We start from the raw sequence: 57,106 nt of genomic DNA on the forward strand, positions 1-57,106 counted from the left end.
TCTTCCTGTACCGATCCTTCTGTACTATTGTCTACAGCTACTTCTGTTTCACCATTCTGACCTTCCGAAGCATTATCCTGGTTTTCTGATTCATTCTCGAGAACCATTCCTACTTCCTCAGCTCCCTCCTGAGTTGTAGCTGAAGCATCCTGATTTAAAGAGTATATCGTAGTAAGACCAACAAGTATCGCAAGTACTACAACAACAGAAATCCACTTCTGATATCGTTTTCGCTTGCTCAAATACTCTCTTATACGATTTTCACCTTTTCTTTGCATCCTTGTTTCCTCTTAATATTACTTCCCTATAAAACTGCCTATTTTTGCGCGCAAAAAATACACATATCACTAATCACCTGATCCGATCAGTTATTAGTAATTATTCCAAATTCACTAAATGGGTAAATTCTGAAAAAAACATGACCGATAAGCTGTTCTTTAGAAATACATCCCACTTCATTCTTACGACTGTCTATGGATACACTTCTGTTATCCCCTAACACGAAATATCTATTTTCCGGAACCTGATAAGGAAATTCTATATCAGTAGGTTCCAGACTTTTTTCTGTAAGATATGGTTCATCCAAAGCCAAACCATTTACAGTAACATTGCCGTCTGCGTCTATATTGATCCAGTCTCCGGGAGAACCAATAACTCTTTTGATAAGCACTTTGTTGTTATAATAAAAAGCCACAAGCTCACCTGGTTCAAATTTCTCAGTTTCAACCGCAACAACTATCTGTCCTGTCTCAAGCGTTGGAGACATAGAGTCTCCTGAAATCTTATGTACTTTGATAAAAAAGCTCGCTATAAGAACAGAAAAAGCTGCAACTGCAATAAGAATACCTATTGTCTTTGCAAAAGTCTTCTTATACTCATCTTTACGCTTTTCGCGATCAAGTGCTTTCCTAAGCTGCTCGGTAGATGGCTTTTCATACTTTAATTCAGTTTCTTTTCCATTTATAGGCTTCTTACTTCTCACTGATATAAACCATCCCTGTATATATCCATTAAATGAATGTTACATTTCGTCAGACTTTTTGGTCTTTGCTGTCCTTGTCTTTGTTGTTTTACCCTTTGTCTTACCCGAATTTTTAGATACCTTTTCTGTAGTATTAGAAGCACCAACATCCGCCATTAGTTCTGGATGTTTATAAACATACTCAGCCTTTTTTAAAAGCTCAGCACATTTGCGCCTCGTTTCATCTTCCATGGTCTTACATTTTTCTGATGACTTCTTTTCCTGAAGATCAATTCTGGCTTTAGCAGCCTTCATATCTTTTTGAAGATCTTCATATTCTGAAGTTATCTGTTTTTTGATAAGTTCCACGTACATGTCAGCAGATTCCTGAGCTGCTTCCATTACATTACCAAGTCTTGTAGCTGCATCTGCAAGTGTACCGGAATTGTTTATCTTATGAAGAGCCATATCAACTTCATCCTTCATGGCCATCTTCTCACGATCAAGTCGTGCTTTAAGACCTTCGATATCTTTATCAAATTTTGCCTGCTGCACAGCTTTTTGCTCTGCAAATTTCTGACGCATCTCATTTCTTTCAGCATCAAATTTATGAAGCAGCTCTTCTCGCTCATCAGATGCCTGCTGTAAGATGATCTCCTTTTCTTTATTAAACTGTTCCTGCATCTCTTTCTCATGTGAAAGTGCAGCTTCAGCTTCTTCGGAGAACTTAAGCATCATTTCTAAAAGCTGGGCTCTGCTAAGCTTTTTCAGATCTAATTCTGCCATAATTAACCTCACGTCTCCTGACTGCATAAAGAGACTTATGGTTCAACATTGGTGTGCCAATATAACACCAATTCAGTCACTTAACCTTTATTTACTAATAAAGATATTCAGATTTGAAAATATTAAGTTTTCAAGATCATCACATTTCTCATTGTTTTTGAGAAAACACATTGTTTCTCTGATATATCATGATAATGTTATATCAGTCTAAAAACAATATGGATTTTAAACAAATAAAATACGTAATTGCGTTTTTTATTAACGAAAATGTTATTATGTGGAAACTAATGATGTCGGCGGCGTTTCCGATCTTGATGTATTTAAGAATTATTATGCTATGCCTAATCTTACGCCGTATAAAAGTGCACTCAAAATGTTTTTTTGATTATAGCATATACACGAAAAGTTTCCATAATATTTACAATCATAAAATGACAAATTTTTGAAATGAATTTTGGTCATTTTGTCAGTTTCCGCATAAACACTGGCTTTTATCCAAATTCATTTTTCTATTAATCCATGTAAAATATTCACAAAAAAGACTTTAGGCACAAAAACTCTTCCTGATAAAAAAGTGCACAAAGAAAAAGAGCATCGATTAAAATCGATGCTCTTTAGTGCGGGAAAAGGGACTTGAACCCTCACGACCTAAGCGGTCACAAGATCCTTAGTCTTGCTCGTCTGCCAATTCCGACATTCCCGCAGACCCTTATTAAGTTTGTCGCATGTCCTATAAGTAAGACAGTGCAGGAAAAGGGACTTGAACCCTCATGATATTGCTATCACATGGACCTGAACCATGCGCGTCTGCCATTCCGCCATTCCTGCATGTAGCATAAGCTCTACGCTTTAGTCCCTCGCGTTCTCTGCACGCGACATGTATTATATTATCCTTTTGCCAGTTATCTGTCAACACTTTTTTTATTTAATTTTAAAAATATTGTCTAATAAGGTCAAAATCTATTTGAACTTTACAAAAACCAGTAATAGGATTTAAAACACAAAAGAGCATCGATAAATCGATGCTCTTTACGTGCGGGAAAAGGGACTTGAACCCTCACGACCTAAGCGGTCACAAGATCCTTAGTCTTGCTCGTCTGCCAATTCCGACATTCCCGCAAACCTCTATTCTTCTCGTCGCATGTGATTCTTACTCGCTGCACGCGACTGTTTTATATTATCCTTTTGATTCAATTATGTCAACACTTTTTTTGATTTTTTTCATAAAATCGTTTAATCGTAATACTATTGCCAATATATCATCGCTTTTAATAATTCTGTCTACAGTTGTTTCAATGCGTCACAAAACTCTCTGTAAAAGAGTGTTTCTGTGGTTTTCTATCAATTAGCCATGCTTTTAAAGCTTCACTTAAAAAGCCATAAGTTCCAGAAGCTTCCTGTTAAAACTATTATTCTTCATAATCTGGACATCATAATCGCATTCTGTATCTAAGCTGACTTCTCCGCATACATCGATACCAAGTACTCTTTTAGAAGAAAGTATCTTTTGTATTATATGAAGAAGTGTATCCGTGTCCATAATACCCTGATCCCAGTTAGTCATTAGCTGGTCCTTATTAAGCACATCTTTATCAATAGAAATATAAACAGGAAGATCATCTGATAATTCCTGTAATATCATATCAGCCATATCTCCATTACAAGATATATCTGAACAAGCTTTTGTACCATTATAAATATGTTTTTCTGACACGAGTGTTACTTTTTTACTATCCTCTTTGCTGATTTCATCAAAAAGTTTTTGATCAACACCAACAGCAATGACTTTTCTGACACAAGTGTTATTATCCAGAACCTTTTTTACCCAACTCCCACACGAAAGAATGTCTCCAAACATAGACTCTTTCATATCAGGATGATTATCCAGATAGATCAGATGAAAATCTTCTTTAATATATGAAGTAAAAATATAAGACATATAATGATAATTGCCATTATCAATAAAATGAATACCATTAAGTGGAACATTATTATGAACTATAAGACTTCTTATACTATTTTCGCCTTCATCATCACAAAAACAATCTGTTCCATCAATATTTCTACATTCAATAAAGCGAGGATTATCTATATCTTTATAGAAATCCTCGCTTTCATATACACCTGTGAAGTTAAATAGTGTAACATCCTTTAAATTTTTCATGTTATCATTTACCTTCAGTATCAAGTTCTGTCAAATGTGCTATTGCATCCTTGGCTATGATACATTCCGCAGTCTCAATAAGATGCAATTCTTCAGGAGAATTTACACTCAAAGCTTTTGCATACTCAATTCCTGCTTTGCGAAGCTCATATACTACAGCTTCACTATCAGTATGAAGTCCCATCATCAGATAGTATTTTCCTTCATCCTTATAAAGACCTGAATCAACTATAGGCATTGCTGATGCAATCTTTGCAAATCTTATAACACTGTCAAGATTATCAAATTCGCCCATATAACGCTGATAATCAAGTGCAGGCTTTGAAACCACACTGGCCTTTTGTATTTCTTCAAGGGCGCTTATAAGTTTATGTCCTTCTTCGCTCTCCTCAAGATACATGCGGCCTACCATATTATTCATTCCTTCTACAAGCTTATTGAGTGCATCGCTCTTGTCTTTGCCTTTTTCAGCCTTTACAGCATCTATCTTATCCTGTGTAAGATAATCAAGTATTCCATGAGCAATATTACGAAGACGATCTGCTGAACTCTGAATATCATCATTGTCCATCTTGACCGCATATATACGCACACTTCCGTCTGCCATAATATTCCTGCTCATCATCATTACTTCATTCTCAGGATCATATGACAACTGCTGCCCAACTTCCTGGTTGAGCTGCGTCATAAAAGGAATGCTCTTTTCTTCTCCATGCAACAGAGCTTCAGGTGTAAGTCCGATTTCATGAAGTTCCTGAGCAGCAATGCTGCACTGCACAGTCTTTTCACTGATTTTAATAATTACCATCCTGCCTCACTCCTCTCAATTAAGTATATTATATATCAAAAATTAGCACTGTCCAGCTGAGAGTGCTAAAACTTTTATAAATAATATTGTAATTTTTTAAAATTGGGTGTTGCCATTCCCAAAACCATGTTATATAATAGCACTTGTGCCGGGGTGTAGCGCAGTTGGCTAGCGCGCTACTTTAGGGAAGTAGAGGTCGCAAGTTCAAGTCTTGTCACTCCGACTATAAAGGAATGTTGATTTCAACATTCCTTTTTTTATTGTTCTTTTTTAAGATTAGTTACATATCATTTCAATCTGACATATGCTATCATTTTAATTGCACTAATTATAAATACGAACAATCATGGAGATTATATGTCCACCATACTTAATATAGGAATACTTGCCCACGTTGATGCAGGTAAAACAACTTTATCAGAATCATTATTATATGAGGCAGGTACACTCCGCACAATCGGCCGCGTAGACCACGGAGATGCTTTTCTGGATACCTTTGAACTGGAAAAAGAACGAGGAATCACAATTTTCTCAAAGCAGGCAAGGCTCCAGGCTTTTGATCGCCAGATAACTTTGATAGATACCCCAGGTCATATAGATTTTTCACCTGAGACCGAAAGAACTTTGCAGGTTCTTGACGCCGCCATACTTGTTATCAGCGCATCTGATGGTGTAAATGCCCAGGTCAGAACTCTCTGGTATCTGCTTGAGCACTACAAAGTTCCGACTTTCATCTTTGTCAACAAGATGGATCAGCCCGGAATGGATATGGATACCATCTCAGACCACCTTAGTCAAAGCCTTGGCAACGCCGTTGTAAATATGTCCCCAGGATTATCAGATCCAAATGTATGCGAATCTATAGCCGTGTGTGAAGAAAGCCTTTTAGAGCGCTATCTAAACGATGGTCAGATAACAGATAGTGATGTTACCAATCTGATATCCAAAAGACTTCTTTTTCCATGCTACTACGGAAGCGCACTAAAATCAGAAGGCGTAAAAGATTTTTTGGAAAATCTGTGTAAGTATGCTCCAACCGGCTCATATCCTGAAAATTTTGGTGCAAGAATCTATAAAATATCAAGAGATGATGACGGAACAAGGCTTTCTTTTCTCAAGATCACAGGTGGATCACTTTCTATACGTGATACCTTCGGTGATGAAAAAATATCCCAGATAAGGCTGTATTCAGGAAGTAAATTTGAACAGGTTCAAACCGCAAGTGCAGGAACCATCTGCGCCATAGCAGGGCTTGCCCAAACAAGAGCTGGAGACGGACTGGGTTTTGAAGCTTCCAATCACGAAGAACTACTTGAGCCAATACTTAACTGCAGGATCCTTCTTCCCGATAACGAAGATCCTTACAAAGTCTGGCAGAACCTTTTAATACTCCAGGAAGAAGAGCCTATGCTGAGCGTTTCCAAAGCTGAAGACAGTGTAGATATATATGTTCGCGTAATGGGTCAGGTTCAGATGGAAGTTCTAAAAAGGCTCATGCAGGAACGCTTTGGAATGGATATAGACTTTGGTCAGGGACGCATAATATATAAAGAGACAATTGCTTCCAGTGTGGAAGGTGTCGGCCATTTTGAGCCTTTAAGGCATTATGCAGAAGTACATCTTATGCTTGAGCCAACAGGCCCGGGAACAGGTCTTACATTTGAAGCAAACTGCCCTACAGACCTGCTTGCCCGTAACTGGCAGCGACTTGTTCTGACCCATCTTGAAGAAAAAAAGCATAAAGGTGTACTCACAGGTTCAGACATAACCGACATGAAGATCACTCTCATAGCGGGCAAAGCTCACATCAAGCACACTGAAGGTGGAGACTTCAGGAAGGCCACTTACCGTGCGGTTCGTCAGGGCCTTATGATGGCGGATTCCGTGCTTCTTGAGCCTGTATATAAATATGAGCTTATAGTTCCAAAAGACAATGTTGGAAGGGCTATGACCGATCTTTCTTCTATGAGCGCAACCGTAAGCTCTCCTTCGATTGAAGATGGCAAAACTGTCCTTAGAGGCACGATTCCAGCTGCATGCCTTGGAAACTATGCAGAGGATGTACGCAGCTACACTAGCGGCGAAGGCTCGCTATCCTGCGTATTAAAAGGTTATGCTCCATGCCATAATTCAGAAGAAGTAATATCAGAAAGATCATATGACCCTGAACTTGATACTCATAATCCATGTGGCTCAGTCTTCTGCTCTCACGGAGTTGGTACTGTAATTCCATGGAATGAAGTCAGAAACTATATGCACATTGACACGGGATGGAGACCAAAAGGAGATAACACTCCTCTTCCAAGTGATATTGCTACAGAATATGATACTGACTCTCTTATGTCATTCAAAGCCAGATCATCTTCAGATGAAGGCCCTGACACCAGATCTTTTTCCGAAAAAGAAAGAGACTACAGAGCTGGCCAGGACGAACTTATGGCTATTTTTGAAAAGACATATGGTCCTATAAAAAACCGAAATAACAACAATAATGATGATACTCCACGTACATACGGAGTACCTGATGACAAGCCAAAAGGAATATCCGACCCCAAATACGACGAAAAAAGAGATGCAAAAGCCCTTAGAAAAGCTGAAGGCTATAAAGAATATCTGCTTATAGACGGCTACAATATTCTTTTTGCCTCAGAAGATCTTAAATCACTCGCAGAACGAGATATAAATGCTGCCAGAGACAAACTTATAGATATCGTATCCAATTTTCAGGGATTCAGACGTGAGATAATCATACTGGTGTTTGATGCTTACAAGGTTCACGGAGGAAGTGAAAAGGTTCTTAAATACCATAATCTGAACGTGATATACACCAAAGAAGCTGAAACTGCAGACCAGTACATAGAACGAACTTCGCACGAGCTATCCAAAAACTATAAGGTAACGGTTGCAACTTCAGACGGAATAGAGCAGGTAATAATTCTCGGTTCAGGCGGAATACGTATGCCAGCTAAAGAGTTCTGGGCCGAAGTTAAAAACACAGAAAAGCAGATCAGAGAAGAACATATTGAAACTGGCGAAAGTAAGCTTCATAACTATGTACTTAAAGATTCAGATCTTTTCAGGAATTCTTAAAAAGTCCGTATAAGAATCGTATAAAAGCATATAAAAACATCGTATAAGTTTGTATAAGACCTTATAAAAACATCTTATAAGGTCTTATAGAGACTTACAAAGCCTTATATATAACAAAAAATTCCTCTATAAAAGTTATCCTATAAGCCACCTGTCATATGACAAAGCTTATTAATAACCTTTATAGAGGGATTTATTATCAAAGATGTGAAAACTTAAAGCAAAAGATCAGTCTTTATATTCTTCAAGTCTTTCATTAATAGCTGCACAAATCTCATCTCCATCGATTCCGTGAACTGCACAGGCTTCGCCAAGAGATTCCATCTGAGATGCAGGACAGAAAATGCATTCCATTCCGCAGTCCATGAGAAACTGTGCTGTAGAAGGGTGCTTTGCAATGATCTCACCAACGAGCATATCTGTTGTTACAAGATCTCCGCCTTCTTTAGAATCTTTAGTATCATCGCTCATAGCCTTAGCTGCAGCCTCAGCTCCAGCCTTTTCTGCTTCTTCATTAACAGGAGCGTTTTTTATTTCTTCTTCACTACCAAATAAAATATCTCTTAAACTCATATTATAAAGCCTCCGTATGTTCTATAACTAATATATCAAGTTGAATTCTACATTATGAAATATAATAAAGCAAGCTTATTAAGTGGTATGTTCATATTAATTTTCTATAAACAGCCACAATTAAATTGTATAAATTGCATCTGAAAAGGTTTATATCAGGCCTTCGTAATAATATAAAGCCTGCTGTCACCCGTCCTTAAAATGCCTGTCTTATCACCATCCTGATCAAATCCTGTGCTTCCGAATTTTGGGCGCAGTCTTATACCAGTATCATTCATAAGTGCGCCTGTAGAAATGACATCTTCTCTTTCGTTCTGAACACTTACCATAGAGTTGGCAATGTTATGAAGGATACCATCCTGCTTAATGTGAATAGGTGTAAACATATTGATAAGGCTTCCCATAGTCTTAAGATCAATATTTACGTATTTATTAGTAAAATGATAAGTCAGGTCATTATCAAGACCCTTTGTTTTAAACGTAACTACATCCCTGTTAGGTCTGCTTTCCCTTTGAAGGATAAAGGCTATAGCCTGTTCTTTATCTTTGGATACAGCCATACATCTTCCATCTTCAAGCCTGTAATATTGTCCAAACTGCAAAGTATTCCTGTATTTTTTATAAAACTCTATCTGCTCTTTGATCTCTTTTTTATCAGAAGAAGAAAGATCACACAGATTAAGCTCATATCCAAAACATCCAAACGAAGCCACATCAAATCTAGTCTCAAGCGGCACATAATTAAGAGTCTGATGGTTAGGTGCAGCTGATACATGTGCTCCAATTACAGACTGCGGATATCCATAGCTATAACCTCTTTGTATATCGGCCCTGCATATGGCATCAGTATCATCAGATCCCCAGATCTGAGGGAAATAGCAAAGGATTCCAAGATCAAACCTGTTGCCACCTGCAGAACATCCTTCAAAAAGGATATCCGGGAAAGCCTTTGTAAGTTCATCCATTATACGATAAAGGCCAATATAATAGCGGTGCATAAACTCGTCTTGTCTGTCAGAAGTAAGCTGCTTGGAATAATAATCTGAGAAAATACGATTCATATCCCACTTAACATATGAAATATCACCTGAAGCAAAAACCTTCTTCATAGACTCAATTACATAGTCCTGGACCTCTTTCCTTGTAAGGTCAAGATTCATCTGATTTCTGCCCTTGGAATGCGCATGCCCCGGTACCTGAACAGCCCAGTCAGGATGCGTCCTGTATAAGTCGCTATCTTCATTGACCATTTCAGGTTCTACCCATATTCCAAACATAAGTCCAAGGTCACAGATCTTTTTGGAAAGGCCTTTTATTCCATTTGGAAGCTTATCCTTGTTTTCATACCAGTCTCCAAGTGAGCTCTTATCATCATTTCGCTTTCCAAACCAGCCATCATCCATGACAAAAAGCTCTATTCCAAGTCCTGCAGCTTCTTTTGCAAGCTTCAAAAGACTGGACTCTGTAAATTTAAAGTATGATGCTTCCCAGCTATTAATTAAAATAGGTCTGTTTTTATCTCTCCATTTGCCCCTGACAATATGTTTTCTGACAAAATCATGCATATGGCTACTCATACCATTAAAGCCGCCCATATCAAATGTCATAACACTTTCAGGTGTTTCAAATTTTTCTTTTTTATCAAGGACCCATCCAAATGTCGACGGTGAGATTCCGCTTATAAAGCGGCTCTTGTCATATCCGTTTGAAGAAAGGGCTTCATAATGATTACCACTGTATATAAGATTAAATCCATAGCAGTATCCGCTATCTTCTGTAGTATCCTTTTTAGAAACCATAACAAAAGGGTTGGAACGGCTTCCTGATTCTCCTGCAGCCATTTCTTCACTAACACATCTGCCCCCATCACATATGCTTGAAGTTTTATGCATTTCATCAGCCCATCTGCCATGAAATGAAGTAAATACAAGGCCGTTTTCATGAAAATCAATCTGATTACTCATTATGCGGTCTATATGAATCTTCTCATCGCCTGATATAAGAACTGCTCTTCTTGTTATTACATCACAATCCGGATAAACGCTATAGATAACTTCAAGCTTTGTACCATATTCCTTGTCTTTATAAGTAACTATAAGCTGTCCTGCATGATCCACACTATCTCCAATAGGAGTCTCTTCTTTTTCATCATAAGATCCCGGAAGTGAAGAAGGCTCCTTGATCTCATTATTTACAGATGCTTTTTCAAAAATAAAATCGGAAGTTTTACAACCATCTTCATGCGTAATAAGAACAAAGGGATCTCTTATATCTCCCTTGCCAAAAGAGCTTATCTCAAGCGGAAGGTCTTCAAGTGCAATGTCCGGAAATTCATCACTGTATGCGATCATATTCCCGCCTGCAGTAGGATGCTTCTCACTAAGACTGTAGCAGATATTTTTAAGGCTGGCAGAGGCTTCCTCACTTTGTGATCCGTCACCAAATGTAGACGCTTTCAAAAAGCTCTCGTATTGAGCATTTGAAATTACAGAGCTTCCATAGTGCAGATGCTCCGGATGTCCTGATGCAAGTATGTTAAAAAGATAAGAAGTATGCAAAGTCTGAAGTAAAAAGCAGCCATTTCTTTCAATTATCATAATTAGTAACCATCCCCATATTATTTTATAAAATTACAGAAATCCGCATTTTCTGCGGATTTCGTAAATAGAAATATCAGTTCTCAATTCCATTCATAAGAATATCGATCATATTATTAAGAGCATCCTGATATTCCATATTATTCTTTATAAGAACATCTGAGCTTAAGTATTTCTCTATAGTTGCTTCAAATATAACTTTAAGAGTAGGTATTGAAATATTACGTATACTTCCCTCTTTAATTCCTCTTTCTATAAGAGCAATGGTTTCTTCCCAGTCATTTTCAAGTCTTTCGTTGATCTTAGCGTAAACCTTAGGGAACTTATCTTTAAGCTGGAACATAAGTCTGAAATCCACATTCTGATAGCTATCAGGAAGCGCAATGAGAATTTTACTAACCTTTTTAGCTGTAGTAAGACTATCATCATTTAAAATCTCACGTTCACTCTCTTTGATTGAATTAAAGACATAATCAACCATGCTATCGAGCATCTCTTCCTTATCATGATATATCTTATATATAGTCTTCTTACTCATATGCAGCTCTTTTGCAATGTCATCCATTGTAAATTTAAGACCTTTAGCCTTATATTCTACTATTACGGTCTCCAGTATCTTCTTCTGTGTTTCATTCATAACTCAATCTCCGCTTATAAATTCTTTCCGTTTCCAGTTATTTGCATTAAAGCATGTGCTTAAGCATTTGGAAACTTAATCATTTTCCTTGGTTTCCATTTTATCATCCCTTTTAAGAAAATGGAATATAAAAAAGTAGCCAAAATTATAAACAAAATTTTGGCTACTAATATAACAAGATATAAACCTATTAGCATATTATTGCTGTCATTATTTAAGAACTTCGCAGAGATATTCAAACGTTCTTGCTGCAGACTCTACAGAAAGCTTTTCTGAAGTAGTATGAACACCTTCCATATCAGGTCCTATTGATATGCAGTCAAGTCCCTCAAGTTTCTCACAAAGAAGGCCACATTCAACTCCTGCGTGAAGAGCCTGAATTTTGGGCTCATGACCATACATTTTACAAAATACTTCGATCATGTGCTCACGAAGCTCTGATTCAGGTTTAAATTGCCAACCCGGATAAGATGAAGATATCTCAGATTCTGCTCCAAAAGCATCTGTTATAAATATCATCTTCTGAAGAAGGTTATCTTTACTGCTATCTACGCTGCTTCTTACAGCATATTCAAGAGTAACTGTATTATCCTTTGTAATTACAACGCCAAGATTAAGTGATGTCTCAACAAGTCCTGGAATATCAGCACTCATTGCCTGAACGCCATTAGGAAGTGCCATTATAAGTCTGTATACCTTCTTTGTAGACTCAGCATCAAAGCAGTCAAAGGTTCCTTCCTCTTTTCTTTTAAGTGTGAAGCATACATCAGGATCTTTTATTCCAAGCTCATTTTTAACTATGGCTAAAAGCTCTGAAACTGCTGACTTTAAGCCTTCCTCGCTTACCTCTTTACCTACGACTACCGTAGCTTTGGAACTTACCGGAATAGCATTATCTGCTACGCCGCCGTTTATGCATACAAGTGAAAGCTCAGCCTTTTGACATACATTTGCAAGTATTCTTCCAAGAAGAACATTAGCATTACCATGTTCTTTGATGATCTCAGTACCAGAATGACCTCCCACAAGGCCGGAAACCTCTATGTCATAAGCTACTCCGCTTCTATTTACCTTTGTTACAGGAATTTTGGCATAAAATCTGGCACCACCTGCACAAGAAGTAAGAAGAACGCCTTCTGATTCAGAATCGATATTGATAAGCTTTCTTCCCTTTAATGGAGAAAGATCTATTGCAAAAGCTCCATCCATTCCTGTTTCTTCATTAGTTGTTATTACAACTTCAAGTCTTGGATGAGGAATTGTTTTAGAGTCAAGAAGTGCAAGACAGTATGCAACTGCAATACCATCATCTCCTCCAAGAGATGTGCCCTTGGCCCAGATCTTTTGGCCATCTGTCATTACAGTAAGAGGATCAGTAGTCATATCAATATCATAGTCATCATCATGAACAGCTACCATATCCATATGTCCCTGAAGAATTACAGGCTCCTTATCCTCATAACCACTTGTGGCATTTCCAAAAATGATAACATTTCTTGTCTCATCCTGTATATATTCAAGATTTCTATCTTTGGCAAATTGGACAAGATAATCACTTATCTGCTGAACATTGTTTGATCCATGAGGAATCTTTGTGATCTCCTCAAAGAAGTGAAAAACTGATTTTGGTTCTAATTTATCTAAAGCACCCATTATTAAGACCTCCAATTATTCAAGTTTGTCATGATCCCCCACTAAAAAAGTGGGGATTTCTCTCAATGAGATAAATTCAGATGTTTATTCTACCATATAATATAGCATTCAAAAAGACCTACCGCACACTTTAAAGTGAACAGTAGGTCCTAAAATTCAATATAAATTAAGCAATCTGCTTCTTAGCAACTTCTGTAAGAGTCTTGAAGCCTTCTGCATCATTTACTGCCATCTCAGCAAGCATCTTGCGGTTGATTTCAACGCCAGCAAGCTTGAGACCGTGCATAAGTGTGCTGTAGCTCATTCCGTTAAGTCTTGCAGCAGCGTTGATACGAACGATCCAAAGTGATCTCATATCTCTCTTCTTCTGCTTACGACCTGCGAATGCGCTTGTAAGAGCTCTCATTACAGACTGCTTTGCGATTCTATACTGCTTGGAACGAGCTCCTCTGTAGCCCTTTGCAAGCTTTAATACTCTATTGTGTTTCTTCTTGGCATTTAATGCGCCTTTTACTCTTGCCATTGTAATTTCCTCCTAAAATAATCTAAAAAAACTACGAACTGTCTTACTACGAATTAAAGGTAAGGCAGGATCTTCTTCATTGTCTTAACAGATGTAGCATCTACAAGACCAGGCTGACGAAGATTTCTCTTTCTCTTTGTAGACTTCTTAGTCAGAATGTGACGCTTGTATGCCTTGTTTCTCATAAGCTTGCCTGTGCCTGTTACTCTGAAGCGCTTGGCAGCTGCTCTGCTTGTTTTCATTTTGTGCTGCATAATTAAATTCCTCCTATTTCTTACGGTATCTGCATGTACTTTTTTATTTCTTCTCAGCTAAGAACATAACCATGCTTCTGCCTTCTGCTTTAGGCTGCTTCTCAACTATAGCGCAGTCTTCAAGCTCTTTAGCAAAATCAATAAGGACATGAACGCTAGCTCCCATATGAGCCATTTCACGACCTCTGAAACGCATAGTTACTTTAACCCTATTGCCTTTTTCAAGGAATTTCCTTGCAGCATTGATCTTAGTATTAAGATCATTAGTGTCGATGTTGGGAGAAATACGAATTTCTTTGATCTCAACAGTCTTTTGTTTCTTGCGCGCTTCTTTGGCTTTGCGAAGCTGTTCATACTTATATTTGCCGTAATCAACTACACGGCAAACAGGTGGTTTTGCATTTGGTGCGATCTTAACAAGATCTACCCCTGCATCCTCTGCTACTTTGCGTGCATCCTGGATTGACATAACTCCAAGCTGCTCACCATCCAGTCCTATCACACGAACTTCCTTGTCTCTGATCTGTTCGTTAATAAATAAGTCGTTAATGGTTATTACCTCCGATTAAAATAAAAAAGTGGACACGCGAGACGCATCCACTTATAATCAAACCGTACAGACAAAAGAGTCTGTCTGAAGTTATAAACACCTGAAGCTATAAGCCGCAGGGTGAGAGTGGATACTCTGCTTTGTTTTCAAACATTAGTAGATTATCATGTTAATCATCCATTGTCAATAGTTTCAAATAAAAAATCCTAAATCCAAAAGATGACACTACCTATGAATAAAAATAATAATATCACAAATTTTAATGTATCTCTCGAATATTATAAGATCTTCTATCATGTCGCAAAAAGCGGTGGAATTACTTCTGCCTCCAAAGCACTTAATATGTCACAACCTGCAGTAAGCCAACAGATATCAGCACTTGAAAAGCAGCTTGGTGTATCGCTTTTTATAAGGAGCGGAAGAGGTATAACACTGACCAAGGAAGGATCTCTTCTATTTGAATATGTAGAAAGAGGTTATGAAGAAATACTTCAGGGAGAAAGACGCCTTTCCCAGCTACTTCATCTTGAAGCAGGTGAAGTAAGGGTTGGTGCAAGTGATATGACTCTTCGCTTTTTCCTTCTTCCATATTTGGAAAAGTTCCATCAGCAATACCCAGGGATCAAGGTAACCGTCACTAACGGACCAACTCCCGAAACACTAAGATATCTCGAGGAAGACAGAATAGATTTCGGAGTAGTTTCATCACCTTTTCCTGAATCCATAAATCAAAACAATATAAGCTATACAGATGTAAGAGAAATTCAGGACTGCTTTGTTGCAGGCAGATCTTTTATCCAGTACAGAAATCACATGATCGATCTTTCTGAGCTTGAAAACCTTCCTCTTATAGCACTTGAAGGTCTGACTTCAACAGGCCGCTATGTAACTGAGTTCCTTGAGCGCAATAATGTCACTATCCATCCGGAATTCGAGCTTGCAACAAGTGATATGATAGTTCAGTTTGCCAAAAGATCTCTTGGTATTGGAATGGTTGTTCGCGATTTTGCCAAAGAAGATCTTGATAATGGAAAACTCTTCGAACTCAGATTCAAGCAGCGAATTCCTCCAAGGCACATAAGGCTTGTAACAAGCACAAAACGTCCTCAGTCTCTTGCATCAGCACAGCTTTTAGAGCTTATCAAGTCATGATCAGATTCTATTTATGCCAAGAGCTTTGAACTCATCCATCATCTGTTCAAGGCTCTTATATACAATTGCCTTGATTCCTGCATTCTTTGCACCTTCAACATTTTTGAGCGTATCATCTACAAATACGCACTTACTACGATCAAGCCCATAACGATCCACTATAAGATCATATATCTCTTTGTCAGGCTTAATAACCTTGTCTTTATAGCTTAAAATTCCGCCATCAACATATTCAAGAAAGGCCATCTCTTTTTTATTGCAGTCTATAGCACCTTTTGAAAAGTTGGACAGTACAAGAACCCTGTAATGAGCCTTCTTAAGTCCTTCTATAAGAGGAATTGATGTACTTCTTAGCTTTACGATTCCTTCAAAATCATCAAAACCCTTATGTATATAATCAGAAAATTCAGGGCTATTTGCACAAAGCTTCTCAACAATCTCCTCATGGCTCATAACGCCGCGATCAAATTCATTCCAGATATCTGTTCTTACCGTATCATCACCAATCTTCTCAACAAGCTCTTCCGGAATACCCTTTCTTATCAGCATCTGTCTCCATGAAAAGTCAACAAGAACATTGCCAATATCAAATATTATGGTATCGATGTTACCTGAAGGCTTTCTTGGATAAGCATTACCATACTTATCGTGATCCTGGTCCGAAGTCATAGCATCAAGAGATGCAACATTATGTCTTCCTGTAAAAAATCCTACTACCCAGATCATAAGCCATATTAAAATTGTAACTCCCACAGTTCCTCCAACTGCTGTTATAAACAGTTCAAAAGAATTAGCAGGGAAAATAAATGCAAGTACAAGAAGTGCAATATACATTCCAACCAAAACCACTATTCCGATTATTGCCGCTATTCTCTTTGGAGTCCATTTATTTGCGCTATTATTACTATCGTTCAATTTAAATCCTCCTGAAAACTAATCAATCTTATTACCTTATTAACCTAAATAAAAATATCGCAGCTAAAGAAACAAATCAATAGCTGCGACATATTTTATAACATATACATCAGATGATACAGGTATCATAAGTTCATATTCGATTTCGAGAAAGCTCTGATCGAGATGACTTTTGTCCCTTACATCATCAAATCATCATTTCTTAAGAGGGCTCTGGCGATAGATGATATCCTCACGAGCAGGTCCGTTAGAAACCATTGTGATCGGGAATCCAAGCTGCTCTTCAATAAAGTTAACATACTTTTTAGCATTTTCAGGAAGCTCATCAAAGTTTCTGATACCACGAATGTCACACTTCCATCCAGGAAGAGTTACATATACAGGCTTAGCCTTCTTAAGTTCTCTTGTTACAGGAAACTCTGTTGTCTCCTTACCATCAATTTCGTAAGCTACACAAACCTTTATTTCATCAAGGTATCCAAGATCATCAAGAACTGTGAAAGCTACATCTGTAGCGCCCTGAAGTCTACATCCATACTTACTTGCAACACAGTCATACCAACCCATACGTCTTGGTCTTCCTGTTGTAGCACCGTACTCACCGCCGTCTCCGCCGTGGTTACGCATAAGATCAGCCTCTTCTCCGAATATCTCAGATACGAATTCACCTGCACCAACTGCTGAGCTATATGCCTTTGTAACAGCAATGATCTGCTTGATCTCATATGGAGCTATTCCTGCACCAAGTGCACCATAAGCAGCAAGTGTATGAGAAGAAGTAACCATAGGATAGATACCATGATCAGGATCCTTCATTGTTCCAAGCTGGCCTTCAAGAAGAACTGTCTTATTGTCCTTAAGAGCCTTATCAAGGTACTCAGAAACATTTCCTATATAAGGACGAACCTGCTCTCTCCAATCAACGATTGTATTGAAAAGCTCCTCCTGATTGATTGGATCTGTATGATAAAGATGTACTAAAAGTGTATCTTTAATAGAAGCAATATTAGCGATCTTCTCTTTGATAACATCATCATCCTGGAAGAATTCGTTGATCTGCCAGCCAATCTTTGCAAACTTATCTGAATAGAAAGGTGCAATTCCTGACTTTGTAGAACCAAAGCTCTTACCTGCAAGACGAGCTTCTTCAAGTGTATCGAAAAGTACATGATATGGCATCATTACCTGAACTCTGTCAGAGATCATGATCTGTGGCATCGGAACACCCTTTGATGTAACATCCTTAAGCTCTCCCATGAACTTAGGAATATCAAAAGCCATACCATTTCCAATAATATTCATAATATTAGGATGAAATACTCCTGATGGCATTGTATGAAGAGCAAATTTACCATACTCATTAACGATAGTATGTCCAGCATTTGCACCACCCTGAAAACGGATAACAACATCAGCGTTATCTGCCATCATATCTGTAATCTTTCCTTTGCCTTCATCGCCCCAATTGGCGCCTACAACAGCCTTTACCATTTTTAATTTCCTCCTGAATATCCTATTTGTATTAACAAATAAATTGACATGACATATGATCACTTTTCTATTTTCGAATGATCATTTTCTGTCACCTTAAATAATATATATCATTTATCTCTATAAGTAAAATTGATATTTTTTATATTTGACATAAGCTGTACTTATGTATTTTAAAAATGGTCAATTATAGGAAGAAAATCGCAATAAATAGCATTTTATTTCATTGCAAGCTACTTTTATTTATATTAAAATATATTTGTTTGAACTATTTTAGTTATATGTAAATAAATGTGATATAATTTCTATTCAATTTCACTTGTTGTGTTAGTCTTAATAGATTTTCTCATATTTACAAAAGCCAGGGGGTATTATGCTACATGTAAAATCACTTGCAGAAGGACTGGACCTTTTTAAAGCGCTCGGTTCTGATGTTAGAGTAGAAATAATCAGGATTCTACTCGAAAATAATGGGATGAATATGAACGAGCTTGCTTCTCATCTCAATATAACTAACGGAGCTCTTACGAGCCATATTAAAAAGCTCGAAGAGTGCGGTGTAGTAACTGTATCCAACGAAACATCCGGTCATGGTAATCAGAAGATCTGCTCAGTACATCTTGATAAAATACTCATAGACATTCAAGATGAATCCAAGGATGAAAAAGTATATACTACTTCTATTAAAGTAGGTCTTTTTTCAGATTATGAAGTATTTCCAACATGTGGTATAGCTTCATCTTCACAGCTTATAGGCCAGGTCGATGATATAAGATATTTCTCTCACCCAGACAGATATCATGCTGATATTCTCTGGTTTACAAGAGGACATGTTGATTATATCATTCCTAATTTCATCCCCTTCTCGCAAAAGATTGATGAAATCTGCATATCTGCAGAACTTTCATCAGAAGCTCCGGGTGTTAATAATGTATGGCCATCTGATATTTATTTTTATCTGAATGATGTGAATCTTGGCTATTGGACATCGCCTGGAGATTTCGGAGATGTAAAAGGAATCTTTACACCTGAGTGGTGGTATCCAAAGTGGAATCAGTACGGACTTTTAAAAATGCTTGTTATAAACCACAAAGGAACCTTCATTGACGGGCTTCAGATTTCTGATATTAATATTGATCACTTCCATTTAACAAGTCAAAGTAATATCAAATTCAGAATGGAAGTTCCAGAAACTGCTGAACATGTTGGAGGCCTTACCATTTTCGGCAAGTCATTTGGTAACTATAATCAGGACATTGAAGTTCGTATGAGCTACAGCCCTATTGATCCAGAATGATCGATTAACTTAAATGTGCGCCGCCAGGAACACTTATAAAAAGCCTTTGAAAATTCATATGAATCTTCAAAGGCTTTTACTATATCTGTCCTTAAAACATCTTATTATTGTAAGCTCAAAAGCTGTAACAGATGAAGTCTATGACATTTTATTTCTATTTACTATACTCTTCCTTACTTTAGAAAAAATATATATCGCTGAACATATCACAGCAAATACCACAGATACATTTATCATGGAATCAATATTGAAATGAAGATATGAAAGGCTTACAAAACTTAATATAAGCAGCATAAGTATCATCCAGCCAAAGGCTATTCCTGCAACAAATACCAGTCCCATTATATCCTTTAGAAGATTAAGGGGATTAAACTCATTTTCCTTTGCTCGTCTGTAGGCAGCTTCCTCAGATTCTGTTTTAATGATATCTATTGCCCTTTGCTTTGCATCTGCCATTTCTGCATTATTCAGTTCATTATTATTGATCTTTATATTATTTTGTTCTGTGTTTTTGAGATTCTTACTATTCACTTTTTTACCACTTATTTCTTAACTATTTTCTTTGTAAAAGAACTATATTGCTTTGTCCTTTGATCAGATTCTATTCTACCACTTTTGAACCCCAGACAGTAATCTGTGATTCAAGACCAAGCGCTGTAAAAGTCATAGTTTCTACACTGCTTCCTTCTACATTCATAGAAACAGTAACTCCGCTATAGGTGTCACCATTAAAGCTTAGTGTTATATAAGGTGTTCCCTCTTCAAGACTCCAGGTTCCATCATAATAGCCGCTTATTGTACCATCCTCATTTAAAGTAATATTATGAGGCGTATTATAATCAAGACTCTTATAATCGATCTCAAGATCATGTACTATTACTTCATATTCTCCTAAAACTTCAGAGATATCATAACCATCTTCCCTAAGAGTCTCACCATCTGTAGCATATGGCGCAGCAACAAACCACCCTTCCTTATTGACAAAAAGCTGATGGATCTTAACATAGTGACCTTCCGAGCCATTGGTTGTCCTTGTATGGAACACTATATAAGCCTTGCCATCATCATCTACAAGTGCAGAGTTATGTCCCTGGGCAACCTGTCCTACAGACATGGTCTTCCACTTATATCCTCCAAATAGCCTGATACCTATACCTGAATTGTAGTTAAAAGAATATGTGTCATAGTAGGGAGTGTTTCCAAGTTCGTCAACATAATCGCCATCCGGAGTCTTTGATCTAAAGACCCTTACATTATATCCGCCTGCAGCTTCAAGATTACCATAAGAAATGAAAAGATAGTAATAATCCCCTATATGCTGTATATAAGAGCCTTCACCTGAAACATAAGAGCCACCTGCTATTAACTTGCCAAAATATGCATCGCTGTGAGTTCCTGTATCATAACTTACATTGTAATCTCTAAGCCCAGTCTCTTCATCGAGTTCCAACATAAAGATGCCGCCAGACCAAGATCCATAGCTCATCCAGAGATTACCTTCCTCATCATAGAATACGCAAGGATCGATACAGTTAGGATACATATCTCCCCACTTCTTGTTATCAACGCCATATGTAACATAGCGCTCAGGAATAGTATCCGTTCCTAGAACTTCTCCTGCGTCTGTCAATGAGAAAGTATCTGCATTAAAACCACCATATACTACGCTTCCAGCATATTCAAAAGGGCCATAAATTGAATCACCTGTAAGAAGGACAATATTGGATTTCCAGTTATCTCCATTTGCTGACAAATAGATACAATATTTTTCCATAGTCTCATTATAGATAATATCAGGAGCCCAGAGATATCCATACCACTCACCATTTTCATCATCATTCCACTGCCTTATCATAGCTATGATCTCATCAGAAAGAGATGCCCTAAAATCTGTAGTTCTGTCTTCCCAGTCAAAAAGATCATCTGATGATGCGCTTGTAATATGCGTTCCTACTATATAGTATGTTCCATCTGTATCCTTAAAGATAGAAGGATCATGAACGGATACAGTCTTGGCAGTCTTTTGATCTTCCTTATCAAACTCTCTTACAACTTCAGTAAGCTTAAGATTAAGGACGCAGCGAACAGTCGCCTCTTCCTGTCCATATTTGATCGTTACATAGGGCCTTATGGAAACATCTGTAGAAGACGAAGCAAGGGAAGGAGTAGCACTCTCTCCTTCTCCTCCTATTAGTATACCTTCAATAGTATAGCTTTCACCTGTTCTCAAAATAGGCAGCTCATCTGGCATGGAATTATCACTTGCTGCAACCAGATTTTCAGAATTAGTATACTGGAACTTCTTACCGGAAATTGTACTATCATCCGTCTCATTACTAACTATAAGCGTATAATGAACCTCTTCCCCATCTTCATATTCAAGCTTATCTGTAGTAAGTGTTACGCTTACGCCGTCTTTAGTCTCATAATAAGTATTACCGTTAAGACCGCTTATAAGCTGCTCTTTAGAATCTGACGCTTCTACATAACTGCCTTCTTCACCACTACCATTAACCTCTGACTTTTGAAAAGTACAACCTGTAGTAAGAATCATCGTAATCCCAAAGACCATTAATGTTCTTAGAATCCTCTTATTATCAAAGCTATATATATGCATTATTTTATTACTCATATTAGATATATTAATTCTATTATTCATAGTCGGATTATATTTTTAATATAGGTGTCAAAAGTTTCTTTAATAGTCACTCAAACTTTTAAAAAAGCTTCCGGGCACAACTGCACCCGGAAGCACGTATTGTTTAGAAAAAATTATTCTACTTCAACTGACATAATGTCGATGTAGCACTCTTCGCATGTAAGGATCATGTACATAGGATCGCCTGCAGCACAAGTTGTTGTCCAGCTTGTCTTATTTGTAAGCTCATTACCATCTTTATCAACGATAAGTGCATCAACAACCATTGATGAACCATCTCTTGTGATAGTAAGTGTAACATCAGCATCCTTCATAGCTTCAAGCCATGTAGCCCAGTCATCACCCCAGCTTGTCTCATATGTTACATCGCCGCTTTCAATATCAGCATCCCATCCGTATGCATCAGCACGAACAGCTGCATATTCAACGTGATCAGCACTACCAACACCTTCGTCAGGGTTAGGATTCTTATGAGCTTCTGTCTCTTCATTAGTGAAGATCATTACATAGTTGTGCCAGTTATCAACACCGTCTGAATAGTTCTTTAAGTTAATTGTAGTAGTTGTTCCATCAGCAATCTCGATTGGAGCAGCCCAGTCTGTCCACCAGCCGTTACTATAATCTGTAGCGCCTACAGAATCAATTGCATCAGGATCAGCTTCAACAGTTAAAGCATCTTCAATAGAAAGGATATCGATATAGCATGCCTCGCCTGTAATTGCAAAGTAGCAATCGTCATCAGCTGTGATATCTGCAGGGAATGTAACTGTACATGTGTTAGCAGATCCAAGATAATCTGTCTGAACAGCATTAACTGTAAGTTCAGAACCATTTCTTGAAATTGTAAGCTCAACATCAGCTTCCATCATAACCTGTGTAAGCCATGTTCCCCAGTTACCCCAGCTATAGTTGAACAGTGAAGCATCGATATCTCCATCAGGAGTCCATCCAAATGCATCTGCTCTTACAACACCGTACTCCTTATGATCAGCAGAACCTGACTCATTAGGATCTTCATGTGCAGGTGTTTCTTCGTTAGTAAAGAGAACTGAATAGTTATCGTAGCTGTTGATACCATCGGACCAGTTCTTAAGCTTAACTACCTTTGTTTCTCCATCCTTAAGCTCTGTAAACTGTGACCAGTCGCTCCACCAGCCGTTAGAAAAATCTGTAGCACCAACTGTATCAATAGCATTTTCATCTACTGTAAGAACTACATCATGGCTTGGTGCATCATATGTTGCAGAAGCATCACCGTTTTCATATAAAGCCTTGATCTGAGAAGCGTCAAGTACATAGTCATATACATATACTTCATCAAAGGCACCCTTCATTATTGCATCCCAGTAGTTAATGCCAAGAAGGAAATCAAAGTTATCAGACTCTGACATAGTACCGCTTACAACATATGTAGGTCTTACATTACCATCTGAATCATATCCGATAAGCTCTTCACCATTAAGATAAAGATGAGATATTATCAATGTTCCATCCTCTGAAAGTTCTGTAGGATCTACAGTAAGAGTGATATTACTCCACTCTCCCACATGTGTATTAACTTCATCCGGATACCAGTTAGGCCACTTAGCATCATCAAGCTGATCATATGCCCAAACACAAGGGAATGCGCTTCCATCCGGATTCCAGTCTGCCCAAGTAAAGTTTACATAGTGCTGGCCTCCTGTAGCATCACCATGCATATCAGGACCATACTGAAGTGTAGGCATATAGTTAGCTGATCTTTCAGGACATACCCAGAAAGAAACTGTGTATGTATCGCCAACACCGTTAACATCAAGCTTAGCACCCTTACTTCCATCTACGTAAAGAGCATTTCCGCTTACACCTGTTACATAAGTAACTGCATCATCTGTTGTCTGAACGATAGGTGTTGCAGCTGTATCCTGAATGGCTGAATGTACTCTTTCATCTTCTTCATCAAAAGAAAAATAGTACTTATAGTCATCCGGAATCTCAGATGCTGCTACAGCAGCCTCTTCCTGTGTAGCTGCCTCTGATGCATTTTCTGTAGCATCTTCTGCAACAGAAGCTTCCTGTGATGAAGCCGCATCACCAGATGTATTATCTGATGAGGAGCTGCATCCTGCAAGAAGAGAAGCACTCATCATAACTCCCATCATGATACTTACAACTTTCTTCTTCATAAAACCCTCCTTATAATATGAAAAATATTAAATACCCTTTTCTCTACACATGCAGTATGGATATGCTCCATACTGCATGAATGTAACCTTTATGATCAATTACTGAGCAAATGAATCCACAACAGCCTGATAAGATGCAAGATCCTCTTCAGAGAGAACATCATATCCACTAGGTCCAAAGTAAGAGATCATAGCTTCTGCATGATAATAGTTAGCCTGACGTGTAGCCTCATCAGCGTAGTCAGCAGCCTTAGCTGTACCTGCATCTACAAGATCATGTATACCAATTGAATTGAAGTACTGATCACAGAAGTTCCAGTATCCGGCAATGCTGTACCATCCATATGCAACAGGTCTTGTAATAGATGCAAAATAGTCATCCCAGTAATCTACTGTTCCATCTTCACTTGTTACAGTTGGGAAAAGAGCTCTGTATCTTTCCCAAACACCTTCATCAAGTGTCATAGGTACAGGCATATTTGCATGCTTAAGAGCAACACCTGACTCATTAGTAATAGTTTCATCCTCATAGATATCAAGACGAGCATTCCATCCATCAACACCAAATGTCATGAACTTAAGAAGAAGATATGCTTCATAAGGATGCTCACAGGATGTTGAAACGCCGCCCATGTACATGTTTGCAATTACGTTATGCTCTTTCTCATCAACAACATTAGGAGTTACGTAAGGAACGATATCAAGTCCGTAATAATCCTGATATGACTGACCATCGATCTCTGTGTTCCAGAGATTTTGATATGACCAGAAACCCTCTGAGAATACTGCAACATGTCCTGTAGCACCAAACCATGTTGACCAGTCACCTGACCAGTCTTCCATAGCCTGTGTATCCTGCTGAGGAGCTACATAACCGCCAAGCTTAAGGTCTGAGAACTGCTGTTCACCTGTTGCCCAATATGAAAGATCAAAATCTGTTCCATCAAATCCAAACTCACCCTTTATAGCTCTTTCTTCTGGTGAGCATGCTGCTATACCATAAAGAGAATCAAGTCTGTTATAGTAACCAAGACCGTAATATTTCATACCTGTTCTGTCATCTACCGTAGCGTCTTTTATAAGCTGGATCATCTCATCCCATGTCCAGTCTGTACGTGGCATTTCAAGATTAAGCTTGTCGATAACATTTCTATCGATAAAGATAGCACTTGGCTGATACCATGCAGGAACTGCATATCTTACATCTGTATCAAACATACCAATACCATATTCATTGATTGTAGCCATCAGATTAGCTGTCTCAGGATCGTTATTGTAGTAGTCTGTGATATCAGCCCAGTACATATTTGCAAGAGCAGTATCAGAGTCTGTACCTACGAATACATCAGGGAACTCTCCGGCAGCGGCTGCTGCAGAAAGGTCTGTAGACATATCACTGATAACCTTGGTCTCAACTGTGATGTTAGGATATTTCTCCATGAACTTCTCAGCCAGAATATTGATAGTTGTCTCATCTTCATAGTGCCAGTAAGTAAGAGTTATATTGTCAGTTGTAACTCCTTCTTCACCTGAAGCATTCGCTGTAGAATCTGTGCCCTGGCTACCGGAAGTATTACCGGATCCGCAGGCAGCTGTCCCAACAACCATAGCTGCTGCGAGCATACTTGCAGCAATTTGATTAAATCTCTTTTTCATAAGAACCCTCCTTTTATTTACGTATCTAATACCTCTGCCATTATTAAGCCTTTAAGATCAGATAAAAAAGGCTTACATGCTATAAAAGCAAAGGTTAATACACTTTTACTCACCTGTGATACCGGCTCTGTCAATACTTTCAACGAACTGCTTCTGAAGGATCAGATACATGATAAGAAGCGGAATTATTGAAAGTGATGTAGCCGCCATACGAACAGATTCATTAAGGCTTGTTGCCGTTGAACCAACAGTTGCCTTTGAAGCAAATGATGAATCAAAGTTCTTAAGCTGTACTACAAGGTTTGTCCAGATACTGTTACCTGAAAGTCCCTGTACATAAAGCTCTGTAAGATATGACTCGTTCCAGTACCATACAAAGGAAAACAAAACTACTGTTACAATTGCAGGAACCGCTGATGGAACCGCTATCCTGAAGAACCTCTTAAAGTGACCTGCTCCGTCTATTGCTGCAGCCTCCATAAGAACCTTTGGAACCTGTCTGAAGAACTGATAGAATATCAGGATAAATATAGGAGCATTAAGGCCATTTCCAAAAAGAGCCGGAAGTACAAAAGTCCATATAGTACCAAGAATACCCATATTGTTATATAGAACATATGTTGGGATCATTGTTACCTGACTTGGAAGAATATATGAGAAAATAAGTATTCCAAGCATTATCTTCTTGCCCTTAAACTCATATCTGGCAAATCCATATCCAACCATCATATCAACAAAGATATTGCAAAGAGTCGGAAGACCTGCTATCAAAATTCCCTTAAAAAATGAAGCCCAAAAGTCAAGTGATGTAGCTGCATCTATATAATTCTGAAGATAAAAGTGACTTGGAATCCACTTGACCGATGTATCAAGAAGGTCATTCTGATCCATGAAACTGGTACTAATCATGTAGAAAATAGGGTACAAGTATACGAATCCAATGCAGATAAGAAGACCATAGATCACGATCATCTTTCCGGCTCCCTGTTTTTCTCTTGTGCCGAACATAAATCTGTGAAGCTTTTCTTTGGTAAAAAAACTTCTTAAATCCTTATTAGTAGTCGCCTGAGCCATCATAGGTTGTGAACTTTCCTTTTCTTTGGATTTTTTCCATCCTTGCTGCATTTCTTCGTCCCCTCCTTTCTATACGTTTTGCTTCTCTTTCTTCTTTCTTAAGCTGTTTCTTGTGCTTCTTTACAAGTCTGTCATAATGATCCTTCTTGGATCCAAGAAGCAGGAAGAAAAGAAGTGTGATGATCGTAATAACAAGTGCGTACATCCATGCCATTGCTGATGCATATCCATAACCTTTCTCCTTGGTTCCGGAGAACATGGCATCTTTGATCATAGTTATAAGTTCGTTCTGTTCATTACCTGAAAGGAATATTACCGTGTATACCGAACATAACAAAATCATTGATTTGATAGTGGGAAGTGTTATCTTCCAAAAGCATTCCCATTCAGAACCACCATCAATCTTGGCTGCTTCATACATTGAAGGATCAACCTTTTGAAGTGCAGACAAGAAAATAAGTATCTGAACACCCGAATACCACAGGATCATTATCATATTTGAAAAGATCTCGCCGATTCCCTCTGCTGCTGAAGCTGGAAGAAATGTTTCCATGGCTGATACTATAGCCTGAGTATCCATTGCAGGAATACTTGATGCGCCTTCACTTACAAGAAGATTCATAACAGGACCCGATACAATGATTACCGGAAGGAAGAAGATAAGTCTAAAGAACCCCCTTGCTACTATCTTGCCGTTAAGCATCATAGCAATCATAAGAGCAAAGACAACTATGATCGGAACCTCAACCAGTGTCTGCCATATATAAGTTACAAGCTGCTGTGGAAACTCCGGATTCTCAAGCCATATCTGCGTAAAGTTACCGGTTCCCAGGAAGGTAAACTTCATTCCGTTAGGAGTGATCCTGATGTTGTACCACATGTAGTAAAAAGACTGCACCAGTGGAATAAGCAAAAATGCCAGAACTCCGATCAGCCAGGGAGCTACAAACAGATATCCCATTCTGGCTTCTCTTGATTCTAATTTTCCAAGTTTTATCCTGGGCTTCTTTTCTTTTTTCCCTAAAATCTTCATTTACTCTGCCACCTCGTAAGACATAGTGTCGATCGTAATACCATCTACAGTCTGTGAACTTTCACCGTAGTTAATATAGATTACAACTCCATTAGAATAAGTTACTCTGGTTACGCTGTTATCAAGAAGCTCATGATTTACAATTACTGCATCCTGTGTTTTTTCGTGAAGAGCTTTGAACTCCTTGTCATAAGCTATGATCGTATCCTTAAATGAACTATATTCTGAAGAATAGATATCACATGAATTAGTATTGATAAGTTCAGATGAGCTTTCCTTAGTTATATAAAATGAAGGGAAGGCTCCTGACTCTATCATCTTAAGGAAGAATTCATTTTTATTGGCTTCAAAGTTCACATATTCTGCATACACTGGCATGATACCTGTAAGTACTATTGATAAAAATGGTATTTCAACATCCTCTAAAATGTAGCTTGAAGAATAAAGCGGCATATCAAGGAATGCTTTGGTATTAGCCCAGTAAGAAGCTATAGGTGTTTCAAGCACAAGATCAGATGATCCGTATAAGGTTTCGATAGTAGATTTATAGGAAGCTGCTGTATCAAATCTTGTATACTTGGTTCCGCTGTAGGTGTAGGTATACATTGTATTAGAAATACCTGCTACTGCCAGATTATTAACACCCTCCTTGCTATAGCTATTTAAAACCTTATTAAGTACAGTATCTGCACGAGATGGTGTTATATACAAAAATGTGTCATATACATCTTTGTAGGTCTCATACTCATAACGCCTTTTGTTGACCTTCTTAACAACATTGAAAGTCGCATTCTGCTCATCAGGATTTATGATAAGAGCATCATCATAAAGATAAAGATTTATTCCATCAGCTTCAGCTTCCTGAATGAGTTTTGTAAGATCAGAAGTTCCGCCTATCTTGCCATCAGCCTTATATTTAGTAATAGGAAGATCATAAAGGCCTCCTGCCTGCCAGCCCTTGTATACTGACATAAGCGTTGTAACACCGCTTCCTTCAAGATCATCATAGATCTCTCTTATATCATCTGTAGTTGTCATTACAACTGCGCTTGTTCCCAAGAGCCATGACTCTCTTTCTGTTCCAAGAAAATCTACTCTTGTGTTATAAGAAACATCCTGCTTTGTCAGCATCCCGCCATCAAGAAGATAATCTCTGTAGCTTGATGCCATACCGCTATAAGTTGCATCAGAACCTGATAAGAACTTAAATCTTACCTGAAGATCAGAATGGCTTCTGTCTGCTTCATATACATGGAGTGAACCTGATGTAGAATTATTACTTGTAGGCTGTGTATAAAGCTTTCTTAAAATAAATCTTGCATAGGATCTGTTGTAATTAACGCTTACACCATTGGGCATTACATTGATATCAGCTCTCTGTGCGCCATCTTCTACGATTCCAAGAAAGGCGATCTGATCATCTGTATGAGCAATTCCAAAAACAGGAGCCAGGATTTGCTGAGGATCAGTTATCGTATTATATCTGTCAAGAAGAAGCGTATTAACTTCGGATTCATCAAAACCTATATCTTCACCATATATAAGTGCTGAATAGCCGCTTGAAAATCTTCCTTCTTTATCATCAAGATAAACAAGAGCACCATTTCCATCAGGAATGAACATATAACCTTCGTTATCATCAAGATAAGATGTTCCCATGTACGGATACATTGAAACAGTTCCTATATAATATGATTCCCCGTCTTCCCTGATCGAATCTTCTGCAATTCTTGTAGTAAGGCCCTCATCTGTAAAAGAAACTTCAAGAGTCATTCCAAGCTTATAAGTATTCCAGTAAAGCTCTGCCGAAAAGCCCGTATCTGTATAAGTTATAGTCTTTGTGACATCATCATTTATAAGATCTGCCTGCTTAGTGTCATCATTAGCACTTATAAGTGTCATAACAACTGCTGAATGCATCGCGCCATACCAGGTTGCATTGCTCTGTCCGTCATCATACGTAGGATAGCTTTCAAGTGTTGCACCTGTTGTCTTATCTTCTATTACAAGCGAAAGATCTTCTTCGCTCACATACAGGTTATAACCAGAATTTGATACTACATACTTATGTCCATCGATTTCCTGCGCCGCATAAACAACATTTATGTTACCGGGCAAAAAACTATTTTCGCACCTTTGTGCATATTCTGCGCAGCCAAGAACCATTGCCAGAGTCAGCGCTGTGCATGTGCCTTTTTTTAATAATCCAAGTAATTTATTAGCCGCCAATGCGATACACCACCTCTCCGAACAGTGACTGCAGGAAATCAAACACCTGAGACCACAATACATAAATAATAAATGCAAGCAGACATACTATAAGGATCGTAAATGCAGTAAGTCCAATGATCTTAAAGGTCTCACCTACTGAATAGTTATTGATCTCTCGAATCGCAATAAATACAAGAACCACGATCCAGCAGACCATGCAAAAACGTCCGAAACTTACGAAGAACTCTTCGTTATAAGTAACCGCATGACTAAGTGCAAAGATAAATGGCATAAATACGATAAACGGAGATGCAGAGTAAATAAATGAACAATATATATGCCTTAACTTACCTTCACCATCGTTAATGGTACACATAAGGTAGTTACATCCAACTACAAGACAAAGCAAAGTCAATATCATCACGATATCTGATATAACATCAAACTGGCCTTCTCTTACTGTCTTAAACATAAATCCGCAGAAGTACTTATTGATTATGTAAAATACCATCATGATCACAAGAAGAATATTTGCAGAAAGAACCGAAACCTTGTTCTGACGCTTTATTCCGTAGTTACCATCAATAGGATGTCTCATATAGAAGAAGATATATCGAAGCTGGGATATAAGCTTAATGTTTTTGATCTTTTCAATAACTTCCCTTGGCTTTTTAAGGATATTCTTTTTCTTATCAAGAACTATGATCACATTCTTTAAAACTATCAAAAGTATGATAATTATAATTACAGTAGACAGGTTCTTTTTAAGCCATGTATTTCTTATTTCCCAGAAAGCATCTGAATACAGATCATTATCTTTGGAAAGCTTTGCATATTTAAGTGCGCCCTCATAATCACCTTCCTTGTAAAGAGCCATACCCATTGCCATGTTGGCATAATCAAACAAGTTGTTCATCATAAGAACCTGTGACAAAGGCTCCTTACTCTCTTCATATCTTCCCTTTGAAAAAAGATATAAAGCTTCGTGAAGATAATCAGTAAATTCAGTTGGCTCATATATCTGGATCTGTGCCTTTTCTGAATCAAGAACATAGATCTTGTCATCACTGCTTATCTGAATTGCTTCAGCCTTAGTTGAAAGACCAATTCTCTGCTGGCCATCATCCTTACCACCAAACATGAAAAGGAGTTTACCTTCATTGTTGTACTCATATATAAAGCCCTGCTGAGATACTACGAAGAAGTTATCGTGATTACCAACAGCTATTGCAGCCGGAACCGTATCACTCTTACCAGGCTCAGTTATCATATTTACGCCTGCTATATTAAGACGCTTTATAGTATCATCACCCTCACCTCTTGTTACTGTGTAGATGATACCCTTTTCATCAATCGCCATATTATCTGGAGTTGCAGGAATATTACCTACCATCTTTGCACGCTGTGCATCTGTAAGAAGGGCTCTCCAGACAATTGTCCATAATGAAGCATTAGTAGCATTTGTACCAAAATATCCAAGGAAAGTTCCGTCATCGACCGGGCTGATCTCGACTATACCATTTGTATTGGATTCACATACCACATACATAGTTCCTGATGAATTAACTACTATCTTAAGAGGAAGGAAATCAAGAGCATCACCGTACATCGGCACATCAGGTCTTCCATATGTATGAATAAGTTCCCCGTTTTCATCAAACACAAATATGGACTTTGCATCTCTGTCAGCTACGTAAGTGATATGCTCATCTGTAACATATATACCTTTTGGATTAACAAGTGTTCCTTCTCCAAAAGTTGTAATAAGATTTCCATCAGAATCTCCTACTACAACTCTCTTATTGCCGCTATCAAGAACATACATAGTTCCATCATCAAGAAGTGTAAAATCAGTAGGAGTAAGAAGTGCTTCATCACCGATCTTGGTTATTGTCTTATAAGGAAGGTATGCTGTCTGAGTCTCTGTAACTGAGTTATAGCCATCTACGGTATAGGTCTTATAAGGAGCATCTGCATTTGCAGTCATTCCTCCTAAAGTGCAAGTAAGACATAAACTTGTAAGCACTATACCAAATGCTTTTTTAAAGGTATTTCGTAACCTGTGATTCGTTTGCTTTTTTACAAATGTAGTTTTCACTTTTAACCTCATGCCTCAACTGCAAGGATAGACTTTTATTTTCGATATTGACGGAGCCTTGCGACGCCAATTCGTATGAGCAATCTATTTAGATCCTCTTTTTGAAAAATAAATTTTCAACTAAGGTTCCTATACTTTACTTAATACCTGATGTTGCCATTGTGTTCATGACGCTGTTCTGAAGGATACAGAAAAGGATCAGGTTTGGAAGGAACATGATAAGTGAAGCGGCAGCTGCTATACCTTGTCCTGCTACAGTATTAGTAGTCGTTGCACTTGTAAGAGTGTTCATATAAAATGCCAGTGATTTAAGTGAATCGTCATTGATGTAATAATTAGCATATTCTATATTGGTCCATACCTGCTGGAATACCAGAATAGCTGCAGTAGCAATGGCAGGCTTTATAAGAGGAATAATGATGCTTGTATATATCTTCCACTCAGATGCTCCATCAAGATAAGCTGCTTCAATGAGCGAATCCGGAACCTGATCTACGAACCCCTTTACAAGGAACAAGGCTACAGGAACAGCGATAAGCGGAAGTATCTCTGCAAGGTATGTATCTATAAGGCCAAGCTTATTTACAATTAGATATCTCGGGATCATAACAGCTACAGCTACGAACATAAGTGCTATCTGGTTGATCTGCATCATTATGGTTCTTCCCTTAAACTTAAGCTTGGAAAGTGCATATGCTGCCATTGTAGAAAAAAGAAGTGAAGCAGTCACAGATACAATCGTTATGAATATACTGTTAAATACATATTTACTAAGCGGAATACTTGCACTTCTTGAAGCCTTGGCAAGCTTTGAGAAGTTATCAAGTGTCGGATTGGTTGTAATAAACTTAGGCGGGAATGCAAACAGCTCTTCCATAGGTTTAAAAGCATGAAATATTATGAAAACGATTGGAAGTCCCGTCAAAAGAACCATTGGAAGTATTAATAAATAGATCTTTATCTGTCCTTTTTCAAATTTATCCGGATTAGTCCGGTGTCCTCTATAAGCAGCCATTTTTCACCTCATATTGCGAATTTATAGTCTATTTGCAGCATCCCTTCTGCAAGATCAAAGTTCTTTCAACCTCTTATTCATCTGCACTACCAAATAACCTGTTAAAGAATACAGAGAATGCCTGAACTATAAGAAGAAGGACAACTGATACAGCTGCAGCATAACCCATCTCATATCTTATAAATCCATAGTCCTCAACGTGGTTTACGATAAGCTGTGCTCCATAACCCGGTGTAGGATTACCTGCAAGCATTGTAGAAATCGTACCGTTCTGGAAAGCACCAACTATCTGCATTACTGCTGCAAACAGCATCTGTGGTTTCATGGAAGGAATCGTTACATAGATCATTTCCTGAAATCTGTTCTTAACACCATCTATTGCAGCTGCTTCATACAAACTCTCATCAACATTCAAAAGTCCTGCAAGGATAGACAAAAAGCCAATACCCATACTGGACCAGAGTCCAATTATTATAACTATAGGAAGAAGGTACTGAGAGCTTGAAAGCCAGATGATAGGCTCATCTATTGCTCCTATATCCATAAGCCATGAATTGATATAACCTGTCTGGTCGCCTGTGAACATGATCTTCCACAAAACTGCCATTGCAACACCTGTTGTCATACTTGGTGAATACAATATAAGTGCAAATATTGTTCTGGGTCCTTTAGTAAGATTTGAAAGTGCCCAGGCAAGAAGAAAAGCAAGAGCATATCCTCCAAGACCAACTATAAGAGCATATTTGACAGTGTTTGGAAGTACGTACTTCATGAACACATCATCAGCTGTTATAAGATTTACATAATTCAGAAAGCCGACAAAGCTTGGAGCCTGAATCGTATTAAAGTTTGTAAAGCTAAGACCTATTGCAGTAATAACAGGTGTCAGTATGAATATTATGAAAAGAATCGCATAAGGACCTGTAAACAAATATCCTGCCTTATTTGAATGTGATCTGGCCCCTACCTTGGCTTTTTGCAAAAACATTTTCTTTGTTTCCCCTTTTTATGATAGAAATGATTGCTATTCTTATCGCTCCATTATTTCTCTGACCTTATCAACAGAAGGTGTTATATATTCTTCAAGAACATTGCCATCAGAATCTATATATCCAAATTCTTCAAGCTTTCTTCTTGTCTCTCTGTCAACAGATTTAACCGTCTCATCTATCTCAGATCTTACGGATTCACCATTTACTACTACATCATTAAATGCATTTGAAACTTCTCTTTCCATCATGTAGCTTCCAAGAAGTCTTGGTGCTTCCAAAATATTCTGTGCCTGTTCAAGGATTACATCCTTGTCATCTGTAGGATATGGAAGGAGCATGAATGCATCAAGAGTAGCTGTAGGCCAGATATATTCATCACCATAGAGAATCTGAAGTCTTTGACCAAACTCAGCCTGAACACTTGTGCTTGACCACCAGTCCATGAACTCCCATGCCTTTTGTTCCCTTTCATCATCTGATGAGAACATTACGGTACTTTCTGCGCCACCTGACATATACCTGAGAACTTCGCCTGTCTCTTCATCAACGATTCCCGGAACAAGAGATATTTCCCATGAGTTCGCTATTTCAGGAGCAGCGTTAAGTATGAGGTTATAGGAATTGAAATCCGCGATACCAATAGGAAGATCGCCATTTCTAAAATGCTGGTAGAAATTAGGTACATCTACAGGCAGATCATATAAAGTAAAAAGTTCTGTAAGCTGTGTAAATCCTTCTACTGATGCCTCAGAATCAAGCTCTATATCAAGAGCTGTATCTCCGTAAAGCTCTCCACCATTTTGAAAAATAAGAGGTGTCGTTCCATGGAAGTTCCTCATAGCAAGCATTGCAGCTGTAGGATAGTAAACATTAAGACCTCTCATCTGAAGATCAGGAAGCATTGCTATAAGTTCATCCATAGTATCAGGAGCTTCCAGCCCAAGCTTTTCAAGAACATCAGTCCTGTAGAACATTACATAAAAGTTCATTGTCTCCGGAAGAGAATAAAGCCCATCGCCTACAACAGACGGAACCAAAAGGCCATCCGAATACCTTCCGAACACTTCCTTATAGTTATCAAACTTAGTAAGATCAACGAGTGCTCCCCTTATCGCCAGATCAAAAGGTATTGAATAATTTATACCTGTCGCTATATCAGGAGTATCACCCGAAGCATTAGACAATATCAGCTTCTGAGCATCTGTCATGATCGAAAGATCTACTTCTATTCCTGTCGAAGGAGTAAACTCTTCATCGATCATTTTCTGCATGATCTCAACATACTGTCTGGGTCTGTTAACCCAAACCTGAATGTGAGACTCATCTGTATTACTTGCTGAATAGCTCTGTCCAAAGAAGGAATATACAAATCTCCTGGCGCTCATCATAAGTCCTTCGAAGAAGTTAAGGCCAGATGGAAGCTTTGTATCATTTTGGAAAAGATATATTCTGTCAATAGCAAGATCATTGTCATTCATGATGTCAACAAAGTTAGCTATCTGAGTATTTATAGAATTAACACTTGTTGAAAGTTCATCTACTCTGTAAACAAGTTCATCAGGTTCATCTGCAAGCGTCTGAAGCTGATCAGCAGCTATAAGAAGATATGAAAAAGCTGCAACTTCGCTTGGATCATCAGCATCAACATAAACCTGCGCCTGCTCGGTTATTGAATAAAGATCATCTACCCATCCCTGAAGTCTTTCCTGAAGATCAGGAATATATCTTGTAAGTTTAAGATCACGATATTTATCTTTGTTAGTGCCGGCAACCTTAGTAACTTCAAGTGACAGATCGCTTATCTCAGACATGATCCTGTCAACTTCTTCAAGAGCATATCTGATATTCTCAGCACTAATAGTCATTGATATAGTATGCTCGCCTTCTTCAAGATATACACTGAGTGCATTTCCTTCAGAATCTGTAAAAGCTTTGGTAGAAAACTTCGTTGACTTGGTCAGCCAATAAGATTCAAATGCTGTATTTGGGATTTCATCATCGATCCTTATATCGAGGAATACAGGAAAGTCATTTTTTTCTGACTGTCTGTAATTCATTGCAAGATTGTAATATCCTGCTTTTTCAACATTAAAGCTGTATGTGACTCTCTGACCTGCAGTATTAAATGAATCTTCATCGATCACATTCAAAACTGTCTGCTTGGCTGAAAGAGGACTAAGAGAATTGTCAAACTCGCCTACAGCATGTATTGATGAGTCATTACGATAGGTAAAGTCTTCACCCTCTATAACGATAAGAGAATCACCCTCAGCTGTTTCTGAACCGGTATATTCTGTAATCTCTATTGGAGAAGAAAGTGTTATATCTCCAAGAAGCATGGAACCTTCTTTTACAGAGATCTCAAATGTATGTTCTCCTTTTGATAGTTCCACAAGAAGCGGTTCTGAATAACGATAGCTTGAATCACCAAGTTCCTTATGTTCCCACTGTATTAGCTTAGTAGGAAGAGCTACTATCTCATTACCATAACGGTCAACATCTGTCTCCTGTTCAGAAACCCAGGTAGTTTCAAGTGTCAGGCTTCTAGTCTCATAAAAAGGATAATCACCATCAACCATGAATGCTATTTCCAAAGGAAGGATTGATTCATCATAAGAGAGATAGTCAAAACCTATTTCATATAATGCATCTTCAGGAACATTTACAGTTACTTCAAATGAATCACCATGAGTTACATTTACTACGCTTCCGTCACTATAATCATAAGAATCATCTGTAAGTAAAGACACATAGTCCTTATTAAGGACATCTTCCATCTTGTAAGTAACATCATCTCCCTGATATCCTGATGAAGTATACTTTTGACTTATAGTTGTGTAATTGGTTGAAAGTCGCTGAAGGCTTGACTCTTCTGATTCCTCAGAAGCATTTTCGCTACTTACAGAAGAATCCAGAGAATCAGATGTATCAGCTGTTATATCAGCTGAATCTGTTTCTGATGCCTGGACAGACAATACAGATGTCTGTCCAATAAAAGATGTCAAAACCGCAAGAGCAGTCAATAAAACTGATGTTTTCTTGATACTGCTAAAAGAATTTCCCCTTACTAATGCCATTTTACAGCTCCCCAAGTAATAAGATTGGTTTTACTTATTTCTGTATTTTAGATTTTTATTAAATAATTCACTTTTATCATATAAAGCTTACATCCCAATTTTAGATTTTTCAATAGAATTTTACTTTTATCTATATAGAAAAGATAGCTTTATTTTTGTGCACTTTTAGGCCTTGCAATATAGCGATATATAGTATCTTTAGATTCAGTTAAAAATCACCTGTGAATCTTGATTATATTTAAGGACCAGGGATCAAGTTTTATATTAGTAATATTATCGCAAAGGCTTATTTCATAAGCCTTTGGAAGGATTGTCTCAGGAACATTGACATTTGGAACATCAACCAGGTCAGGGTCAGCACTAAGCACTATACCTTGAGCTTTACCTAAACTATTTCCTTCGAATAGTATCTTAACTTCCTTTTTTATATCCGTTGCATTAGCCAGTTTTAGATAAATGTATTCTTCATCTTTAACTGCTGATGCAAAAATGTCTCTGTTATAGCTTTCAAGCTTATAAGTAAGATCTCCCAAAACAGATCCGCCATTTTCGAAAAAGGCTGTGATCTTCTTTCCATTATCGCCGCCAAAGGATAAAGATGCTGATACTTCAGCTCCTATATCCACTTTCTCCATATGACAGGCTCTTAGATTACCTGCATAGACGCTTGATGAATAGTCACCCATGGTATAGCCTTCAAGACCGTTTTTATAAACCTTAAGTCCTGTTCCATTTATGCTATCTCCTATGCAGTACTTAAACAGACTTATCCTGGATTCATCAAAATCCCCGGGTTCTTTTGTAAAGCCGCATCCAATCTCGATCACTGCATCTTCATCAAGCTTTACAGCCCTTACTTTTACTGTATAATCGCTAAGATCAAAGCCATCTACTTCATCAAAAAGAAGATATTTAGTATTACTTGTTCCATCAAGTACTATTCCTTCGTTATAATCCTTGTGATAGATCACTTCTTTATCTATATTAGAAGTAACATTTATATCCAAAAACTTTACTCTTCCATTTGATGCTGACAGCGTAAAGCCTCCATGAGGCTTTAAAGGCGTCATCTTTCCGCCTTCAATCTTTCTTTCATCAAGTTTTAAAAGCTTTTCTCCCTGATTAGTCATAAAGAGCTGCTGAACAAAATATGTAGGAGTTCTATATACTTTAGTTTTGTCAAACCATATACAGTCAGGTGTCCACCTATATGTTCCGTCCGTTGCTATCTGATTGAACAATGGCGCTGTAGATGCCATTCTTACAACATCAGAATTTCTTTCATATCCGATCATGGTAGCAGCTTCTGCTATCGCACCCTTTAAAGTATTTTTGTCAGTAGATGCATACTCTCCAACAAATACCTTTGGACACTTGTCTTCATCTATGACTTTCTTACCATTTGCATCATTTTTATAAGCTCTCTGGTAGTAGTTATATCTGTCAACATTTTCAAGAAGATAATCATTGGACCTGTAATAATGCTCATCAACAATGGTATCAATGTAGTCTTCTTTGTATTTGTACCAGTCAATCTTTTCTTCAAAAGACTTTGTACCATCAGTAAACATATAAGAATCTACGCCTTTATGCTTTCCATATAAGAACTGCCATCCGATCTTATAAGCATCATCATCAGCCTGAGCACCTGCAGTAGATACGATAACAAGCGGATATCCCGGATATACTTTATCCAAATGATCCTTTATCCTCTTATAAAAGATCTCAAAGTTAGCAAAAAATTCATCGCCCCAGTTTTCATTACCTACGCCAAGATAATGAAGACCAAACGGTTTCTCGTGGCCCATGCTCTTTCTAAGGCTTGCCCACTTGTTATTTTCAAAATCTGTACTTATGGCAAAATCAATAAGGTCTATGAAACCTTCTATATACTTCTCTCTAAGGCTTCCTCCTGCAGGATTTGCATAATCACTACGCGCCTGGCACAAAACTCCGCAAGCCATAACAGGAAGAGGCTCTGCGTTTAGATCTTCAGCCATCTGGAAATATTCCATATAGCCAAGTCCCATTGTCATGTTATAGCCCCAGACATTGAAGTTTTCCCGTCTTATTGCAACATCTCCTACTGAATCCTTCCAGTCATACACATTCTCCCAAGTATATGAGCCTTCCGAAATACAGCCGCCAGGGAATCTTATAAATGAAGGATGCATATCTACAAGACTCTGCATTATATCAGGGCGAAGACGATAATTGGGATTACCCTTATAATTATCATTAGCACTCTTTGAATCAGCTTCCTTGTTTAATCCCCATACCTTTTCAGGAATAAGAGATACCATATCTATGCAGCAGCCTTTACTTAAACCTAAAAGAAGCTGACCCATAAATGGACTTTTATTATTATCTAAAATATCTTTACAGGATATTTTTATTCTTTGAGTATACTTGCTCCAGTCCTTGCCACCTTCTACTTTTATAATAGTCTTATCTGATACATCACGGCCTTTTGAATCCTGCAATACTATTTCTATACATGTATCATTAGCTGATTTTGCATAGATGGAAAAATCGTAATAGTCTCCAATTGTAAAAGCCATGGCACATTCGCCTTTTTCTCCGCAAAATCCGTGATTTATAAGCCTAGCATCACTCCTTGCTTTTATATAATGAAGGTTACAGGTCTTATCATAACCAAGGGATTCACTTAATGTGTCCTCATCAAGAACTTCTACCTTATCAGTATCTCCGAACCAGTATGAAAGCGGTGCATAGCTCTTTCCTCCTGATATTCCGTTCTCGGCACTTTTGGCACTATAATTATTAAAAGTAAAATTTTCAAAGCTTCTGTTTTGAACAAGTTCTGCGTATATTCCGCCATCGGCACTATGATTTATATCTTCAAAGAAAAGTCCAAACAAAGTTTTACTTATATCTAAAACATCTTCATTGGTATGAACAGTAAGTTCATATGGAATTGTTCCTGCTGGAACAGCTTCTGATCTGTAGCTTTTAGAAATGGAAGCATCACCTTTTTTAAGATTAGCTGTTACTGTAAGACTTACCGCATCTTTGATAGGGCCAAGATCGCCTTTTTCATCGATGATACCTTCAGGCTTTATATCCCAGCTTACATCTACTTTGCCCTTCATAAGTGTTTTAGGAAGATCCAAATGATCTGTGATCATATCAAGAGGCTTATTAAGAAACTTATCTCTTGCTACATTAAGGATCTGCTCATCCGAAAGCCTCTCGCATAAAAGATCTATAACCTCTTCCTGTGAAAGAACCTTATTATAAATTCTAAAGTCTGATATTGCTCCTTCAAAATATGGATCAACTTCATACTGAGATTTTCCAATATAGTTTCTTGTAAAGCTTCCGTTTGAAAGCATATCCATAAAGCTTCTGAATATCTTATAATTTCCGCTTGAAGTCTGGCTTATCATCCCATCTGAAGCAAGCTCTCCGCTTACATAAAGTCTTGGACCTGCGCTAGATGCTGTTCCTTCCATCGAAGGAGTTATCGTCATAACAACATGTGTCCATTTCCCCATTGGCGCAGGCTTACCTGCATCAGCCGGAAGATCTGACTCTTCATAACATATGCCTCTTAAAAATCTTGTAAGAAACAGATAAGGACCGTTCTGATCCTTTCCAAAGTCAAAAATTCTCTCCCAGCCGGCCTGCTTTCCGCATGGATTAACCCATGCAGAAATTGAAAGTCCTGTCATGTCATTTACTTTATCAAAGACACTTTCAGGAAGTTCAAAATATGATGAAGTACCTTCTTCTCCTCCCTGGAAAACTGCTGCGTCTACTCCATTAACATTTTCAATAAACGGAGCTTTTTCTCCAAGCGCCATAGCATCCTTATTATTACCCGATTCATCTTTGCCCGGATTATCCTTATCATCAAATGGATACCATGCAATAAGATTATTACTATTCAAAAGCTTTTCCATATCATCTCCCAATTTCGTTATCAAATGAAAATACCGGATTTCCGTCGTTATCCCATTTAATCGGCATTAAAAATGCATGTCGGTTAGGATTGTACAAAGGATCTCCAACTATCACAGATTCTGTACGAGCGTGATAGACCATAATATCGTTGCCATCTTCATCAACCGTAAATGAATTATGGCCTGGTCCATATATGCCCTTTTCTTCGTCAGATTTAAGAACAGGATATCTTGACTTATCCCAGGATCTTGGATCAAGAAGATCACTGTTTTCATCAGCTGTAAGCATACCAACACAGTAAGCTATTCCTGTCTCACTTGATGAGAAGGTCAAAAAGATCTTACCATTTCTCTTTATAACGCCAGGTCCCTCATCAACCCAGAATCCAACTCTCTCCCAGTCGTAATCAGGAGTTGTAAGAAGTACCTGTACAGTCTTTAAAGTATAAGGATTTTCCATTTCTGCTATATAGAGATTGGAAATCTGTCTTCCTACGCCAACCTTTTCTGCCCAGACGTAGTACCATCTGCCTTTATTTTCAAAAACTGTTGCATCAAGTGAAAATGCTTTAAATGAAAACTCATCATCCTTGGCTGCCTTTGGGATACCCTTTTCAACCCATTCATCCTTCATAGGATCACTGCCCTGACACTCAAGAATATAGGGACGAAGTGCCCACTTATTCTCCGCCTCTCCTGCTCCAAAGTAGATGTACCATTTACCCATAACAAAGTGAAGTTCAGGTGCCCATATATGATCCCCCATAGGACCTGTCTTATGTTTAGTCCATATGGTTACCTCTTCTGCATCCTTAAGACCATACAGAGTTTTGGATCTTCTTAATGCGATTCTGTCATATGTAGGAATTGAAGCTGTAAAATAATACCAGCCGTCATCACTCTTCACTACATAAGGGTCTGCTCTTTGAAGTATCCATGGTTCATTGAATTTAAGATTTGTATCTCCCATCATTGACCTCGTTTCTTGGCTGCTAAAGAGAGCATTTTTCTCCTTGCAAGCAAATTTGTTTTATTTGTTTGTGTCTAAATAAATTACTTTACTAATTTCTAAATTATATGGGGTATACAGCTTCTTTGCAAGACTGTTTTAGAATTTAAAGACCAAAAAGATGCTTTTCTTTACATTTTTATAAAATATAGCCAATTTATTTTAGTAAAAACTGTTTATTATTATAGATAAAAATGCGCGCAAAAAATGCGTAGCAAGTTGCTACGCATTTTTCGTAAGAATGATTTTTTATATAAATATATATATAAGACTATTTATATAAGACTAATTATATAGTCATTACTCTTTGTTATTTCATTTAAGAAGTCACTTTTTAAACGTTGATCTCAGCTTTTACTCCAAGCTCATCCTTATTAGCTTCAAGTATAGGAGCAACCACTTCACCAAGGAACTTTTCTACCTGGTGAGCACTGCATCCAACATATTTGGAAGGATCCATTGATTTCTGAAGATCCTCAAGTGACATATGGAATGCAGGATCAGCAGCTATAAGCTCAAGAAGGTTATTATCCTTACCTTCAACCTTAACATTCTTGCCAGCTTCCATAGAAAGCTCTCTGATTCTTTCATGAAGCTCCTGACGGTCTCCGCCTGCCTTTACAGCATCCATCATGATATTCTCTGTAGCCATGAATGGAAGCTCAGACATAAGACGCTTTTCAATTACCTTAGGATATACAACAAGTCCGTCAACTACGTTAAGGCACAGATCAAGGATACCATCTGTTGCAAGGAAGCCTTCCGGAACTGAAAGTCTCTTATTAGCAGAATCATCAAGTGTACGCTCAAACCACTGAGATACCTCTGTGATCGCAGGATTAAGTGTATCAACCATCACATATCTTGCAAGAGAGCAAATACGCTCTGATCTCATAGGATTACGCTTATAAGCCATAGCAGAAGAACCGATCTGGCTCTTTTCAAATGGCTCTTCAACTTCCTTAAGGTGCTGAAGAAGTCTTATATCCTGTGCCATCTTGGTAGCAGACTCAGCGATTCCTGCAAGAACATTTACAACCTTAACATCAATCTTACGTGTATAAGTCTGACCTGATACGCTGACCCAGTTACTAAAGCCCATCTTCTCAGCGATCATAGGATCAAGCTTATCAACCTTTGAAAGGTCGCCTTCAAAGAGCTCTAAAAATGATGCCTGTGTACCTGTAGTACCCTTGCATCCAAGAAGTCTCATATTATCAAGTACATAATCAAGATCTTCAAGATCATATGTGAAGTCCTGAAGCCAGAGACAAGCTCTCTTACCTACTGTTGTAGGCTGTGCAGGCTGGAAATGTGTAAAGCCAAGTGTAGGAAGGCTCTTATACTCATCAGCAAACTTTGAAAGCTCAGCTATAACATTTACAAGCTTCTTACGAACAAGTCTTAAACCTTCAGTCATTATAATAATGTCAGTATTATCACCAACATAACATGAAGTAGCACCAAGGTGAATAATAGGCTTTGCCTTAGGGCACTGAACACCAAAAGCATATACATGACTCATAACGTCATGACGAACCTCTTTCTCACGAGCTTTGGCAACATCATAATTGATGTCATCCTGATGCTCTTTCATCTCATCTATCTGTTCCTGAGTAATACCAAGTCCAAGTTCCTTTTCAGTTTCTGCAAGCGCAATCCAGAGCCTTCTCCATGTTCTGAATTTCTTATCCTGTGAAAAAATATACTGCATCTGAGGGCTTGCATAACGCTCAGATAATGGACTGGAATAACGATCCGTACTCATAACATCCTCCTGACCTTTGCTATCAATATACAAATAATTCTCGCCTTTATAATACTATCAGATACATCTGAATATAGATCAGCATCAAACTATCTGACAATACATATCAAGGTAGTAATTATATTTGCGATATACTATAAATAATATCTTATACATAAAACATCAAGATATTTTTAATGCAATCGCCTTTACATTTATAGCAAATCTCACCGATTTAATCAAGCTTTTTTGAACAGATGTTCAAAATGTTTTATCAGCAATCTGTCAGCAGGCATACGAGAGTATTCTTAATGCGAAAATGAAAATAAATGATTCTTACAGCTCGACTCCCTGGAATCTTGCAACCTGATCAAGAATTTCATTGGCGTAGCGGGGATAGCTTCTGGCAAGATCCTCAATCTCAGAACGAGCTCCACCTATTACCATCTCTCTGTTATAATCCATTCTCTTTCTAAGGGACTGTCTTTGAACTATAAGATTATGACGAACTTCTACTTCTTCATTATGATTAATAAGCGCCTCCGGCTGATGCAGCCATATTTCAGGTGACTTAACCTGAGAGTAGCGAAGCGCGCGAAGAAGTTCTCTTTGATCATCAGCAAGCTGCTTCTCGGCTTCTTCAAACTGGATTCGCTGAGCCCTCTCTTCACGATAACGATCCATCATTGACTGGAGCTGACTGCTGGATTCAACCCCATATTTTAAATACATATAATCAAGGAGATTCAGATTGTTGACATATCTGACTTTAACAGTATTTTGAAGCTGTATAAGACGTGCCTTGGCAGCTCTTACAGTCTTCCTTTCCTGCATACAGGCGCCATGTCTCATATAAAGCCCAACAATTGACAAAGCCGCTACAAGTATTACAAGCATATATGCAAGAGTAACATCAAGTCTCATGACTGTCTGCAAACTTACAAGTACTATAAGGATCACCACAAGAGCTATTACTGTAAATATAGAAAGATTTCTATTAGTAACAAGTGCTTTATCGGCTTCTGATTTTCTGTAATCATAAGCCTGACGTTCATTATCAAGTCTGATAAGATCTTTTCTTATCTTCCTGTGATAGTCTTCAGATTCCTTCATCTTGTTTATGATATCACTACCCTGCCCTTGAAGCTTCTCAACGCGTTCATACTCTTTGTCTGTCATCTTACTTTTACGTTTCAGGTACTGCTGGCGCTGTTCTTCATTTTCATAGATTTTTCTGGCATACTCATTGATAGTATTACGTTCATCCTTTGGAAGTTCATTAAGAAGCTCCATGTCGTGGAGGTATCCGGTCACAGTTCTGTATTCATATTGAAGTGCTTCGATCTGCCTGCTGCCCTCTTCCATCTGCGTAAGACAGCTTTGAACATAGCTTCTCCGTGAAGCGGCATCATCTATATTTACTCCATCTCTTGAGTAGATTACCTTTTCCCAGTCTCCTACTTCATGTCTTTCGCGATGAAGTTTTTCTTTTTCAGATTCTTCTAAAGAATCTTTCTCTTCATCTTCGTAAACATCCGAAAGTTCCAGGTCTTCATCATCTTTTTTCGAGCGAAACAAGTCCAAAAATCCCATGGTCTTCCTTTCCCGAAGCTATAAAAGCACTTCAGCTGCGAATTATTCTTGAATACCAGATTCAAGTACACATCTTCCTGTAATCCTCTTTCATGCTGCTTATTATTTCATTCATTCCATTTTTATAGGCTGTATGATTGCCCTCTGTTCTGTAAACAGAAAGCGTAGCAAGCTGATGCTTGTCGTCTCCCGCATCATATATAAGCCCTGCATCACTCATCTTCTTCTCCAGTTCCATTGACAGAAGATATGCATCTTTATTGTCAGCCATATAATCGACGTACTGCTTCTCTGTCATACATATTCTTACGGCATACATATATGACATAAGCGCACTTTTGGTATGAATAAGATCATACTCTTTTCTAAAGCAGTCCGCTGCTTCCATAAAATAAAACTTCCTGGCATAAATAACTCCAAGATTATGATAAACTACGGAAAGCTCAGAAACAGCACCTTCCGGCAGATTCTCTTCAAGGTACCTGTACTCCTGTTCAGCACTTGAAAGCTTACCCTTATCAAGGAACATACGGGCTTTATTAAATTTCTTGTCGAACTGATCCATGTGAGAGCTTTGTTCGAGAAGATTTCTTATTTCTCTTATCTCTTCTTCTGTGTTATATCCAACATATATAAGGATATTCATTACAATTTCAGATAAGCCGGCATTCTGATCCTTTAATTTTATAAGCATATCTGAAAGAGGCTGAAGGTGAAGTCTGTCCCTTATCCATTCAATAAGATTTTCATCAATATCATCATCTTCAAGCATAAAAGCATTATTGGTTATGACATAACACAGCTCTTCAATGGTATAAAGCTGCTTATCAAAGTGTTTCATATAATACGGTGTATCTGATCTTGCACCGACACACATTTTGACATTGCTCATACAAACTCCATCTATGTACTACTCAAATACTATTTACTAAAATACTATTTTTTCAGATAATATTTTCTATTTCTAAGTCTCTTCTGCATGAAACATCAAAGCTCCATGTAGTACCGCTTGAAGGATATATCTCTCCGAATCCCTGATCTTCAACATATACAGTAAGTATCTCTTCAGACTTCATGCGAAGATCTATCCTAAGTCTTGTGGTCCTGTCAGGACGTTCCGGAAGGTCCTTGAGCTCTAAAACTTCTTCATGCTGCGTTCCTTCTATAACAGAAGTCATAATAAGTTTAAGCTCAGGCTTTGTATCAAGTATAACGCTTATGGATGCAGCTGCATCATACCAGGATATTCCTGCATCAAGAAGTGCATGATATACTTCTTTGCCTGATTTATCCACAAGCATTCCGATATTATAAAATAGCTTATCCTTTCTTAAGAAAACATAATCAGAAACAAAGTCGCTTGGACATATCTTCTCTCTTGCAGCTATACTCGCACCTTTAGAAAAAAGATTATTACCAAGAAACACCCTTCTTCCCATGCAAAGGAATTTAAGGCTCTTCTGCATCCACTGAGATCTGAAGCCACTTCCAAGAAGATATACGGAATTTACAACAATATTTTCCATATGATGTCTCAAAAGGAACAACAGCTGCTCATCCATCATATCTATCTTCTCGTCTGAAGCAGGAAGCTCAGGATCTGCAAGGGCAAGATCATCATAATATGAAGTATCAACACATGCGACAATGGGACTAAGTCCCCTGTTGAACCTAAGCAGATATACATACATCCTGCCAAAATCATAACTTACAGCTATAACATTCTGCTTTTTAAGTTCATCAGACTGATACAGCATATAGTAATACAAACTTTCTTCATAGCTTTGGTATAGTACATCACAGCCATCAAGCCCCAGCTTATCGACTACCATAGCAAGGACTTCCACCATCTTTTCATCAAGGTCTCTTGCCGTAAAGACTATCGATTTGACAAGTTCCATCGACATTTCCATGGACAATAGAGACAGACTTCTTTTTATAAAAAGAGCAAGAAGCGCAACAGGACTGTACTCGGTCCCATCAACTTTTACAACAGATCCCTCTCTTGCCTTTTGAACAAGATCATTTATCTCAATATCATCATTTTCTTTTATTCTCTTAACAGCATCCTTGCCATAATACCAGTTAGAAGTCCCCTTTTCCTTGGAAAGAACAGTTGGAATATTATAAAGTTCCGCTCCCGCAAGGACAGAAAGAGTCTGCGGCATATCAGAATCCGATGACAGATAGGAAATCTGGCAGAAGGAATCAGATAGGTCATATCCAAGTACATAGCTTTTAGATTTTTTAGTATCAAATATCATACAGGTTTAAAAAACTCCTCCACAAGGAATTTGTTCTTATAATAATCTGATGCAAGCTTGAACTGGGCCTTGTCATCATTAAGTGCTTCAGACATCATCACATCATTGATAAGGCCATACATACCATGCCTTGAGCCTTCAGTAAAACTCTCATCTGCAACCGACAAAGCGCCGCTTTCAGTAAGAATCTGAGGCTTTACGTGGCCATTCTCATCAAGTCTTTGCTCTGGATCTTCAGTTATATAGTACTGAATCTGTTCTCCATAAAAGAGTATAAAGTTAGCAGCATAGATTCCGTCATACATCTCTTTAAGGTCCTGAACGAGATACTCACCATTTTCTATATCGCCCTTATCAGTTACCATCATATAATGAACTCTGCATCTTATATTAGGTCTTGTATGATACTCAAGAATCACCCTGTCTGCAAACGAATACATAAGAGTAGATATTCCGGTATAGTTTTTGTAAAAATCAAAATACAGATCATTAGTTATAAGGGTCTTGAGAAAATCTTTACAAACCTCATTATTTCTTAAGATGCTTACATCTTTTTGATCAGAATAGTTTTTGGCTAAAGTATCTCTTTCTGCAGAGCTTATATAAGCAAAGAACTTAAGATAAGCCATCTTGGTAACTATAGGAAGCTCAATACCATTCTTATGTAAAGCTTCTATACGGTTATAAATATAAGGCTCAGTAACCTTATCCCTTACCATATAATCATAAGAACACTGAGCAAGATATGCTATCTCAAGATCTATAAATGTTCCTGTTCTTACATAACTTCTGTAAAGATCAACATGATCTCCAAGATAGGAGCCTGTATAAAGCATCTGTACCAGAATCTTCTCTATAAGATCCCTGTTCTCCATACCGTATGAATCTGAAGCCTTAAGAAGATCTCTCATCTCTTTGATGGTTCCATCAAAACTGTTACATAAAAACAAAAGCGTCGGCTCATCATATTTGCCCATGCGGAAAGCATACCAGGCAATTTCTGCAAGTATCTTATCTTCGCTATCCCTTTGCACATCGAATGCTCTTCCACACAGACGCATAATGATCTTAGGATCGATCTTGTAGCATCCATAACGTCTCAGCCACTTGATCGCCTTATCATACATACCGGTAAGGACCATAAGTTCAAGCATCTCACTGCGCTGCCTTTGAGTAAGCTTCTCAGGTTCAATAATATTAAGGTATTCAGACAGCTGTCTCATAAAATCATTCTCATAATAAAATCTTATGAGGTCAGATCTTATCTGTGCCCTAACATCTTCTCTTATCACGTCAGAATCAGCCAGATCCCTGTATCTTGAAGCATTTTCTAAAGTTATGGTGTAGGCACTTCTTCCAAGTTCACACAAAAACTGGTCAAGATTCTCAGTACCGCTCTGAATGTAAGGCGTAGTCAGGGACAAAAGATTCCTTGGATTCATCACCTTTGTAATAGTATACGGAGCAGAAGCTGCGTGTCTGTCGCCATTAGCATCAGCAAGAAGTATGGTATATTCACTTCCATAAAGAGGAAGATTACATACCCTGTTAACAACATCATAATGCATCTGGCTTCTGCACTTGTCATATATAACGATTACTTCACGTATATCAGGATCTTCAACAGTTATTCTGCAGGTATATAGTATTGCAAGGAACTTCTGTGCATTCTGAGCATCTATCATCTGAGGTGTTACAACATGCTCGTATAGCCATCCAAGTGCCGGGTTTATATGTCTTTTTTCAATTTCTCCCACAAGAAACTTGTCTATCTGGAATCTGTAGGATTCAAAAAGCTCCGGATAATCATCCTTGTGTTCATATACATATCTGTATAAAACAGCATTCTTATTCCAGGGAAGATTACTTTGATATGAGAAATACATAAGTACAACCCTCGGAATATCATCAACTGCTCTTCCATCCTCATCTTCCGGAAGGGACATCATATAATATTCATAAAGCCTTGTAAGACGAAGCTGCTTACTTGCGCCCTTTTTGTACCATGTATAACTGTCCTTGTCACATCTTTCTCCCTTCATAAGAAGTGAACATAAGGCAAGGAGTGCTTCGTCGCTTTCCTGTGTTTCATTACAGGCTTTAAGTATCTTGTAAAGACGCTTATCATAATTCCTTACATTGCCGGCAAGATAAGTAACCTGTTCCATAACAGGTATAGTAAGTATTCCCTGATCTGCAGCAAACTCAAGAACAGAGATAGTAAAGTCATCTATTCGTAAAAAGAGTTCCGGCTTATTCTTAAGTATTGTAAAAGCATCCATATATACAATAGGAGAATTACAGCCGCGCTCATACTGCCCCTGAAGAAGCATCCACTTATTCTGCGGATTAAGAGAATACTCATCAGAAACATATCCCAGTATCCAGGCTATACGCCAGTTATCAGGATGTCTTTTAAACACCTCTTCTATAAGCTCAGTAGCCTTTTGTATATCAGACTCTTCCCTGCTTATAAGAGTCTGAAGATACAGATAATAGCAGTAAGTCTGCTGTCCATACTCTGTACCAAGGCGGGCAAGCCTGTCTATTTCAGGCATTATCTGTTCAAGAATATACTGCCCCTGTCCCATTCTTCCTGCTGTTATAAGGAAATGCACACCGTAAAGCTTAAATTCTATATCATCAGGATCTTCGGTAAACATACGGCTTATGAGCTTGCCTGTATCAGCCATCCACTGTCTTGATGACACCCTTCTTCCTCTGAAAGCAAGATAGGATCTTAAAAGCTCATGCGTAAGGCGCTTTTTTCTTATATAACTTTTGTGCTTTTCTTCGTCATGATCGATCGATGTTACAGTAACAGGTACTTCAATATGAGTATACTCATTGGATATTTTTATGCATCCATAGTTGTTACCGCCATGAAGATATTCAGGATCTATTCTGAAATGAAGATAGGCCTTACTTCCAAGAAAGTCATCATCAGTAAGGTAAGTCTTATCTCCAAAGAGAAAGTCTCCTTCAAATTCAACTCTAAGATGAGCAAATCCCCATCCACCCTTAGTCAGGATAATACTTCTGTCAGTGATCTCCTTAGGAGCCTCTTCTTCAAAGCTCTTAACATCACACTCTATGGTTACAGGCTGCTTTTTATTGATTGCCACAAGAAACTCGTCCATGTTGTGCTGTGACATATTCTCCTTGGCAAGTCCCCTGTAAAGACTCTCATATTGGGCATCATTGCCCTTAAATATAAAATGGAACTGATTTGAATAAAAAAGATGAAGTGCCTCATCCCACTCAGATCTTGCAAGATTGGTAAAGTGGAAAAGATTTCTGATATCCCCAAGGCTTGAAGAAATTTTGGGCTGCTCTACACTTACGCTAAAAGGCAGCATATACTCCCCACGATTAGAGACAACTCTAAAATAGCCTTTTATGACATCTCCGCCCGAAAGGCCTTCACTGTGAAAGCGATAGGATATCTCACTCTTTTCACCCAAAAAGCTGTCTGTAAGGATCTCCATTCTGATCTCTGTAGATGAGACTGTTCCCTTGGACATCTTCTCTTTGGGCCCCGTAACAATAAAAGTACCTTCTATCTCTTCGCCCTCTTGTATATTAAGTTCGAGCTGCTGGAAGGAAAAAGATAGCTCCCCTCTGTCATACTCAAACTGTCCTTTTAAAATCCGGTCAATACAATCTTTCAAAAAAACTTCCCCCGACTAAGCATTTAATATTATTATGATACCACAAAAATCCCCGAAATACACTCCTGTACGTATTTCGGGGATTTTTACTTTAAATATTTAAATAATCAATTATTTTCTGTCACAAGAACCATAATATCATTGGAACGGTTAATGAACTTAAGCATATCATCACCTGAAAGAGGTGCATTCTGTATTCTCGCAAGATCATAAAGCTGTTCGCAGATCATCTTATTGTTCTTGTCATCTTCATGCTCCATAACATACTTAACAAGTGGATGATTAGCATTAAGAACAAGTGTCTGACCTTCCTTAGTCATATCAGGCATAGAACCCATTCCATTAAGAGCATACATCTTCATCATATCCTGCATACGACGGCTCTCTTCAGAAACTGTAAGGATTGCAGATACCTTCTTATCCTTGATCTTCTGGATCTTAACTGTAAGGGTATTGTTATCAACCGCCTTACGCATCTTGTCCTGAAGCTTTGTAGCAGCTTCTTCTAATTCCTTTTCAGCCTTCTTGGAAGTCTTTGAAGTAAATGTATCTGTAAGATCTGCATCAATTCTCTGGAATTTGATGTTCTCATTCTTCTGTTCGATAGACTGCATGAAAGGTGTATCAATATTTGTATTAAGAATGAATGCAGTCATCTTATGAGCCTTGAACATGTTTATATACTGGCTCTGCTGCTGTTCATCAGTTACGTAGTAGATAATACGAGGCTCTTTTTCCTTAGAATCCTTATCATCAGAAGCCTTGTCTTCACCTTTATTGTCATCTGTAACTGTATCGCCGTTTTCATCAACAACATCTACATCAACTTTATTGCCGTTTTCATCTGCAGCTTCTTCCTTGGCAGCCTCTTCTTCTGCTTCCTTATTGATCTGAAGAGCTTCAGGAAGAGTTGAGTACTTGCCATCAAGATCCTTGAACATGATGAAATCATTGATCTTCTCCGCAAACTTCTCATCCTTAAGGTAACCATATTTAATGAAAGGAGCTATATCATCCCAATACTTATCGTAATTATCCTTATCAGTCTTGCAAAGGCCTGAAAGCTTATCAGCAACTTTCTTACTGATATAATCAGAGATCTTCTTTACAAATCCATCATTCTGAAGAGCTGATCTTGATACGTTAAGAGGAAGATCAGGACAATCAATAACACCCTTAAGAAGCATCAGATAATCAGGAATAACTTCTTTGATGTTATCAGCAATAAATACCTGATTGTTGTAAAGCTTTATGACACCTTCAATAGATTCAAATTCCATGTTGATCTTAGGAAAATAAAGTATACCTTTTAAATTGAAAGGATAGTCCATATTAAGGTGAATCCAGAACAAAGGCTCTTTGTAATCATTGAAAGTCTTTCTGTAAAACTCAAGATATTCATCTTTGGTGCAATCATTAGGAGTCTTGGTCCAAAGAGGATGTATATCATTAAGAAGCTGTGGACGACGACGAATCTTGAACTTCTTTTCTTCAGGTTCCTTGGATTCCTCTTTCTTAGCATCGTCTGTGTTCTTAGCTTCTTCCTTGACTTCTTCAATAACAACATCGCTGTCAAGCTTCTCTGACTCTTTGACGATCTCTGTACGATCCTCATCTACCTTTGAAAGATAGATTTCATAAGGCATGAATGAGCAGTACTTCTGGATTACTTCTCTAGCCTTATATTCATTACAGAACTCAAGGCAGTCTTCTGAAAGATGAAGTGTGATTGTTGTTCCTACGCTATCCTTAGAGCCATCTGACATTTCAAATTCTGATGATCCATCGCATGTCCAGTGAACTGCTGTAGAACCTTCCTTGTAAGAAAGAGTATCGATATCAACTCTTTCAGATACCATAAATGTTGAATAAAAGCCAAGTCCGAAATGACCTATGATCTGATCATCTGAAGCCTTATCCTTGTACTTTTCAAGGAATGCTGTAGCTCCGGAAAATGCTACCTGGTTAATATATTCCTCAACTTCATCTGCAGTCATACCAATACCATTATCGGTAATAGTAACAGTCTTCTCTTTATCGTTAAGCACAACGTCTACTCTGGGCTTGTATCCTTCAGGGATCTCATAATCTCCCATTGCATCCATCTTTCTGACCTTTGTGATAGCATCACAAGCATTGGAGATTACCTCACGATAAAAGATATCATGGTCTGAATACAGCCATTTCTTGATGATCGGAAACATATTCTCCGAATTGATACTTAAATTACCTTTTCTTCCTGCCATTCCTAATGCCTCCTGAAACATAAATATTAGGATATAATCTTCATATTTGATAAAGATTAGATCAAACAGACATATATGTCTGCAAGTATTTTAGATAAAACAAATCCTCGTACCTTAAGTACTATTTACTTAAAATTTGTTCACTTAGTAATATTAATTCTGGTCTGACCAAAAGTCAATAAATAATTAGCACTCAAACGACATGAGTGCTAACAAAAATCATCTAATGCAGTGTTTATAAGGTTTTCCCTAGTTCTTAAACTTTTATAAACTGGTATTTCATCTTATGTTTTTCCATTTTCCAGTAGTATTATCATCTTAATTATTTTCCATTTACCACTGGTATTTTTACTTTGCTCTTTATCTATTTACCACTGGCATTTTTATCCTTAACCTTTTTTATAACCTTCCAGGGATAAAATACAAACTCAGGATAAACCAGCTTCTCAAAAAGCCATGCTGTAACTATTGATCCAATGGTGCCAGCGATAAGGCCAAGAACCACATGAAGCTGAACATCTCTTATTCCAAAATATATCAGCAGGGTTCTGACACTTGCTGCATATATCGTATGTAATAAATATACAGGAAAAGTATATTTGGACAAAACTGTAACATTGCTGCTTGTAATGCCGCTTGCTTCTATATATTTAAAAAGCATAGTAAAACCAAGGCAGGCAAGCGTTCCAAGAAGAAGTGTCCATGCGCTGAAGGTCGCTCTGTAGCCATAAGAATACAAAGCACTTGAAAGGCCTGTAAACAGGATAAGAAATACAAGAGCTGTAAAAAGTATTCTCTTTTTAGGTGCTATATTACCAAATCCCATATTCTGCATTATCATTCCAAGCACAAACCAAAAGCCATACTGAGCCATAGAATACGGAATAAAAAAGGCAACAAATTTATTCGATAAAAGATAAAGTACGAAAAATCCCAAAAGTATCACCATAAGGACTTTTGAATTTTTAATATTAGGAATAAAAAGGAACAGAAAGAACAAGGTATATAAATACCAGTACTGAGCAAGAGCCGGAGACTTTAAAAGAAAGGACCACAAGTGCCCTGTCCTTATATTAACAAGATCTACAAAGCTGTTTTTCAAAAGCCATGTAATAGTTGAAAAAACAAAATACGGAACGCCAAGAGCCACAAGCTTATATCCCACATTTCCAAGCCATGACATTAAGCCTGTACCCCTGTCACTTTTGGCATATAGATATCCGCTACTCAAAAAGAATAACTGTACATGGAAAAGGTATATAAACCAAATAAAAAAAGTAAGCCTTGGTTCGCGCACAAGTATCCCCGTGCGCTGAAGTCCCTGGAGCAGATGCCCCACAAGTATCAGCGTACAAGCAAGTACTTTTATGCTGTCTATCCAGGTCTCCCTTTTACCCATGTCACTTAATCCTCAAAATACTTATTGTATATATCAAAAAATTCTTTGGTTGTTACTTCAGGATCATCACATAAAGAGATGTTATCCCATAGCTGACTGTTGATCTCTCTTGTAAGCCCCTTTGCAAACTCATCATACTCCTGTGCAAAAGCTTCACTTCTTCGCTCTTCAGCTATACGGACCTTATTAAGCTCTGTTTCTTCCTTGTCAAAGGTTGTAACACACTTTATGAGCATGTAACCATCCTCTGTTTCTATTATATCTGAAATCTCATCAGTTGACAGGTTAAATGCAACAGTTTCAAGATTTTCGTCGACTTCCCCTTTACCAAAGGAAACAGTTCCATCATCAGCTTCATTATATGTCTCAACCATGCTTTCAAAGGATGCACCATCTAAAAGCTGCTTTTCAATATCCTGCATCTTGGCATAGATCTCTGCCTTAGCTTCTTCTGACATCTCAACACGGTTACCGCTTTCATCAGTCTCGTAAGTTTTAAGAAGTATCTGCTGAACAGTAAGTGTTCTTGCTTCATCATCACTGACTTCAGGATTTATATCTCTTATAGTATATTCATAAAGCTTTCCTGCAAGAGCATGTTCTTCATAAAGCGTCTGTATGGTATCAAGGGTCACATTGTCCATCGCCTTAATATCAGCTTCAGACAAAGTTTCATAGTACTCTTTTGCAGCACTCTCTGCAGCTTTGATCTCAGAATCATCAAGCATTATTCCATTATTTTCTGCCAAAAGAACCATAGTCTTTATCTGGGCAAGTCTTGCAAGACAGGTTGATTTAAGATTCTCAGTAAGACTATCATCCGAATCCCAGATACCACTTCCAAGCGTACTTTGATAAGAGTTCTGAGTATTTATAAGATATACTTCAACTTCAGCAAGGCTGCAGGAAATATCTTCAATACGAAAGACCTCATCTTTGGAAAATCCGGTAGTAAGAACAACACTAATACTATCCTTGCCACCCGCAAAGGGGTTGGCACACCCGCTTAAAACAAGGCATGCCATAATGCAAAGCGCCAGTACTTTTATATTTTTTTTGAAAGAAAAAAGATTCTGCAAAAAAGTCATATACCCTAGTCTCGTCTAAATCTGAAAGTGATACCACCTAAAGGTGATGGGTTATCTTGATCATTTTATATATTACGATGTAGGTGTCAAAAGTACCTTTTGACACCTTATGACGGTCGGATTGTTCCGTTTCTACGAAACTCCCACATCTACGTTCCACTCCGGTCGGCGCAAAACAGACATCCCCCGGATGTCTTGCGCCCTCAAACATTCACAAATCCGCACTACGTGCTACTTTGCTCATGTTTGGCGGGTCATAAATTCATATTCGATTTCGAGCAAGCTTGAATCGAAATGACTTTTGACCCTTACGTCATAAAAAGACTTTTGAGCCTTATGACAAAATATATGTTTTGAGCGTAAGACTATTCTTATCATATGATTTTAATAGTAAAGTTAATTATTTTTTATAACGAGCAAAAAGCGAAGCGATTGCGATTTCACCTAATTAAAATATTAATCATTAAAGCTTAGATATAGCTGAAAAGATTATCACAAGCATTTTAGATTTTGCAGACTAATGCTCGTGACTATAGCAATGAGATATAGTCTGTGTTTGCATAAGGTTTATTTCTATATGACGGGGATATTAGATGAATATTGATATTAAGAAAATTACGGAAGGACAGGAATATGTAACGATACGTTATAAAGATCTTACTCCTTCTATGAAAAAAATAATAGGAATCCTCGAAGGAACCGACGATAAACTTTGGGGCAAGACCGATACAG

At 37.9% G+C, this 57,106-nt stretch carries 38 protein-coding genes and 4 tRNA genes; 4 read left to right on the forward strand and 38 right to left on the reverse strand.

The annotated features are described in order from the left end of the window. The 8 genes from K6G87_RS10655 to K6G87_RS10690 all read right to left on the reverse strand — a co-directional run. On the reverse strand, window positions 1-278 hold a 278-nt coding region (locus tag K6G87_RS10655; protein ID WP_296836855.1), incomplete at its 3' end, for a hypothetical protein. Window positions 279-364: 86 nt separating this feature from the next. Next, the gene (lepB, locus tag K6G87_RS10660) at window positions 365-982 is read right to left on the reverse strand and encodes a signal peptidase I (RefSeq protein ID WP_296836858.1); all 618 of its coding nucleotides are present in this window, start codon (window positions 980-982) and stop codon (window positions 365-367) included. A 39-nt stretch (window positions 983-1,021) separates the two neighbouring features. Beyond that, window positions 1,022-1,747 carry a hypothetical protein gene (locus K6G87_RS10665; RefSeq protein WP_296836860.1) on the reverse strand — a complete coding sequence of 242 codons (726 nt, stop codon included), beginning with the start codon at window positions 1,745-1,747 and terminating at the stop codon, window positions 1,022-1,024. A gap of 618 nt (window positions 1,748-2,365) precedes the next feature. After that, a tRNA-Leu gene (locus K6G87_RS10670) sits at window positions 2,366-2,450 on the reverse strand. Window positions 2,451-2,492: 42 nt separating this feature from the next. Beyond that, window positions 2,493-2,575, reverse strand: a tRNA-Leu gene (locus K6G87_RS10675). Between the two features lie 206 nt (window positions 2,576-2,781). Further along, window positions 2,782-2,866 (reverse strand) — tRNA-Leu (locus K6G87_RS10680). 250 nt (window positions 2,867-3,116) lie between these two features. Next, entirely contained in the window at window positions 3,117-3,911 is a 795-nt protein-coding gene (locus K6G87_RS10685; protein ID WP_296836862.1) for an arginase family protein, read from the reverse strand. 4 nt (window positions 3,912-3,915) lie between these two features. Then, on the reverse strand, window positions 3,916-4,719 hold the full coding sequence (locus tag K6G87_RS10690; RefSeq protein ID WP_296836865.1) for an adaptor protein MecA: 804 nt from the start codon (window positions 4,717-4,719) through the stop codon (window positions 3,916-3,918). A 149-nt stretch (window positions 4,720-4,868) separates the two neighbouring features. Here K6G87_RS10690 and K6G87_RS10695 point away from each other — a divergent pair. Both K6G87_RS10695 and K6G87_RS10700 read left to right on the forward strand, forming a co-directional pair. Then, window positions 4,869-4,942 (forward strand) — tRNA-Pro (locus K6G87_RS10695). 134 nt (window positions 4,943-5,076) lie between these two features. Then, entirely contained in the window at window positions 5,077-7,809 is a 2,733-nt protein-coding gene (locus tag K6G87_RS10700; RefSeq protein ID WP_296836868.1) for a translation factor GTPase family protein, read from the forward strand. A gap of 228 nt (window positions 7,810-8,037) precedes the next feature. On the opposite strand, the gene K6G87_RS10705 is transcribed toward K6G87_RS10700, so the two are convergent. The 7 genes from K6G87_RS10705 to infC form a co-directional block, all read right to left on the reverse strand. Beyond that, window positions 8,038-8,382 (reverse strand): DUF1858 domain-containing protein, encoded by a 345-nt coding sequence (locus K6G87_RS10705; protein WP_296836871.1) that lies wholly within the window; start codon window positions 8,380-8,382, stop codon window positions 8,038-8,040. 155 nt (window positions 8,383-8,537) lie between these two features. Then, window positions 8,538-10,979 (reverse strand): alpha-galactosidase, encoded by a 2,442-nt coding sequence (locus K6G87_RS10710; RefSeq protein ID WP_296836874.1) that lies wholly within the window; start codon window positions 10,977-10,979, stop codon window positions 8,538-8,540. A 76-nt stretch (window positions 10,980-11,055) separates the two neighbouring features. Continuing rightward, complete coding sequence (locus K6G87_RS10715) at window positions 11,056-11,616, reverse strand: TetR/AcrR family transcriptional regulator (RefSeq protein ID WP_296836880.1); 561 nt, start codon at window positions 11,614-11,616, stop codon at window positions 11,056-11,058. Window positions 11,617-11,826: 210 nt separating this feature from the next. Next, window positions 11,827-13,269, reverse strand: a complete 1,443-nt coding sequence (locus K6G87_RS10720) for an aminoacyl-histidine dipeptidase (protein WP_296836883.1) — start codon at window positions 13,267-13,269, stop codon at window positions 11,827-11,829. A 166-nt stretch (window positions 13,270-13,435) separates the two neighbouring features. Continuing rightward, window positions 13,436-13,792 carry a 50S ribosomal protein L20 gene (gene rplT / locus K6G87_RS10725; RefSeq protein ID WP_022753648.1) on the reverse strand — a complete coding sequence of 119 codons (357 nt, stop codon included), beginning with the start codon at window positions 13,790-13,792 and terminating at the stop codon, window positions 13,436-13,438. A 53-nt stretch (window positions 13,793-13,845) separates the two neighbouring features. Then, complete coding sequence (rpmI, locus tag K6G87_RS10730; protein WP_296836888.1) at window positions 13,846-14,046, reverse strand: 50S ribosomal protein L35; 201 nt, start codon at window positions 14,044-14,046, stop codon at window positions 13,846-13,848. Between the two features lie 43 nt (window positions 14,047-14,089). Further along, window positions 14,090-14,602 (reverse strand): translation initiation factor IF-3, encoded by a 513-nt coding sequence (gene infC / locus K6G87_RS10735; RefSeq protein ID WP_296836962.1) that lies wholly within the window; start codon window positions 14,600-14,602, stop codon window positions 14,090-14,092. 225 nt (window positions 14,603-14,827) lie between these two features. On the opposite strand from infC, the gene K6G87_RS10740 reads away from it, so the two are divergent. Continuing rightward, window positions 14,828-15,748 (forward strand): LysR family transcriptional regulator, encoded by a 921-nt coding sequence (locus tag K6G87_RS10740; RefSeq protein WP_296836891.1) that lies wholly within the window; start codon window positions 14,828-14,830, stop codon window positions 15,746-15,748. Here the strand turns inward: K6G87_RS10740 and K6G87_RS10745 are convergent, their stop codons facing one another. Together K6G87_RS10745 and K6G87_RS10750 are read right to left on the reverse strand one after the other, a co-directional pair. Beyond that, on the reverse strand, window positions 15,749-16,663 hold the full coding sequence (locus K6G87_RS10745) for an HAD family hydrolase (RefSeq protein ID WP_296836894.1): 915 nt from the start codon (window positions 16,661-16,663) through the stop codon (window positions 15,749-15,751). Between the two features lie 195 nt (window positions 16,664-16,858). Beyond that, the gene (locus K6G87_RS10750; protein WP_296836897.1) at window positions 16,859-18,154 is read right to left on the reverse strand and encodes an adenylosuccinate synthase; all 1,296 of its coding nucleotides are present in this window, start codon (window positions 18,152-18,154) and stop codon (window positions 16,859-16,861) included. Window positions 18,155-18,527: 373 nt separating this feature from the next. On the opposite strand from K6G87_RS10750, the gene K6G87_RS10755 reads away from it, so the two are divergent. Next, window positions 18,528-19,451 (forward strand): ArsR/SmtB family transcription factor, encoded by a 924-nt coding sequence (locus K6G87_RS10755; protein WP_296836900.1) that lies wholly within the window; start codon window positions 18,528-18,530, stop codon window positions 19,449-19,451. A 138-nt stretch (window positions 19,452-19,589) separates the two neighbouring features. Here the strand turns inward: K6G87_RS10755 and K6G87_RS10760 are convergent, their stop codons facing one another. From K6G87_RS10760 to K6G87_RS10860, 21 genes are all read right to left on the reverse strand, one after another. Then, window positions 19,590-19,982 carry a hypothetical protein gene (locus K6G87_RS10760; protein WP_296836902.1) on the reverse strand — a complete coding sequence of 131 codons (393 nt, stop codon included), beginning with the start codon at window positions 19,980-19,982 and terminating at the stop codon, window positions 19,590-19,592. 70 nt (window positions 19,983-20,052) lie between these two features. Next, window positions 20,053-22,005, reverse strand: a complete 1,953-nt coding sequence (locus K6G87_RS10765; protein WP_296836905.1) for a glycoside hydrolase family 43 protein — start codon at window positions 22,003-22,005, stop codon at window positions 20,053-20,055. A 218-nt stretch (window positions 22,006-22,223) separates the two neighbouring features. Continuing rightward, window positions 22,224-24,275, reverse strand: coding sequence for a hypothetical protein (locus K6G87_RS10770; protein ID WP_296836907.1), 2,052 nt, complete (start codon window positions 24,273-24,275; stop codon window positions 22,224-22,226). Window positions 24,276-24,374: 99 nt separating this feature from the next. After that, window positions 24,375-25,931 (reverse strand): ABC transporter substrate-binding protein, encoded by a 1,557-nt coding sequence (locus K6G87_RS10775; RefSeq protein ID WP_296836910.1) that lies wholly within the window; start codon window positions 25,929-25,931, stop codon window positions 24,375-24,377. Window positions 25,932-26,036: 105 nt separating this feature from the next. Continuing rightward, a complete protein-coding gene (locus tag K6G87_RS10780; RefSeq protein WP_296836913.1) occupies window positions 26,037-27,056 on the reverse strand; it encodes a carbohydrate ABC transporter permease in 1,020 nt (339 codons plus the stop codon). Continuing rightward, the gene (locus K6G87_RS10785; protein WP_296836916.1) at window positions 26,986-28,038 is read right to left on the reverse strand and encodes a carbohydrate ABC transporter permease; all 1,053 of its coding nucleotides are present in this window, start codon (window positions 28,036-28,038) and stop codon (window positions 26,986-26,988) included. Before K6G87_RS10785 ends, K6G87_RS10780 begins: the two co-directional genes overlap by 71 nt. Beyond that, window positions 28,039-30,267, reverse strand: coding sequence for a DUF5696 domain-containing protein (locus K6G87_RS10790; protein WP_296836919.1), 2,229 nt, complete (start codon window positions 30,265-30,267; stop codon window positions 28,039-28,041). Beyond that, entirely contained in the window at window positions 30,257-32,236 is a 1,980-nt protein-coding gene (locus K6G87_RS10795; protein WP_296836922.1) for a YIP1 family protein, read from the reverse strand. The genes K6G87_RS10790 and K6G87_RS10795 overlap by 11 nt, the downstream gene beginning before the upstream one ends. Window positions 32,237-32,483: 247 nt before the next feature. Further along, a complete protein-coding gene (locus K6G87_RS10800) occupies window positions 32,484-33,362 on the reverse strand; it encodes a carbohydrate ABC transporter permease (protein WP_296836924.1) in 879 nt (292 codons plus the stop codon). 73 nt (window positions 33,363-33,435) lie between these two features. Continuing rightward, window positions 33,436-34,350, reverse strand: a complete 915-nt coding sequence (locus K6G87_RS10805; RefSeq protein ID WP_296836927.1) for a carbohydrate ABC transporter permease — start codon at window positions 34,348-34,350, stop codon at window positions 33,436-33,438. Window positions 34,351-34,392: 42 nt separating this feature from the next. Next, on the reverse strand, window positions 34,393-37,431 hold the full coding sequence (locus K6G87_RS10810; protein WP_296836929.1) for an extracellular solute-binding protein: 3,039 nt from the start codon (window positions 37,429-37,431) through the stop codon (window positions 34,393-34,395). Between the two features lie 215 nt (window positions 37,432-37,646). Beyond that, a complete protein-coding gene (locus tag K6G87_RS10815; protein WP_296836933.1) occupies window positions 37,647-41,357 on the reverse strand; it encodes an alpha-L-arabinofuranosidase C-terminal domain-containing protein in 3,711 nt (1,236 codons plus the stop codon). A 1-nt stretch (window position 41,358) separates the two neighbouring features. Further along, window positions 41,359-42,327: a family 43 glycosylhydrolase gene (locus K6G87_RS10820; RefSeq protein ID WP_330669822.1), complete on the reverse strand. Its 969-nt coding sequence runs from the start codon at window positions 42,325-42,327 to the stop codon at window positions 41,359-41,361. 373 nt (window positions 42,328-42,700) lie between these two features. Beyond that, window positions 42,701-44,134: an adenylosuccinate lyase gene (gene purB / locus K6G87_RS10825; RefSeq protein WP_296836939.1), complete on the reverse strand. Its 1,434-nt coding sequence runs from the start codon at window positions 44,132-44,134 to the stop codon at window positions 42,701-42,703. Between the two features lie 315 nt (window positions 44,135-44,449). Beyond that, the gene (locus tag K6G87_RS10830; protein ID WP_296836942.1) at window positions 44,450-45,706 is read right to left on the reverse strand and encodes a hypothetical protein; all 1,257 of its coding nucleotides are present in this window, start codon (window positions 45,704-45,706) and stop codon (window positions 44,450-44,452) included. Between the two features lie 61 nt (window positions 45,707-45,767). Then, window positions 45,768-46,598: a hypothetical protein gene (locus K6G87_RS10835; protein ID WP_296836946.1), complete on the reverse strand. Its 831-nt coding sequence runs from the start codon at window positions 46,596-46,598 to the stop codon at window positions 45,768-45,770. A 52-nt stretch (window positions 46,599-46,650) separates the two neighbouring features. Continuing rightward, window positions 46,651-47,970, reverse strand: a complete 1,320-nt coding sequence (locus tag K6G87_RS10840; protein ID WP_296836948.1) for a DUF5716 family protein — start codon at window positions 47,968-47,970, stop codon at window positions 46,651-46,653. Beyond that, on the reverse strand, window positions 47,967-51,641 hold the full coding sequence (locus K6G87_RS10845) for a DUF5717 family protein (RefSeq protein ID WP_296836951.1): 3,675 nt from the start codon (window positions 51,639-51,641) through the stop codon (window positions 47,967-47,969). The genes K6G87_RS10840 and K6G87_RS10845 overlap by 4 nt, the downstream gene beginning before the upstream one ends. 107 nt (window positions 51,642-51,748) lie before the next feature. Next, window positions 51,749-53,887 carry a molecular chaperone HtpG gene (gene htpG / locus K6G87_RS10850; RefSeq protein WP_296836954.1) on the reverse strand — a complete coding sequence of 713 codons (2,139 nt, stop codon included), beginning with the start codon at window positions 53,885-53,887 and terminating at the stop codon, window positions 51,749-51,751. Window positions 53,888-54,251: 364 nt separating this feature from the next. Next, entirely contained in the window at window positions 54,252-55,286 is a 1,035-nt protein-coding gene (locus tag K6G87_RS10855; protein ID WP_296836957.1) for an acyltransferase family protein, read from the reverse strand. A 5-nt stretch (window positions 55,287-55,291) separates the two neighbouring features. After that, window positions 55,292-56,311: a peptidylprolyl isomerase gene (locus tag K6G87_RS10860; RefSeq protein ID WP_296836959.1), complete on the reverse strand. Its 1,020-nt coding sequence runs from the start codon at window positions 56,309-56,311 to the stop codon at window positions 55,292-55,294. Between the last annotated feature and the right edge of the window lie 795 nt (window positions 56,312-57,106).

The organism is Butyrivibrio sp. (assembly GCF_024699075.1).

What these genes read in the sequence shown, in the direction of transcription:
- K6G87_RS10665 (WP_296836860.1), bottom strand. Translation starts at nt 1,747, where the DNA reads ATGGCAGAATTAGATCTGAAAAAGCTTAGCAGAGCCCAGCTTTTAGAA.
- K6G87_RS10685 (WP_296836862.1), bottom strand. Translation starts at nt 3,911, where the DNA reads ATGAAAAATTTAAAGGATGTTACACTATTTAACTTCACAGGTGTATAT.
- K6G87_RS10690 (WP_296836865.1), bottom strand. Translation starts at nt 4,719, where the DNA reads ATGGTAATTATTAAAATCAGTGAAAAGACTGTGCAGTGCAGCATTGCT.
- K6G87_RS10700 (WP_296836868.1), top strand. Translation starts at nt 5,077, where the DNA reads ATGTCCACCATACTTAATATAGGAATACTTGCCCACGTTGATGCAGGT.
- K6G87_RS10705 (WP_296836871.1), bottom strand. Translation starts at nt 8,382, where the DNA reads ATGAGTTTAAGAGATATTTTATTTGGTAGTGAAGAAGAAATAAAAAAC.
- K6G87_RS10710 (WP_296836874.1), bottom strand. Translation starts at nt 10,979, where the DNA reads ATGATAATTGAAAGAAATGGCTGCTTTTTACTTCAGACTTTGCATACT.
- K6G87_RS10715 (WP_296836880.1), bottom strand. Translation starts at nt 11,616, where the DNA reads ATGAATGAAACACAGAAGAAGATACTGGAGACCGTAATAGTAGAATAT.
- K6G87_RS10720 (WP_296836883.1), bottom strand. Translation starts at nt 13,269, where the DNA reads ATGGGTGCTTTAGATAAATTAGAACCAAAATCAGTTTTTCACTTCTTT.
- rplT (WP_022753648.1), bottom strand. Translation starts at nt 13,792, where the DNA reads ATGGCAAGAGTAAAAGGCGCATTAAATGCCAAGAAGAAACACAATAGA.
- rpmI (WP_296836888.1), bottom strand. Translation starts at nt 14,046, where the DNA reads ATGCAGCACAAAATGAAAACAAGCAGAGCAGCTGCCAAGCGCTTCAGA.
- K6G87_RS10740 (WP_296836891.1), top strand. Translation starts at nt 14,828, where the DNA reads ATGAATAAAAATAATAATATCACAAATTTTAATGTATCTCTCGAATAT.
- K6G87_RS10750 (WP_296836897.1), bottom strand. Translation starts at nt 18,154, where the DNA reads ATGGTAAAGGCTGTTGTAGGCGCCAATTGGGGCGATGAAGGCAAAGGA.
- K6G87_RS10755 (WP_296836900.1), top strand. Translation starts at nt 18,528, where the DNA reads ATGCTACATGTAAAATCACTTGCAGAAGGACTGGACCTTTTTAAAGCG.
- K6G87_RS10765 (WP_296836905.1), bottom strand. Translation starts at nt 22,005, where the DNA reads ATGATTCTTACTACAGGTTGTACTTTTCAAAAGTCAGAGGTTAATGGT.
- K6G87_RS10770 (WP_296836907.1), bottom strand. Translation starts at nt 24,275, where the DNA reads ATGAAGAAGAAAGTTGTAAGTATCATGATGGGAGTTATGATGAGTGCT.
- K6G87_RS10775 (WP_296836910.1), bottom strand. Translation starts at nt 25,931, where the DNA reads ATGAAAAAGAGATTTAATCAAATTGCTGCAAGTATGCTCGCAGCAGCT.
- K6G87_RS10780 (WP_296836913.1), bottom strand. Translation starts at nt 27,056, where the DNA reads ATGCAGCAAGGATGGAAAAAATCCAAAGAAAAGGAAAGTTCACAACCT.
- K6G87_RS10785 (WP_296836916.1), bottom strand. Translation starts at nt 28,038, where the DNA reads ATGAAGATTTTAGGGAAAAAAGAAAAGAAGCCCAGGATAAAACTTGGA.
- K6G87_RS10795 (WP_296836922.1), bottom strand. Translation starts at nt 32,236, where the DNA reads ATGACTGCAAATGCAGATGCTCCTTATAAGACCTATACCGTAGATGGC.
- K6G87_RS10800 (WP_296836924.1), bottom strand. Translation starts at nt 33,362, where the DNA reads ATGGCTGCTTATAGAGGACACCGGACTAATCCGGATAAATTTGAAAAA.
- K6G87_RS10805 (WP_296836927.1), bottom strand. Translation starts at nt 34,350, where the DNA reads ATGTTTTTGCAAAAAGCCAAGGTAGGGGCCAGATCACATTCAAATAAG.
- K6G87_RS10810 (WP_296836929.1), bottom strand. Translation starts at nt 37,431, where the DNA reads ATGGCATTAGTAAGGGGAAATTCTTTTAGCAGTATCAAGAAAACATCA.
- K6G87_RS10815 (WP_296836933.1), bottom strand. Translation starts at nt 41,357, where the DNA reads ATGGAAAAGCTTTTGAATAGTAATAATCTTATTGCATGGTATCCATTT.
- K6G87_RS10820 (WP_330669822.1), bottom strand. Translation starts at nt 42,327, where the DNA reads ATGGGAGATACAAATCTTAAATTCAATGAACCATGGATACTTCAAAGA.
- purB (WP_296836939.1), bottom strand. Translation starts at nt 44,134, where the DNA reads ATGAGTACGGATCGTTATTCCAGTCCATTATCTGAGCGTTATGCAAGC.
- K6G87_RS10830 (WP_296836942.1), bottom strand. Translation starts at nt 45,706, where the DNA reads ATGGGATTTTTGGACTTGTTTCGCTCGAAAAAAGATGATGAAGACCTG.
- K6G87_RS10835 (WP_296836946.1), bottom strand. Translation starts at nt 46,598, where the DNA reads ATGAGCAATGTCAAAATGTGTGTCGGTGCAAGATCAGATACACCGTAT.
- K6G87_RS10840 (WP_296836948.1), bottom strand. Translation starts at nt 47,970, where the DNA reads ATGATATTTGATACTAAAAAATCTAAAAGCTATGTACTTGGATATGAC.
- htpG (WP_296836954.1), bottom strand. Translation starts at nt 53,887, where the DNA reads ATGGCAGGAAGAAAAGGTAATTTAAGTATCAATTCGGAGAATATGTTT.
- K6G87_RS10855 (WP_296836957.1), bottom strand. Translation starts at nt 55,286, where the DNA reads ATGGGTAAAAGGGAGACCTGGATAGACAGCATAAAAGTACTTGCTTGT.
- K6G87_RS10860 (WP_296836959.1), bottom strand. Translation starts at nt 56,311, where the DNA reads ATGGCATGCCTTGTTTTAAGCGGGTGTGCCAACCCCTTTGCGGGTGGC.